The following is a 57,671-nucleotide window of genomic DNA, read 5'->3' on the forward strand; positions in this document are numbered from 1 at the left end:
CCCCCGCCGCGTGCCGAACCCGCAGCGCCTGCCGCGCGGCCGGCACCTGGACGCATGCAACGCAACGCGGTGCGCTCGGGCCAGCAGCTGTATGCGGAGAACTGCGACCTGACTGTCCTCAGTACGGTCGGTGCCGGAGCGGAGGTCATCGCCGACGGCAGCATCCATATCTACGGTACCCTGCGTGGCCGCGCGTTGGCCGGCGCCCAGGGCAACCCTGACGCGCGCATCTTCTGCCGCGACTTCCACGCCGAACTGGTTGCCATAGCTGGCCACTACAAGGTGCTGGACGATGTTCCCATGGACCTGCGTGGCAAGGCCGTCCAGGTCTGGCTGGAGCAGGATCAGATCAAGATCGCTGCGCTGGATTGACGCAGCCCAACCACAGAAATATTTCGGAGAAATCCTTTGGCTGAAATCATCGTAGTCACCTCCGGCAAGGGCGGCGTCGGCAAGACCACCACCAGCGCGAGCCTGGCCTGCGGGCTGGCACGGCGCGGCAAGAAGGTCGCCGTCATCGACTTCGACGTCGGTCTGCGCAACCTGGACCTGATCATGGGCTGCGAGCGGCGCGTGGTGTACGACTTCGTCAACGTCGTGCATGGCGAAGCCACGCTCAAGCAGTCGCTGATCAAGGACAAGCGCTTCGACAACCTGTACGTGCTGGCTGCCTCGCAGACCCGCGACAAGGACGCGCTGACCCAGGAAGGCGTGGAGAAGGTGCTCAAGGACCTGGCCGCCGACGGCTTCGACTACATCGTCTGCGATTCGCCGGCCGGTATCGAGAAAGGCGCATTCCTGGCGATGTACTTCGCCGACCGCGCGGTGGTGGTGGTCAATCCGGAAGTCTCTTCGGTCCGCGACTCGGACCGCATCATCGGCCTGCTCGATTCCAAGACCCGCAAGGCCGAGCAAGGCCAGACCGTGCCGGCCTTCCTGCTGCTGACCCGCTACAGCCCGGGACGCGTGGAAGGCGGCGAGATGCTCAGCATCACCGACGTGGAAGAAGTGCTCGGCCTGAAGGCCATCGGCGTGATCCCCGAATCCGGCGACGTGCTCAATGCCTCCAACAAGGGCGAGCCGGTGATCCTGGATGCCGAGTCCCCGGCCGGCCAGGCCTACGACGACGCGGTCGCCCGCATCATGGGCGAAGAGCGCCCGATGCGATTCACATCCGTGGAGAAGAAAGGCTTCTTCAGCAAGCTGTTCGGAGGGTAAGCATGGGCCTGCTCGATTTTCTCAAGAGCAAGAAGAACACCGCCGAGACGGCCAAGAACCGCCTGCAGATCATCATTGCGCAGGAGCGCAACCACCGCGGCGGTCCGGACTACCTGCCGCTGCTGCAGCGTGAATTGCTGGAAGTGATCAAGAAGTACGTCAACATCGACGCCGATGCGGTGCGGGTGGACCTGGTCAAGGATGGCGAGCATGACGTGCTCGATATTTCCGTCGCCTTGCCCGAAGACGGCGACAAGTAAGCGATCGCCGTGGCACCGTGCCTGCACGGTGCTGCGGTGACGGCCCGAACCGACCGCGAGCCCTTGCGTGTGACCATCGATTCTTCCTCCAGCGCCGAGCCAGCCCGCGTGTTGTGCGTGGGCGATATCGGCCTGGATGCACCCACTGCCCTGCTCTCAGGTTATGGTTTGCGCCTGCATCGCGTGGACGCCGGCGCGCCGATCCCCGGCAGTTTCTGGGGCGAACCGGAGGCCGGCATCATCGGCTGCGATGTCTATGTGCGTGACGACACGCCGGTGCATTCGCTGCTGCACGAGGCCGGGCACCTGATCGTCCTGCCGGCCGACAAACGCGCGGCCGTGCATACCGACGCGACCGATTCGGTGGATGAGGAAGACGCCACCTGTTACCTGCAGATCCTGCTGGCCGAGCAGTTGCCCGGCGTGGGCAGCGCGCGCCTGATGACCGACATGGACACCTGGGGCTACACCTACCGGCTCGGATCCACGCGCGCCTGGTTCGAGCAGGACGCGGACAATGCGCGCAGCTGGCTGCTCGCGCGCAACCTGTTGCCGCAGTAACGCCGGATCGCCGCTGCCTGATCGTCAGGCCGTGGCGTACCTGCAGGCCGGCATGCACAGGCTGCCAGCATACCTCCCCGAATCGAGCCAGTGGCCACGCACTGCAGTGCCGCTTCACTGCGTGGCATAAGCAGGCCGCAGACGACGGGGTCGTCAGCATCCGCATAGACCATGCCGAATGCTCGCGTGTAAAACATGCCGGCTGCCGTCTCCGTGCAGGTCGCGCGCATCGCCAGGCGCGGTGTTTCGTAGCACTGCAGGTCACGCCGCGCAGCATCACGACGGCGCAGACATCTCCTCAACGCCACGCCGCGTAGGCTGCAGCGCATGCATAGCCTGTTTCTCAACACGGTGCTGCTGGGCGGCACCGCAGCAGATAAATTGTCGGCTGCGCAGGCGGCCGGCTTCGATGCGGTCGAATTGTGGGAACAGGATCTGCAGCAGTTGGCGCGATCGCCGGCGCAGGTGCGCGGCGCCCTCCACCAGCTCGGGCTTGGACTGACCGACTACCAGGTGCTGCGCGATGTGGACGGTGCCGCTGACGCGCAACGCGACCGTTGCCGCGCGCACGCGCTGCAGATGCTGGAAACCGCCGCCGCGTTGGGCGCGGGTGTGGTGCAGGCACCGGCCAACACGCGTGCCGACGTCGTGCCTGCACGGATCGTCGAGGATCTGCGCTGGCTGGGCCGTGCCGCGGCGGAGCACGGCCTGCGCATCGCCTACGAACCGATGGCGTGGAGCACGGTCAATCACACCCTGCCTGCTGCGTGGGCAAGCGTGCGTGCCAGCGGCGCGGACAACATCGATCTGGTGGTGGATGCCTACCACCTGTTCGCGCCAGGCCGTGGGCTGGACGACCTGGACGCCATCCCGGCCACGCGCATCGCCAATGTGCAGTTATGCGATGTGGCGCAGCCAGTGGCGCCAGGTGCGCTGGCCGCGGTGGCGCGGCATGCGCGCCTGCTGCCGGGCGAAGGCTGCTTTCCGCTGTCGGCGCTATTGCGGCGCCTGGCCGGCATGGGCTACACAGGGCCGATCGGCATCGAGGTCTTCAACGATGCCCGCAAGGCGGCCGCTGCTCCGGCCACCGCGGCGGCGGCGATGGCCGCACTGCGCAGCTGCCTTGAGCGTGCCGGCGCTTAGCTGCGCTGCGCGCCGCTGAGATCCAGCGTCACCACCGTGCCCTGCCCCGCGCTGGAATCCAGGTGCAGATGCCAGCCCAGATGCTCGCAGAGCCTCCCGATCAGCTCCAGCCCGATGCCGTTGCCCTGGCGTGCGTTGTCGCGCGCCAGGCGCGCGTAGATCGCACTGATCTCCTCCGGCGTCATGCCGTGGCCCGGGTCGGCAATGCGCACCACCCCTGGTGCCGATAGCGAGACGCGGATGATGCCGCGGTCGCTGTTCTCGATCGCATTGCGCAACAGGTTGCCGATGGCGGTGTGCACGATCGCCACTGGAGCGGTGAGGCTGCATGGCGGAAGCGGGTCGGTGAGTACCTGCAGATCCTTGTCGGCGAGCAGATGTGCGTGGTCGGCGACGATCTCCGGCAGCAACAGATCCAGGCGCAGCGTATCGCTGCTGCGCGTCAGCCGGCCGGGATCCTTGGCCAGCACCAGCAACAAGGTGATCAGCTGCTCCACCGCGGCGCTGGTCTGCGCGATGCGCTCCAGCTGGTGGCGCACTGCCGGCGGTGTGCCGGGTTGTTCCAGCGCCAGTTCGGCGGCGTTGCCGATCACCGCCAGCGGGGTGCGTAACTCGTGGCTGGCGCTGTCGATGAAGGCGCGTTCGCGTTCGACGAACTGGCCGTTGCGATCGAGATAGTCGTTGAGTGCATCGGCAATCACGTACAGCTCGGCGCTGCCCTGCGGGCCAACAGCAATGCGTTGCGCGCGCCGCTCGGGACGCAGCGCGCCGATATCGCGCGCCAGCTCCACCAGCGGGCGCACCAGCCGCGCCATCGCATACGTGCCCATCAGCAAGGTGATGCCGATCAGCGCGACGCCTGCCGCCAGCATCCAGCGGGTGATGAACTGCTCCAGCGCTTCGAAGTCGGTGATATCCAGCACCAGCGCCAGGCGCCCGGCATGCGGGGTGTCGCGCACCATCACCGCGCTCTGGCGGCCGGCGATCTCCAGCTCGTCGTGCAGGCCGGGATGCAGCGTGCGCAGGACCGGCGGCACCGTCGCGCTGCCGTCGACGCGATACAACCGCAGGGTGTCCGAGTCCTGCCAGCGGTAATCCGGATTCTGCGCACTGCGGTCCAGGATGCTGTCCAGTTCCGAATTCAACAACGAGCGCCACACGCCGTGTTCCGCGCGCTCGTGCAGATACTGCGCGGTGCCGAACACCGCCAGCACCATCAGCAGCGTGTAGCCGAACAACCACACCAGCACGCGACGGCCCAACGGGCGCTGCCTAAGCATCGCTGCACTCGCCCGTGGACTGATCGCCGGCGCCTTCCAATGGCGCCAGGCGATAGCCCAGCCGCGGCAGCGTATGGATCAGTTTCTGCGCGAATGGGCCATCCACGCTGCGGCGCAACTCGTAAATATGCGAGCGCAGCATGTCGCCATCGGGCGGATCGTCGCCCCAGAGCGATTGCTCAAGACGCTGCCGGGTGACGGCGGCGGGGCTGGCCTGCATCAGCACTTCCAGCAACTTGCGGCAGGCCGGATACAGGTGCAGCACCTGGCCGGCGCGGGTGGCTTCCAGGGTGGACAGGTCCAGGCGCAGATCGGCCACCTGCAGCAACTTGCCGCGTCGGCGCCCATGCGCACGCGCCAGCAGGGCCTCGATGCGAACCTCCAGTTCCGGCAGCGCGAACGGCTTGGTCAGGTAGTCGTCGGCACCGGCGCGGAAGCCGGCGATCTTGTCGGGCAACTCGTCGCGGGCGGTGAGCATGATCACCGGCAATTCGGACTGGTGCTGCTCGCGCAGGCGGCGCAGTACTTCCGGGCCGTCCATGCGCGGCATCATCCAGTCCAGCACCAGCACATCGTAGTGCTGGGTGGTGGCCAGGTGCAGGCCGGTGACGCCATCGGGCGCGGCGTCCAGGGTGTGCCCGCGCGCTTCGAAATAGTCGAACAGGTTGGCAACCATGTTGCGGTTGTCTTCGATGACCAGCAGCCGCATGAGCGCGTTTCCAGGGCGGCCCGGCAGGGACGATGTGCGCATCCTAACCGAGCCTGGCCGAACACGGCCGCTCTGGAGGGTTCCGACAAAATTCCGACCTGCCAGCCGGATAGTGTGGCGCCCCACCGCTCGGGGCGTGCGCGTGTCGCCTGCCATCTCCGCCGCCACTTCCCGCCAGCGCGCACTGCTTGCCGCCGTGGTGCTGATCATCGTCAGCCTGCTGGCAGGCCTGGGCCTGCGCCAGCCCAACCCACCGGATGAGCCGCGCTTTGTGCTGGCCGCACGCAGCATGGTCGAGACCGGCCAGTGGTTGCTGCCGCATCGCGGCCGCGACCTGTATGCCGAAAAGCCGCCGGTGTTCATGTGGTTGCAGGCGGCCAGCTACGAGCTGGTGCCGCACTGGACCGTCGCCTTCCTGCTGCCTTCGCTGCTGGCTGCGCTCGCCACCTTGTGGCTGACCTGGGACATCGCACGGCGTCTATGGAACAGGCGCGTGGCGCGTCATGCGGTGCTGGGGTTGTTTGCGGTGCTGCAGTTCGGCCTGATGGCCAAGCGTGCGCAGATCGACATGGTGCTGGTGGCGCTGACCACGCTGTCGTTGTGGGGGATGCTGCGGCATCTGCTACGCGGGCCGGACTGGCGCGCATGGATGCTGGGGGTGTTCGCAGCCGGCGTGGGTACGGTGACCAAGGGCGTGGGCTTTCTGCCATTGCTGCTGTTGCTGCCGTGGATGGCGCTGCCGCGCAGGCACTGGAGCGTGCTGCCGGCACGCGCACAAGCTGGGCGCAGCTGGTTGCTGGTGCTGCCGGCGTTTCTGGCCGGCACTGCGGTTTGGCTTGGTCCGCTCGGCATCGCGTTGTGGCAGAGCAACGAGCCGGCGCTGCACGCCTACGCGCACGAGTTGTTGTTCAAGCAGACCGGCACCCGCTACGCGCACGCCTGGCATCACCTCAAACCGGCCTGGTACTACCTGCAGGTGATCGCCACGCTGTGGTTGCCGGGCTGCCTGGTGTTGCCATGGTTGCTGCCGGCGTGGTGGCGACGGCTGCGGCGCGGCGACCCGCGCTATCTGTTGCTGCTTGCCTGGAGCCTGCTGGTGCTGGTGTTTTTCAGTGCCAGCCCGGGCAAGCGCGAGGTCTACATCTTTCCGATGCTGCCGGCCCTGTGCATCGCCGCCGCACCGCTGCTGGCCGGGCTGCTGCGCAAGCGTGGCGTCCGCATGTTGCTGACCGGCTACCTGCTGCTGCTTGCGCTGGCCGCTCTTGCATTGGGCAGCGGCATCGCACTGCATCTGCACTGGGCGGAAAACACTGCATTGAAGCGTGGCATGGCGTTGGCCTCGCTGCAGTCGGTCGGCGTGTGGTTGATCGGCCTGGGCGTGGTCGGCCTGGCGGCACTTGCGTGGTCGCGCGGCAAGCGCACCGGCACCGCGGTGGTGGCGGTGACCGCCGCGCTATGGATCGTCTACGGCCTGGGCTTGATGCCTGCACTGGATCCCTACAGCTCTGCTGCGCGGGTGATGCAGCGCGTGGGGCAGCACATCGGCCCGGATGCCGAGCTGGGCATGCTGGCCTGGCGCGAACAGAACATGCTGCAGGCGGACCGGGCGGTGACCGACTTCGGCTTCAAGGCAAGCTGGCAGCAGCAATGGGCCAAGGCAGGCCCCTGGCTTGCACACGCCCCCGAGCGTCGTTGGTTGTTCGTCCTCAAGCAGGCAGTACCGGCCTGCATCGATCCGGCGCAACGTTTCGATGTTGGCGAATCCAATCGCAATCAATGGCAGTTGGTGCCGGGCACGGCATGGCATGCCGGCTGCGTTGCCGCCGATACCGATACCGCTACTGATCCTGGTGCCGGCGACAGCGAGACAGACTGAACGCCGGATAGCGTGTTAACGGCCGAGCAACCCCGGTCCGACCGCTTTCCGACATGCCGCTTTCGAAGATGCCGGGCATAGACCACCGGCCGATGCTTCGATGACCACGTTTCCCGTATACGCACCTGCCCTGACGCGCACAGCCACTGCTGCGCAAACCCGCTTCCTGGTTCGGCATCTGTGGCTACCGTTGGCCGGCGTGCTAGTGCTCAGCGCGTTGTTGATGAGTGCCGGTGGCGACCAGTGGATTGCCGATGCGCTGTATCGGCTGGAAGGCGGGCATTGGCTGCTCAAGGACCACTGGTTCACCAGCGGCGTGATTCACCGCGTCGGCAAATGGCTGAGCACCGCAGCCGCTGTCAGCGTGCTGGTGCTGGCGCTGGTGGCCTGGTGCCGGCCACGCCTGCGTGTGCTGCGCTGGCCGCTGACCTATCTGGCTACATCGATCGCACTGTCGACCTCGCTGGTGTCCTTGCTCAAGTCGTGGACGGCGATGGATTGCCCCTGGGATTTGAGCCGTTATGGCGGCACCCAGCCGATGATCGGGCTGTTCGAATCGCGCCATGGCATTGCCGCGTCCGGTTGTTTTCCGGCAGGTCACGCCAGTGCCGGTTATGCGTGGGTGGCGTTGTATTTCTGTGCGCTGGCACTGCGTCCTGCATGGCGTGTTCCTGCATTGTGGCTGGGCATCGCGGCAGGGCTGTTGTTCGGGATTGCGCAGCAACTGCGCGGCGCGCATTTCCTGTCGCACGACCTGTGGTCGCTGGCGGTGTGTTGGGGAACCGCACTTGCACTGTACTGGGGGATGCTGGCTCGACCGCATCGCGCCAATGAAGTGGTGTTGCAATCGGGGGATGCAGCATGAGTACCTATCTACCGCAATCGCGTGGGCGCAAGCGCCTGCGCGCACTGACCTGGACAACGCGCCCCACGGTATCGACCGAGACGCTGGTGCTGCTGTCGAGTGTGTTCTTTGCACTGGTGTGCAATCAGCTGTTCTGGCACACGGCCATGGCCACGCATCCGGGCAGCCTCGGGTTTGCCATCTCGTTGATGGCGCTGCTGGTGGCCGTGCATGCGTTGTTGCTGGGCCTGCTGGTCTGGCGCTGGAACGCCAAGCCACTGCTGACGCTGCTGCTGTTCACCACAGCGCTGGCTGCGCACTACATGGACAGCTACAACGTCTATCTGGATGCGGACATGCTGCGCAACGTGCTGCATACCGACCACAAGGAATCGCGCGAGCTGCTCACGCCCGGCTTGATCCTGCCGCTGCTGTGCTACTTCCTGATTCCGACCACGCTGTTGTGGCGCACCCGCCTGCACGCGCGCAGCATCGGCAGATCACTGGCAACCCGCGCTGGCTTTTTGCTGGTGGTGGCAGTGCTCGGCGCGGCCGGCGCGATGCTGTCCTCGCAAGACGTCTCCGCGTTGATGCGCAATCACCGCGAGGTGCGTTACCTGGCCACGCCGATCAATTACATCGTGGCGCTGCGGCAGAACCTCAAGTCCGATTCGCCGATCAAGCACGCGCCCAGGCAACCGGTCGAGCACGATGCCATGGCCACGCCACGCGCACCGGGAAGTCGTCCGCGCCTGCTGCTGGTGGTACTGGGCGAAACCGCGCGTGCGCAGAACTGGGGCCTCAACGGCTATGCGCGCCAGACCACACCCGAGCTGGCGCAGGCCGGGGTGATCAATTTCCCCGACATGCATTCGTGCGGCACCAGCACCGAGGTCTCGGTGCCGTGCATGTTTTCGCCATTCGGCCGCCGCGATTACAACGAGGACATGATCCGCAGCCACCAGTCGCTGCTGCATGTGCTCGAACATGCCGGCATTTCCACGCTGTGGCGCGACAACCAGTCCGGCTGCAAGGGCGTCTGCGATGGCCTGGACATCCAGAAGCTGGACGATGCCACCACGCCAGGGCTGTGCGCCGATGGCCGTTGCATGGACGAGATCCTGCTGAGCGACCTGGCTGCGCAAGTCCGCGCAAAGCCCGGCGACCGCGTGGTGGTGCTACATCAACTCGGCAGCCACGGGCCGAGTTACTTCGAGCGCTACCCGGCACAGTTCGAGCGCTTCAAGCCGGTGTGCAAGACCGCCGACCTGGGCAGTTGCAGCCGCCAGAACATCGTCAACGCCTACGACAATTCCATCACCTATACCGATCACTTCCTCAACCAGGCCATCCACACGCTGCGCGGGCTGCAGGACTACGACACCGCGATGATCTACCTCTCCGATCACGGGGAATCACTGGGCGAAAAAGGCCTCTACCTGCATGGCGTGCCCTACGCGATCGCGCCCAAGGAACAGACCCACGTGCCGATGGTGATGTGGTTCTCGCCGGAGTTCGCACGTGACCGCGGCCTGGACGAAACCTGCCTGCGCCACCGTGCCGGCCAATACACCGACCAGGACGCGCTGTTCCCATCGGTGCTCGGGCTGATGCAGGTCAAGACCAGCGCCTATGCACGCGAACGCGATCTATTTGCGCAATGCACGGGATAAACGCGGTTGGATACTCCGAACTTGGTTATCGAGTGCGCAGCGCCCCTCAGACATGGAGCCAATACGTCATGATCGAACAGGGCGCATCCAGCACTGCTCTTCCATGCGCACCGACCATCTCGACTGGTCCTTGCCCGCCCACCGTCGCGGGACCTTACGCGGCATGGATGCCGCGTAAGAGCCTACAAGGACGTACTTGCGGCGTGTCCTGCGATGGTGGGCGGGCAAGGGCCCTGCAGCCAAGTCGCAGATCAGCCGCCATACAACTAATCTATCCATGCTATCCAGGCTTAAAGCACGACATCCAAAGCAATCGGGACTTAGAACACTGGCATCGTTTAAGTGCGATCAAATGCTTGAGTCAAAAGCTTAGTCAGTAGAGGGCGCGGCGTCCTCACCGCTCGCGGGACACGCCGTGAACCCGTCCCTGGGGGCTCGGTGGCGGCATCCATGCCGCCACACGGTCCCGCAATCGGCGAGGACACCGCACCAGACAGTGTGCTGACTGTTTTACTGAAAGCCATGCACACCGACCATCTCGACGGGTCCTTGCCCGCTCACCGTCGCGGGACCTTACGCGGCATGGATGCCGCGTAAGAGCTTACATGGACGTACTTGCAGCGTGTCCCGCGATGGTGGGCGGGCAAGGGCCCCGCAGCAAACCCGCAGTCCGAGGGCGCGGTGCCCTCACCGCACCAGACAGTGTGCTGATTGTTTTACTGAAAGCCATGCACACCGACCATCTCGACGGGTCCTTGCCCGCCCACCGTCGCGGGACCTTGAGCGGCATGGATGCCGCGCCAGAGCCTACACGGACGTACTTGCGGCGCGTCCTGCGATGGTGGGCGGGCAAGGGCCCTGCAGTAAACTTGCAGCGTCGAGGGCGCGGTGCCCTCACCGCTTGCAGGACACGCCGTAAACCCGTCCCTGGGGGCTCGGTGGCGGCATCCATGCCGCCACACGGTCCCGCAATCGGCGAGGACACCGCACCAGACAGTGTGCTGATTGTTTTACTGAAAGCCATGCACACCGACCATCTCGACGGGTCCTTGCCACCCATCGTCGCGGGACCTTCGTCTCCCCTGATCAGCAGATATGCACCTGCAGACGTCCGCGTCGCGTGCGCAGTGACAGTGCTTGCGGTAGACCGCGCTGCGTTCTAGCCTGCGTCGGACTTCACCGCAAGGACCACCCGTGAATCCTCGTTTGTTGTGGCTGGCACTGGCCGTAGCCGCCGGCACGCTGTCGTTGTCGGCCTGCCGTCGGGATACGGCAGCACCCGCCAGGCCCGCTGCGGCCAAAACCGCGCTGCAGGAAAGCGCCGACCAGTTTGTTGCTCGCATCAGCGCCGAGTACAAGGCCGCGTACCCGGAAGTCACTGCCGCGCAGTGGTTGTCTTCGACCTACATCAATGGCGATTCCCAGTTGCTGGCCGCCAAGGCCAACGAGCGCTCGCTGGCGCAGCTGGACCGCTGGATCGAACAATCCAAGCAGTACGCAGGTACCCCGATGTCGGCCGACAGCGCGCGTGCATTGCAACTGCTGAAACTGATGAGCGCCCTGCCCGCGCCACGCGACCCAGCCAAGCTGGCGGAGCTCACCCGGATCGCCGCCAAGATGGAAGGCGACTACGGCGCCGGCAGCTATTGCGTGGGCGATGGCGAGCAACGCCGCTGCCGCCAGCTCGGCGAGCTGGAGCAGGTGCTGGCCAGCAGCCGCGATTACGCAGAGCAACTGGATGCCTGGCAGGGCTGGCATGGCACCGCAATCCCGATGCGCAAGGACTACCAGCGATTTGTCGAGCTCGCCAACGAGGGCGCGCGCGGACTGGGCTTTGCCGATGTCGGGGTGCTATGGCGCAGCGGCTACGACATGCCGCCGGCGCAACTGGCCAGCGAAACCGACCGTCTCTGGGAGCAGGTCAAACCGCTGTACGCACAACTGCAGTGCTATGCGCGCGGCAAGCTCGCTACGCAATACGGCAAGGACAAGGGCGAGCTTGCCGGCGGCATGTTGCCCGCACATCTGATGGGCAATATGTGGCAGCAGGACTGGAGCAATCTGTGGGACCTGCTGCAGCCATACCCGGGTGCCGGCGACCTGGACATCACCGCCGCGCTGGAAAAACAATACCAGGGCAACCTGAGTGCGGTGCTGGCACGCACCACGGGCACCGAAGGCGGCAGCGGCGCCCGCTTCCAGGCCGAACGTGAAGCGCAACTGCGCACCGCAAAACAGATGACCGAGCGTGCGCAGGGCTTCTACACCTCGCTCGGCATGCCCAAGCTTCCCGACAGCTATTGGCAGCGGTCGCAGTTCATCAAGCCCCTGGACCGCGACGTGGTCTGCCATGCCAGCGCGTGGGACATGAACATGGGCGGCGAGCCAAACCAGAATATCGACGCGGACGTGCGCACCAAGATGTGCATCAAGCCAACCGAAGAGGATTTCACCACCATCTACCACGAGCTCGGCCACATCTATTACGACCTGGCCTACAACCCGCTGCCGCCCCTGTTCCAGAACGGCGCCAACGATGGCTTCCACGAAGCGATCGGCGACACCATCGTGCTGGCGATGACGCCCAAGTATCTGCAGTCGATCGGCATGGTGGGCGAACAACAGGCCGGCCGCGAGGCGCTGATCAATTCGCAGATGCGCATGGCGCTGAGCAAGGTTGCCTTCCTGCCATTCGGTTTGATGATCGATCGCTGGCGCTGGGGCGTGTTCGATGGCTCGATCACCCCCGAGCACTACAACCAGGCCTGGTGGGAGCTGAAAGCCAAATACCAGGGCGTGGCGCCGGTGACCCCGCGCGGCGAGGAGTTCTTCGATGCCGGCGCCAAGTACCACGTGCCGGGCAATACGCCGTACACGCGCTATTTTCTGGCGCACATCCTGCAGTTCCAGTTCTACAAGGGCCTGTGCGAAGCCGCAGGCCACCAAGGCCCGTTGTACGAGTGCAGCTTCTACGGCAACAAGGACGCCGGGCAGAAGTTCTGGTCGATGCTGCAACGTGGCGCCAGCCAACCCTGGCAGACCACGCTGAAGGAACTCACCGGCAACGAGCGCCTGGACGCCGGCCCGATGCTGGAATATTTCGCACCGATGAACGAGTGGCTGAAGCAGCAGAACCAGGGGAAATTGTGCGGCTGGCAGGCGACCGCGCCCGCTGCCGCCGGCAACGCGCCGCCACCTGCCGCGATGCACTGACGCGCCGCTTTCCCTGCGGCATACGGCGGCCGTCGCCCTGGCCGCCGCATAACATTGATTTGATAAATGCCGAAAACGCCGGCGATATACTGCGCGCCCGCTGCACCGGCGCAGCATGCAGGACGCATCCAATGAATAACGCCTCCACCGGCCCGGACCCGCGCGACGCGGACCCCAACAAGCAGCTCATCGACGACGCGAACGACCGCGCGTTCGACCCGACCTACAGCAGCAAGAACAGCGACTATTCGGTGGAACTGGGCAGCAGCACCGTGGAGCTCAACCCCGAAGATCAGTCGGTCAAGTATTCCCATACCAGTGAGCAGGGCAACGGCAGCCAGGCCCGGCCACTGGGCGAGAACAGCCTGCAGACCAGCACCTCGCTGGGCCTGGGCAAGCTCAGCGATGCGGACGCGAAGACCACCACCTTCAATCTGGAGGCCGACGCGCGTACCGGCCAGCAGCAAAGCCTGCAGACCAAGCTCGGCGACGGCAAATTGAACATCGAAGCTGGTGTCAGTGGCGGGCAGCGCATGCGCTACGCACTGACGCTGCCCGGTGCCGACCAGCCTGCAGAGGCTGCCACGCGCGTCAATCCGCTACAGCCGGAGAGCCTTCCGATCGGCGCGCGCGCGGTGATGGACGCTCAGACCTATACCCAGCGCGATTCCTCGGCGAGCCTGCAACACCTCAGCATGCAGAGCGAGATCACCGAAGCCAGCGGCCGCAGCTACCTGATCGAGCGTGTGGACGAGCGCCACGTGCGGGTGGTGACCGGGCCCAACGCAGCCATCGAGGCAGTGAACGCCGTTGGCCTGAAGGTGGGACCGGCGCAGGCCCTGCTGGGGCGTGCCGACTCGCTGGGACAGTCGCGGGTGGAGAGTGCGCAGTTCGACCTGGCCGATCCGCGTGCGCTCGCGGCGATGGGCCAGTTCGTGCGCGAGGGCACGCTGGCACCGGGCGTGCCCGGCGTCGACGAACAACAGACGCTGGAGCGCATCAACTTCAGCTCGCAGCAGCGGCTGCAGCTGGAACTGGGCCCGCTCAGCGCCGATGTGGCCGGCAACCGCAACCAGGGCAGCCAGGTGCGCATCAGCACACCGGGCCAGGATGGCTACACGGTGGTGCAACAGCTGCAATACGCAGACAACGTGCCGCTGACGATCGTGCGCCAGTACGACGGCAACGACACCGAACGCGTGCAGGACCGCAGCTACCGCTTCGAGATCGATGGCGACGTTGCCACGCCGGGGCTGCTGCAACGCCTGGGCGGGCGCAACGAGGCCAGCGAGGAAAAGGCGATCGCGCAGAATCTCAACAGTGCGCTGAGCGGCGAGATGGCGGGCACCGGTGCGATCGCGCCAGGGCAGAAGACCACGCTGGCCTTCAGCGAGGCGCAGATGCAGGCGCTGATGGAGCAGACCCAGGCCAGCGTCGAGGCCAGCAGGATCGGCGGCAGCTCGCTGAGCTCGCTGGTCGGCGACCGCGGCGCCGCGCCGCAGTCACCCGAACGCTTCGCGATCGCGATGGCCCGCAATGTGGGCAGCACGCCGTATCCATTCGTCGAGCGGCTGCAGCGCATCGCCGACGGTGCCGATGGGACATACGACGGCCAGTTGCAGCGCATCGATGCCGAGGTCGTTCCGCGCCAGGCAGCGACGGCGACCGCCGCCTCGGATGCACGCCATCCGGCCAATCCGGACCATGCGCTGCTGAACCAATGCACCGCAGCGGTGGAGCAGCTGGAGACCGCGCGTGGCCGCGTGCCCGATGCGGACAGCGAGCGCCTGGCAGCCGGAGCGCTGGTGGCCGCGCGCGAGCATGGGCTGCAGCGCGTGGATCACGTGGTGCTGGGGCGCGACCCGGCACAGGGCTTCGTGGTCCAGGGGGCGCTGGATTCGCCGGCCCACTTGCGCGGACCCTTCGATGCGCAGGCCGCGCAGCAGACGCCGGTGGACCACAGTCTGCAGCGCGCGCAGGCGCTGGGCGCCGGGCAGGATCGCAACGCCGCCGCGCAGGAACAGACGCAGCAACAGGACCTGCAGCGACAGGCACCGGCGCGCTGATCCGGCGCACTGGCTGATCCGCAGCCAGGCGCTGGCGCAGTTCAGCCCGACCACTGCCCATCCACGCGGAATGGGCAGTGGTCGGAATCGGCTTCGCCGACACCGCTGCGTGTATGGCCTCAGTTGGGACGCGCGGGCACCAGCTTCTGCGCGAACTCGATCCGGAACGCCTCGAAATCCCTGCCGTCGGCAGCGGCCTCGGCATGCGCCGCATCCTTGAGCGTGTCCGAGTAGGTCAGCCGTACCGGCGTGCCCTGGCGTTCGTGCAACTCGGCCGCGCGCATGATCAGGGCCAGCACCTGGGCGGCACTGGTGCTCTCGCCGGCGATGCGGCCGTCCATGCCCAGCACCCATTCGCCGTCGCGGCGGACGATGCCGGCCAGTAGCGTGCGCTGCTGGTCGCGCAGTTCGGCATGTGGCTCGATCGGCGAAACCGGCACGGGATTGGCGGCGGCCTGGTTGCGCAGGCGCTCGGCGGCGCGCTTGCGGGCGTCGCGGCGCAGCTTGGAATCGGTGGACATGCAGGCTCCTGTGAGGTCAGAGATGGTCGGCCGGCTCCAGAGGCACGGCCTCTTCGGCCTGGCGGCGGCGTAGACGGCGGCCGCTGCGGCGCTCCCAGCGCCAGAATAGCCAGCCCAGCAGGAAAAAACCGGTCATGCCGATCGCCAGGTGGCGCGGGTGTTCACTCAGCAGCGGCGACAGCACCCCGGCCACCAGCGTATTGGTCATCAACTGGGTGAAGGCCTGCAGCGAGGACGCCAGGCCGCGCTGGTGCGGGTACATGTCCAGCACCGCCAGCGCCAGGATCGGAAAGATCAGCGCCATGCCCACGCCGGCCAGGAAGATCGGCAGCACCGCCCATGGCAGGGCGATCTGCGCTGCCGTCATGGTGTAGCCCAGGTTCGCCAGCGCCGCCACGCCGCAGCAGATGAAGCCGATGCGGATCTGCCGCACCGGGTCCATGCTGCCGGCCATGCGCCCGGACAGGAACGAGCCCAGCGTCATGCCGCCGATGGTGGGAATGAACAGCCAGGCGAAGTCGCCTTCGCCCAGGTGCAGGTGGCGCATGATCAGCACCGGCGCCGAGGCGATGTACAGGAAGATGCCGGCGAAGTTGAACGCACCGGCCGCGGCCAGGCGCTGGAAGCGCGGGTTGAAGCCGATCCGCACGTAGTCGTGCAGCAGGCGCTTGAGCTGCAGCGGCGTGCGCGCCTCCACCGGGTGGGTCTCCGGCAGCCAGGTCAGCGTGGCCACCAGCAGCACCAGCCCGAACGCCACCAGAAACCAGAAGATCAGCGGCCAGCCGGCACCGCTGAGCAGGATCCAGCCGCCGATGATCGGCGCGATCGCCGGGGCGATGCCGAAGATCATCGACACCTGGCTCATCAGCCGTTGCGCGTCCGGGCCCTGGAACAGGTCGCGGATCACCGCCCGCCCGACGATCATGCCGACCCCGGCCGACAGGCCCTGCAACGCGCGGAACGCCAGCAGGGTGGGCAGATCCTGCGACAGCGCGCAGCCCACCGAGCCGGCGATGAACAGCACCAGCCCGCCCAGGATCACCCGCTTGCGGCCCCAGGCATCGGACAGCGGGCCGTGCGCGATGCTCATCAGCCCGTAGGCGAGCAGATAGACGCTGATGGTCTGCTGGATCGCCACCTCGTCCACCGCCAGGCTGCGGCTGAGCCGCGAGAACGCCGGGAAGATGGTGTCGATGGAAAACGGACCAAACATCGCCAGCCCGGCGAGCAGCAGCGCCATGCGACGGGTGGAAGGCGTGGTGGGGGGCATGCAGGGATCCGAAACGTGGTGCACCGGGGGACGCACGCCGACGCTGGCCTGGGGGGGCGCGTCGGGATGGGCACAAGGGCGTCGATGATAGGCGCTCGCCGTTGCAAGGTTAAGCAGGCCCGAGTGCATGGGGCGTGCGCCCGCCCTGGCGGACGCGCCCGCCGCTGCGCACGCAGGCTATAATCGGCCGGCAACACGGTGGGAGAAGCGGCACTGCCGCTGCCGAAGGCGCAACAGCCCGTAATCGCTCAGGCCCGATACCATCCGCAGTACAACTCTGGAGAGACCGGCCGATGCCGGCGCCGAAGGGGCACGGAACGCAGGCAGGCCCAGCGCCATGCCGCGTTCTTAAACTCTCAGGCAAAAGGACAGAGGGGCGCGAGGAAGACTGTCGCTGCGACAGGAGGTGATGCGCTGCGCGCGTCACGCCGGTCCGGTGGTTGTCGACCATTCGTCTGCCCCCTGCCCCGGATGCCCGCCATGTCCCAGACCACGTCTTCCTTGCGCGACCTCGAACACCACAGCGCGTTCGTCGAACGCCATATCGGCCCCAACGACGCAGAAATCGCACAGATGCTGGACGTGGTCGGCCACGCCTCGCTGGATGCGATGACCGATGCGATCGTGCCGGGCAACATCAAGTCGCCGGCGGCGCTGGCGCTGCCCGAGGCGATCACCGAAGAAGAGGCGCTGGCCAAGATCCGCGCCATTGCCCGCAAGAACCAGGTGCAGCGCAGCTTCATCGGCCAGGGCTACTACGGCACCCATACGCCGAAGGTGATCCTGCGCAACATCCTGGAAAACCCGGCCTGGTACACCGCCTATACGCCGTACCAGGCGGAGATTTCGCAAGGCCGCATGGAAGCGCTGATCAACTTCCAGACCCTGTGCGCCGATCTCACCGGCATGCAGATCGCCAACGCCTCGCTGCTGGACGAAGCCACTGCCGCGGCCGAAGCGATGACGCTGGCCAAGCGCTCGGCCAAGTCGAAGTCGGAGACCTTCTTCGTGCACGACGCGGTGCATCCGCAGACCCAGGAACTGCTGCGCACCCGCGCCGAGCCGCTGGGCATCGTGCTGCGCGTCGGCACGCCGGAGGAAGCGCTGCAGGCCGAGTGCTTCGGCGTGCTGCTGCAGTACCCGGACAGCTTCGGGCATATCGGCGATCACGCCGCGCTGGCCGATGCAGTGCACGCGCAAGGCGGGCTGGTCGCGGTGGCGACCGATCTGCTGGCGCTGACCCTGATCGCCGCGCCCGGCGAATGGGGCGCGGACATCGTGGTCGGCAATTCGCAGCGCTTCGGCGTGCCGTTCGGTTTCGGCGGCCCGCATGCGGCCTTCATGGCCTGCCGCGATGCCTACAAGCGCTCGATGCCGGGCCGGCTGATCGGCGTGTCGATCGATGCCGCCGGCAACCCGGCCTACCGCCTCACCTTGCAGACGCGCGAACAACATATCCGCCGCGAGAAGGCCACCTCCAACATCTGCACCGCGCAGGTGCTGCTGGCGGTGATGGCCTCGATGTATGCGGTCTACCACGGCCCCGCGGGCCTGACCCGCATCGCGCGGCGTACCCATCGCCTGGCCGCGATCCTGGCCGCCGCCTTGCGCGGCGCCGGCGTCAGTGTGGGCGAGCATTTCTTCGACACCCTGCACGTCAAGGCGATCGATGCCGATGCCATCCACGCCAAGGCCCGTGCGGCCGGCATCAACCTGCGCGCGATCGACAGCGAAGCGGTCGGCATCAGCCTGGATGAAACCAGCACGCGCGCCGACGTGGTCGCACTGGCCGCGTTGTTCGGCGCGCAGGCAGATGTGGACGCCCTCGATGCCGCCACCGCCGACGCGTTGCCGCAGGGCCTGCTGCGCAGCACGCCCTTCCTGACCCACCCGGTGTTCAACACCCACCACAGCGAGCACGAACTGCTGCGCTACATGCGCTCGCTGGCCGACAAGGACCTGGCGATGGATCGCACCATGATCCCGCTGGGCAGCTGCACGATGAAGCTCAACGCCACCGCCGAGATGATCCCGGTGACCTGGCCCGAGTTTGGTGCGATCCATCCGCTGGCACCGGCCGAGCAATCGGCCGGCTACGCGCAGCTGATCGATGAGCTGGAAGCGATGCTGGTCGAATGCACCGGCTACGACGCGGTGAGCCTGCAGCCCAACTCCGGTGCCCAGGGCGAGTACGCCGGCCTGCTGGCGATCCGCGCCTATCACCGCGCGCGCGGTGAGGCGCACCGCGATATCTGCCTGATTCCCGAATCCGCGCACGGCACCAATCCGGCCTCGGCGCAGATGTGCGGCATGACCGTGGTCGTGACCAAGTGCGATGCCAACGGCAATGTCGATGTCGACGACATCCGCGCCAAGGCAGAGAAGTACTCCGGGCGCCTGGCCGCGTTGATGATCACCTACCCGTCCACCCACGGCGTGTTCGAAGAGGACGTGGTGGCGATCTGCGAAGCGGTGCATGCGCATGGCGGCCAGGTCTATACCGACGGCGCCAACATGAATGCCCTGGTCGGCGTGGCCAAGCCCGGCAAGTGGGGCTCGGACGTGTCGCATCTGAACCTGCACAAGACCTTCTGCATTCCGCATGGCGGCGGCGGTCCGGGCGTGGGTCCGTGCGCAGTGAAGTCGCACCTGGCGCCGTTTTTACCGCGCACGCTGGGCGGCGAAGGCGACGTCGGCATGGTCAGCGCCGCCAGCTACGGCTCGGCCTCGATCCTGCCGATCAGCTGGATGTACGTGACCATGATGGGCAGCGCCGGCCTGCGCAAGGCAACCCAGGTGGCCCTGCTCAACGCCAACTACATCGCCAAGCGCTTGGCGCCGCACTACAAGACGCTGTACACCGGCCGCAACGGCCTGGTGGCACACGAGTGCATCCTGGACATCCGCCCGCTGGAAAAGACCAGCGGCATCGGTGCTGAAGACATCGCCAAGCGCCTGATCGACTTCGGCTTCCACGCACCGACCTTGAGCTTCCCGGTCGCCGGCACCTTGATGGTGGAACCGACCGAAAGCGAATCGCAGCATGAGCTGGACCGCTTCATCGACGCGATGATCCAGATCCGCGAGGAAATCCGCGCCATCGAAGACGGCCGCCTGGACCGCGACGACAACCCGCTCAAGCATGCCCCGCACACCGCCACGCAGGTATCGGCCAGCGAGTGGACCCACGCCTACCCGCGCGAACTGGCCGCCTTCCCGCTGCCCAGCCTCAAGCAGCAGAAGTACTGGCCGCCGGTCGCGCGCGTGGACAACGTCTACGGCGACAAGAACGTGATGTGCGCCTGCATCCCGGTGGATGCCTACAAGGACGATGTGGAGGCGTAAGCGCTGCCCTGTCGCGCTGACGTGTGGCATTCAAACCCAGCCCGGGAATTGCCGGGCTGGGTTTTTCGTTTCTGGCGGCAGCAGTCAGTGTCTGGCCACATCGCGCGTTGCTGGCAAGCGCCTGCGCCGTAGCCTGGCACGGCTTGGGTAAGGCCATCAAGCGACGCCAAGGCTCACTGTCGCGGTCACTGCGAAAGGTGATTGAACGGCGAAGGCGTCAGTGGCAGGGCGGCTGATCTGCAGCCTGGCTGCAGGTTCTTGCCGCTCACCATCCACGGCGTTCGAAAGCGTGTGTCAGCCGCCCTTGGTCGGGCGGCCTGCACGTTTTCCTTCCCTACACGTGCACTCGCGATGATGTGTGTCCGGGATAGGACACGACAGACAGTGATCAAGCGCGACAGAGGTTCATTGAAACGCAATCTGGCCTGCCTGCTGCTTGCAGGCCTTGCGTTGACCGCATGCGCGCCACGCCGCCCTGGCGAGGTGCCGGCGCTGGTGCATGCGGCCGATGCGCAGGCCGAGGTGGTGCAGACCGATGCCGGTGCAGTCCGCGGTGTCGCCGGCGCGCAGGGGCGGGTGTTTTTGGGCGTGCCGTTCGCCGCGCCGCCGGTGGGCGCGTTGCGCTTTCGCGCCCCGCAAGCTGTGCCAGCATGGAAGGGCGTCCGCGATGCCACCCGGGCCGGGCCGGCCTGCCTGCCGCGGTATCGCTTCGGGCAGAAGCAGATATCGGAGGATTGCCTCACCCTCAACATCTATGCGCCGCCCGGCCCGGCGCCGGTGCATCCGCGCGCAGTGATGGTGTGGATCTACGGTGGCGCGCTGGAGCTGGGCAGCAATGTCGACTACGACCTGAGTGCCTTGGCGGCGCGGCAGGACGTCATCGTGGTGGCGCCCAATTACCGGCTGGGGGTGTTCGGTTTCTTCGCGCATCCGGCGCTGCGTGGCGAAGGCGAAGGGGCCTATGCATTGCTCGACCAACAGGCCGCGTTGCGCTGGGTGCAACGCAATATCGCCGCCTTCGGTGGCGATGCCCACAACGTCACCGTGTTCGGTGAATCGGCCGGCGCCTGGAGCATCTGCTATCAACTCGCCTCGCCGGGCGCGGCCGGTCTGTTCCAACGCGCAATCCTGCAGAGCGGCAGCTGCCTGGCCAGCGATTCCAGCGTGCCGCGCGCCGAGGCCGAGCGCGGCGGTGCGCGCATGGCGCAGACGCTTGGCTGCGCGCATGCAAGCGATGTGGGCGCGTGCCTGCGCGCATTGCCTGCCGATACCGTGGCCGATGCGAAATCCCAGCGACGTGGCCTGACCGGCAGCGATGCCTGGGCGCCGATGTCTGGCGGTGACGTCTTGCCGTTGCCGCCCACCGAGGCGATCGCCAACCTGCACCATGTGCAGGTGCCGGTGCTGATGGGCACCAACCGCAACGAGGGGCGGCTGTTTGCGCAGTTGCTGTCCTACGTCGGCAAGCTCAACCTGCGCAGCGGCTATGAGGCACGCCTGCAGCGCATGCATGCCAACCCGACAGCGATCATGGCGCGCTATGCAGACATTGCCGGGCAATCGCGCTGGGATGCATTCGCCGACGTCGTCACCGATGGCGGCTTCGCCTGCCCGACGCGTCGGCTGGGCCAGGCCTTGCGTACCCGCACGCCGGTGTATGCGTACGAATTCGACGACCCGCAGGCGCCGTACGGCCTGTGGCGTCTGCCGTTCTCGCATCCGCTGGGCGCGTATCACGCCTCCGAACTGGTGTACCTGTTCCAGCGGCCGTGGGTGCTCAGTGGCGAGCCGGCGTTCACTCCGGCGCAACAGGCCTTTGCCGATACGCTGCAGGATTACTGGGGCGCGTTCGCGCGCACCGGCGATCCCAATGGGGGCGGCCGTCCGCCGTGGCCACGCTTCGATGGCGACGCTCCGTTGACGCTGTCGCCCGGCAGGATCGGCGCAACGCCCGACTTCGCGCAACGGCACCGCTGCGCGTTCTGGGATGCACAGGCAACGCTGACACCACCGCACGCGACCGCAACGCCGGCACAGTCACCCTCGCATTGATCGCATCATCAGGAGCCACCCATGTCCGTTTCCACTTCATCCCCCTGCCCTACGGTGCGCCTGCGCAACGGACGCAGCGTGCCGGCACTCGGGCTCGGCTCATGGAACCTGGGCCAGGGCCGCCACGCGCCGCAGCAGGAGATCGATGCGCTGCAGACGGGTCAGCAGCTGGGCATGCGCCTGATCGACACCGCCGAGATGTACGGCAATGGCCGGTCGGAGCAACTGATCGGCCAGGCGATGGATAGCGTGCAGCGGCCTTATCTGGTGTCCAAGGTCCTGCCGAGCAATGCCAGCGCGCGCGGTATCGCGCGTGCCTGCGAGGCCAGCCTGCAGCGGCTCGGCGTGCGTACACTGGACCTGTATCTGCTGCATTGGCGCGGCGGCAGCGATCTGCACGAAGTGGTCGATGCCTTCGAGGCGTTGCGCGATGCCGGCAAGATCCGCAACTGGGGCGTATCGAACTTCGATGTCGATGATCTGCAGGACCTGTGGCGCATCGATGGCGGGCAACACTGCCTGGTCAATCAGGTGCTGTATCACGCCGGTAGCCGCGGCATCGAGTTCGATCTGCTGCCGTGGTGTGCACAGCACGAGGTAACGGTGATGGCGTATTCGCCATTGGGCAGCCGCGCATTGCTGGACCATCCGGTGCTGCACGCGATCGGCGAGCGACGCGGCGTGGCTGCAACCGCCGTGGCGCTGGCCTGGGCGATCCGCAGCGGGCAGGTCATTGCCATTCCCGAATCGGGAACGCCTGCCCATGTGCGCGAGAATGCAGCAGCGTGCACGCTGCAGTTGGACGCGCAGGATCTTGCCGACCTGGACCGTGCATTCCCGCCGCCGACACGCAAACAGCCATTGGATCTGCTGTAGCCGACACGTAACGCTTGGGTCCGCTACATGCGTTCGCAGACAGCGCGCCGGATCATTGCGTGACCTACGCATCAGCCCGCTGCGATCCAACGCAAGCTTTCGGCTGCATGTGAGTATTCGTTCGCATGCAGACACGTGCATTTAACAGCGCCACTCCCACGCTGAACGGATCAGCCCGCATCCCAGCCCGCCAGAGTGGAGTCCCCATGGCCAAGTCCCCCAGCAAGCCCGCGCAACTTCCATCCACCGCTGCTGTCAGCGCAACTCCCGAGACGCTGCGCGGTACGGGCGACGAATTGCACCAGAAGGCGGGCGGCACGCATCCGCAGCTGACCACCAACCAGGGCATTCCGGTTGGCGACAACCAGAACTCGCTGCGCGCCACGCCGCGCGGGCCGACGTTGCTGGAAGACTTCATCCTGCGCGAGAAGATCACCCACTTCGACCACGAGCGCATTCCCGAGCGCATCGTGCATGCGCGCGGTAGCGCGGCGCACGGCTATTTCGAGCTGACCAAGTCGTTGAGCCAGTACACCACCGCCAAGATCTTTACCGAGGTCGGCGAAAAGACCCCGTTGTTCACGCGTTTTTCCACCGTCGCCGGCGGCGCCGGCTCGGTGGACACGCCGCGCGACGTGCGCGGGTTCGCGGTGAAGTTCTACACCAAGGAAGGCAACTGGGATCTGGTGGGCAACAACATCCCGGTGTTCTTCATCCAGGATTCGATGAAGTTCCCCGACCTGATCCACGCGGTGAAGATGGAGCCGGACCGCGGTTTCCCGCAGGCCGCCAGTGCGCACGACACCTTCTGGGATTTCATCTCGCTGAGCCCGGAATCGATGCACATGATCATGTGGGCGATGAGCGACCGCACGATCCCGCGCTCGCTGCGCATGATCGAAGGCTTCGGCATCCACAGCTTCCGTTTCCTCAATGAAAATGGCGACAGCACCTTCGTCAAGTTTCATTGGCGCCCCAAGCTTGGCCTGCAGTCCACGATCTGGGACGAGGCGGTGAAGATCGCCGGCGCCGACCAGGACTTCCATCGTCGCGATCTGTTCGAGGCGATCCAGAGCGGCGACTTCCCCGAGTGGGAGCTGGGCGTGCAGCTGTTCACCGAGGCGGAAGCCGATGCATTCCCGTTCGATCACCTGGATTCGACCAAGGTCATCCCGGAAGAACTGGTGCCGCTGCAGATCGTCGGCCGCATGGTGCTGGACCGCTGGCCGGACAACTTCTTCGCAGAGACCGAGCAGGTGGCGTACTGCCCGGCCAACATCGTGCCCGGCATCGACTTCAGCAACGATCCGCTGCTGCAGGGCCGCCTGTTCTCGTATCTGGATACGCAGCTGAGCCGTCTGGGTGGACCGAACTTCCATCAGATCCCGGTCAATGCGCCCAAGTGCCCGTTCGCCAATAACCAGCGCGACGGCCACATGCAGATGGGCGTGCCCAAGGGCCGTGTCGCCTACGAGCCCAGCTCGCTGCAGGCCGATGCGCCGCGTGAGGCGCTGCGTGGATTCCCCAGCCACGCAACCCCGGCCGAAGACGGCGCCAAGGGCCGCGTACGCGCAGAGAGCTTTGCCGATCATTACAGCCAGGCGCGCATGTTCTTCCGCAGCCAGACCGCACCGGAACAGGCGCACATGGCATCGGCGCTGGTGTTCGAGCTGTCCAAAGTGGAAACCCCGCACGTACGCGAAGCCATCGTCGGTCACCTGCGTCACATCGACCCGACGTTGGCGCAGCGTGTGGCCGATGGCATGGGGATGACCGCATTGCCGCCGGCACCGCCGGCTGCGGTCGCTCCGACCGACATGCCGTTGTCGCCCGCCCTGCAGTTGATCGGCAAGATGAAGGACACCTTGCAGGGCCGCACCGTGGGCATCCTGATTCACGATGGCTCCGACGCGGCGACGATCAAGGCCGTGCGCAAGGCCGCCGAAGCCGCCGGTGCCACGGTCAAGATCGTCGCGCCGAAACTGGGCGGCGCCAAGCTCAGCGACGGCAAGCAGCTGGCCGCCGATGGTCAGCTGGCCGGCACGCCGTCGGTGATGTTCGATGCGGTGGCGGTGCTGCTGTCGTCGGAAGCAGCCAAGGCGCTGACACGCGAATCGGCAGCGCTGGATTTCGTCAGCAATGCCTGGGCCCATCTGAAGGCGATCGCCTTCGACGACGGCGCGCAGCTGCTGCTGAAGGCCGGCAATGTCGGCAAGGACGCCGGCGTGATCGCCGCGGCAGATACCAAGGCCTTCATCACTGCCGCCAAGACCCGCCAGTGGGCACGCGAACCGAAGGTGCGCATGCTGGCGTAACCGCATCCGCATAGGCTGCACAGGCTCGGGCGCGAACGACTTCCACGTCGTTCGCGCCCAAGGCGTTTATGCGGGCAGCAATTCATCAACGGAAAACCAGCGCATCCTCCGCAACGGCCAGCCTTCAACCCGTCTTTTGGCCGCGTCTCATAAACGACGCTGCGATTTGGAATCCGGCTGTCTTTACGTCGTTGCGCGGTCGTGTCTTTGGGGTGTCGGCGCGCGCGGCCAGGTCGGCATAGAGCCGCGGGCTGCGGTTTGGCTGCAAGGCCCTTGCCCGCCCACCATCGCAGGACACGCCGCAAGTACGTCCGTGTAGCAGTTGTCGTCCTGTCAGATGCGCTAGGACGGTTCGGCGGGAAACTGCGCAGCGTTCGCCAGCGCGCGGTACTCGCGTGGCGTCATGCCCACCGCCAGCTTGAATTGCCGCGCAAAGGCGCTTTGATCGCTGAAGCCGCAGGCATGCCCGATTTCGGTCAGGCTCTTGTTTCCGTGCAGCAGGTGCATCGCCATCTGCAAACGCAGCTTGGCCAGCACCTGTTGCGGGGTGAGTTGGAACACCTTGCGGAACGAGCGCTGCAACTTGGACATCGAAAACCCGGTGATCTCCACCAGTGCCTGCATGCGCACGTTCTGCGCGTAGTTGGCGTTGAGGTACGCCAGCGCGAGCCGCAGTTTTTCGTACTGCGATTCGTGCCCGTCCTGCGGCCCCAGATCACGCGAGATACCGATGATGCCCTGCACCTTGCCGTCGACCAGCAGCGGACGTTTGCAGGTCAGGCACCAGCCCGGTTCGCGATTGGCGAACAGATGCAGTTCCAGCAGGTTGTCGATCACTTCGCCGGCCAGCACCTGCTCGTCCTGGTTGGCGTAGTTGGTGCCCAGACCGCTGGGATAGACCTCGGCAACGCGCTTGCCGATCAGGTCCTTGCGCGACTTCAGCCCCAACCGCCGCAGCATGGTCTGGTTGACGTGGGTATAGCGGCCCTCGCGATCCTTGACGAAGAACAGCACGTCCGGCACGGCATCGAACAACGCTTCCAGATCGGCAGGATCGATGCTCTTCATGCAGGACGTCATGCAGGACTGGACTCAGGATCAGGAAAGACGCAGCTGGCGATGACACCTGCCGCCGATGCAGGCCGCAGCGCATGCCACGCCATGATACGCCGCGCGCATCAGACGCCGGCGCCCGCGCTCAGCGCGGGTTGTCGGCCACGTTGGCCGCGGCCGGCGCGGCCTTGCTGTCCACCGCCGCAGCCGTGGGATTGCCGATGCGATCCAACGGCACCTGCTGCGCGCGCCAGCCACTGACCACCGCCGCACCGGACTGCGAGCCGACCTGCACCTGCAGGCGTGCACTGCCGCCGGGCGCGATGAACTCGACGGCACAATCGCCGGCGGCCATGCAGCTGTCGGCGGCCAGCGGATCCACCAGCTGCCAGCCCTGCTCCATCACCGCCTGTGCGAATGCGCGGTAGCCCATGCCGGACTTCAGCGTGGCCGGCAGCGGCACGCTCGGGTCGCTGGCCGCGTCGGTACTGGCGACAGTCGCGGATGCCGAAACGGGCGCACGCGCGGACACCGTGGGCCGCGATGCGGCATTCAGGGCAGGACTACAGACTAGGGCGAGCGCCCACAATGAGGGGCGGAACAGCGTGCGCATGCGAACGGTCCTTGCGGCCTGCAGGGAACTGGGGAAGTTAAAGAATCGCTATTTTGACATGGCGCGCCTGCGCTGCGGCACTGCTGGCGCCGGCCATTCAGCCGGGCGCAGTGATCCAGGCCAAGTCTATTAGCCACAAGCGGACTCATCCTTCAGGCGTCATCGACCTTGACGCCTACCTGTGAATATCGTCCGGCAGGCAACGCGCGACTGCACTTGCGACGGGTGGGAGATCGAACCATCCCATCCAGGGCGGGCACCGCGCTCGGTCGCCATCCTTGCGAGCGCGTTGCATCATTGCGGTTTGCGCGTGGAGTACCCGATGCCCGACACCACCTCTCCCGCTTATGCGGTTGGCCAACTGTGGCGCTGCCGTGGGCGCACCGCGACGGAGACGCCGTTGCTGCTGATCAACCAGATCGACGTGCATCCCCACGGCGGCCAGATCCTGCACGTGAGCATCAGCGACATCCAGGTGCGTCACGCGGGATTGCCCGATGGAATCCTCGACACGCTGCCACACATCCCGGTGATTGCGCAGACCCTGGAGCGCAGCGCCGCCGAATACGTCGGCGATGCCGCGCCCACCCAGGATTACCTGCCGGGCTATGCAGAATGGAAAGCCGCCTTCGACGCCGGCAATGCCGGCTCGTTCGGGATCGCGGTGGCGGAGATCCTGCAGATCGTGGAAGGCCAGTTGGCCAGGCGCGATCAGCAGCGACACTGACCAAGCCCGGCGCCTGTCGAAACACTGAAGGCCGGGCCGTCACGCTGCATCAGCCCACCAACCGGCACGCCGCTCCAGGCGGCGTGCCGGTCGCACCCTCACTGGCCGATATGCTGCTTCAGCCAGCTGTTGACGGTGTCGTGCCACAGCACGCTGTTGTCCGGCTTGAGCACCCAGTGGTTCTCGTCCGGGAAGTACAGGAACTTGGAGTCGATGCCCTTGCGCTGCAGCGCGGTGAACGCGGCCAGGCCCTGCTCGACCGGGATGCGGAAATCCTGCTGGCCGTGGATGACCAGCATCGGCACCTTCCACTTGTCCACATGCAGCACCGGGTTGAACTTCTCGTAGCCGGCCGGGTTCTGCCACGGCGTGCCGCCGTTTTCCCATTCGCTGAACCACAGCTCCTCGGTGGCATAGCCCATGGTGCGGTTGTCGAACACGCCGTCGTGGTCGACCAGGCACTTCCACGGCTGGTTCCAGTTGCCTGCCATCCAGTAGACCATGTAGCCGCCGTAGCTGGCGCCCAGCGCGCAGGCCTTGTCGCCGTTGAGGAAGCCGTACTGCTTCTGCGCGGCGGCCCAGCCCTTCTGCAGGTCTTCCAGCGGGCGGTCGCCCCAATGCTGGCTGATCGCGTCGGTGAACTCCTGGCCGTAGCCGGTGGAGCCGTGGAAGTCGATCATCACCACCGCGTAGCCCTGCCCGGCATAGGTCTGCGGATTCCAGCGGTTGCTCCAGCCGTTGCCGAAGCTGCCCTGCGGCCCGCCGTGGATCAGGAATGCCACCGGGTAGGTCTTGCCTTCCTGGTAGTTGTACGGCTTGACCACGTAGCCGTGCACGGTGTCGTTGTTCCAGCCCTTGAACTGGAACTGCTCATAGTCGCCGAACTGCACGTCCGGCAGCAGCTCACCGGCGCTCTGGGTGATCGCACGCAGGCCCCGGCCCTGCACGTCGCTGACAAACACCTGGTCGCCGCTCTTGAGCGAGTTGCGGGTGAACGCCAGCGTGGTGCCGGCCAGCGTCGGTGCATGCACAACGCCCTCGCCGACCAGTTTGGTCGGGGTGCCGGTGGCGATGTCGATCTTGAACAACGGATGCTCGCCGAGGTCGTCGGCGCTGGTGTAGATGCTTGCGCCGTCATCGCTCAACACGATCTCGCCGGCCGAGCGGTCCCACTTGGGCGCGATCTCGCGCGTCTTGCCGCTGGCCACGTCCATCGCCATCAGGCCGAAGCGGTCGGCTTCGAAACCGGGGCGCTTCATCGCGCGGTAGTACAGCGTCCTGCCGTCGCTGCTGAACACCGGGCCGGCATCCCAGGCCGGGTTGGCCGCGGTCAGGTTGACCGGCGCTGCCTTGCCGGCCGCATCCAGGCGGTACAGGTCGAAGTTGGTCTGCCACGGCTCGTCGTTGCCGGTGGGCTTGCCGGCGGCCTTGGCGTTCTTGCCCGCTTCCGGGCCATGTGGCTGCGGGATGCGCACGCTGGCCACCACGCTGGCACCATCGGGCGACCAGGTGTAGTCGTCGTTGCCGCCGAACGGCTTGGACGGCGCATCGCCGGCCAGCGTGGCGCTGATCGCCGAGGCGCCGACCACGGCCTTGGCGCCGGCAGCCGGCAGCTCGGCGACGAACAGCGTATTGCGGCGGCCGTCGTTCCAGGTATCCCAGTGCCGCACGAACAACTGGTCGTAGACCACGCCGCTGGCCTTGGCGTTCTTGACGCTGGCGAGTTTGGTCTTGGTGCACGCCAGGTCCGAACCGCAGTCCTGGAACACGCCGGCACTGAAGGCGATGCGCTTGCCATCGGGCGAGAGCTTGTAGCTGTCCACATCCACTGCGAACGCGGTCACTTGCTGCGGCGTGCCGCCAGTCATCGGCTGTGCGTACAACTGCTGCGTGCCGGATTTACTGCTGAGGAAATACACCGTCTTGCCGTCCGGCGACAGCGCCGGACTGTTGACGTTCCAGCCGTCGGGCGTGAGCCGCCTGGGCGGCGCTGCATCGCGGGTACGCAGGTTGCGCGTCCACAGGCCGGTGGACGGCTTGCCGTTGCTGCTCTTGGCCTGCCGCTTGGCAAACACCAGCACGCTGCCGTCGGGGCTGAGCGTGGGCGACGACACCCGGTCCAGCGCGACCATGTCGCGCACATCGAATCCGCGCGCGGCGGCAAGACTTGGCAAGGTAGCCAGCAAACACAGGGGCAATACGGCGTGACGCAGCTTCATCGAGATTCCCGCAACGGCAAAACGTCGATGGTAGGCGTTGCTGCAGCGCACGCGCAAAGGTAGGAGGTCATGCGCGCGCAGGTGCCGCACGTTGCTGCGCGGTAGCGGCCGATGCGCGCCGTGCGCATTGGAGGTCTGGCAACGGCGCCCTACGCTGCAGCGCAGGTGGCGCTCAGAACGTGAGCTTGGCCTGCAGCCCGACCACCAGTGCGTTGTGCGTGCGGGTATAGGCGTAGGTTCCGGGGTTGACGATGTATTGCACGTCCGGGCGCAGCATCAGCCACGGCGTGAGCTGCGCGCTATAGGCGAGCTCGTAGAGCTCCTCGGCAGCGCTCAGGCCGATCAGTGGCGAGTCGGCCGGCACGCCGGCATCGATCGACTCGGCGCGGCGTGCATCGAGCAGCCGATGATTGATCCGGCCGGCCACATAACCCAGGGCGATGCGGTCCTGCGTGCGTGCGCCAATGCCCTGGTACACCCCACCGACCGAATACCAGCGGGTCATCAACGCACTGTCGTGGTCGCTGGCCATGAACTGGGCGAATCCGGTCAGGCCGATGCTGGCGTCCGCTCCGGGAGTGACCAGCTTCTGTTCGACCAGCAGATAGGCGCCGTCGCGTCCGGTGCTGCGGCTGGTATCCAGCCCACGCCTGGCGACCGTCGAGGAGTCGTAATAGCCACCGAACTTGTACACGCCCGGATAGCGCGAGGCGGCCGGCTTCCAGGTGAATTCGAGCGGGAAGATCGCACCGGTGGTGCCGCTGGCGAACGGTTTGAACGCGTAGGTGTCGCGGGCGCCGAAGCCCAGATTCGGATTGACCTGGAACCAGCCGGCATGCAGGTTGAGCTGCGGGGTCAGCTGCTGCGCGCCTTCGATGCCCCAGCGCGCGGCCGGGTAGTTGTACCAGCCACTGTTGGCCGAAAACGCCAGCGGATGCGCGCAGAACGCGGCATTGACGAAGTTCACCAGCAGCGTGTGCGAGGCGAACTGGTTGCCCATCGCATAGAAGCCCAGTTTCAGATACGTGCCGCCCTGGTGGAAGCTGCGGTCGTAGCTGAACTCACTCAGGCGGGTGTACTGGCCGCCGTACACTTCCTGGATGGGGAAGCGATTGCCCACCAGGTCGGCGGAAGTGCTGCGGCCGCGGCGGTCATTGATGGTGACATGCAGGCTGCCACCGTCCCAGCCGGCGAGTGTGGCCATGTCCAGATCCACGCCCACCCGCAGTTGCTGCGCATAGCGCGCACTGTTTTTTTCGTAGCCGCCGTCCACCACGCCGAAGGTCTCGGACACGTAGTCGCCGCGAACGCTCACTCCGTGCTCGGCCCAGGCGGACCGACGCCCGCCCCAGTCGCCGGTCAGCGTGGTGTCGCCCGCGGCGACTGCGGTGGCCGGCAGTGCCAGCAGCAAGGCGTAGCCCAGCGCACTGCGGCGCGGGAAAAAAGTCAGACGATGCATCGTGGTTCTCTGAGTCGGGGCAGCGTGCACCGCCGGCGGTGGCGATGCAGGGCGGTGATGCCCGGGCGCCGCTGCGGTAACGGGACCGTTGGCCGGATGCGCCAGGCACCCGGCCGTCGGGTTGCGCCAAGCGCGGCTGACACGCCGGTGCGCAGCCGTCAGGCGCGCGCGGTGTGTTGGCCGCTCCAGGACCACGCGAGGCAGATGCCTGCATGGTCCTGCGTGGGCGGTGGGTCAGTGCGCGTCGGGCAAGCTGTAGGCGATGACGTTATCGCCACGATCGGGCGACTGCCGCGCACCGCCGGCACTGATCACCACGTACTGTTTGCCGGTCTTGTGCGAGACGTAGGTCATCGGCCCGCCCTGACTGCCGACCGGCAGGCGGCCCTTCCAGAGCTCCTTGCCGGTGCCGCTGTCGAACGCGCGCAGGTAGTAGTCCTGGGTGCCGGCGATGAACACGAGCCCGCCCTGCGTGGACAGCGTGCCACCCAGCGTCGGCATGCCGATCGGGATCGGCAGATGCATCTTGATGCCGAACGGGCCGGTGTCCTGCACCGTCCCCACCGGCACCTGCCAGGCGATGCTGCGCGTCTTGAGATCGATGGCGCTGAGCGTGCCGTACGGCGGCGCCTGGCATGGAATGCCCAGCGCCGACAGGAAGCGGTTCTTGTTGACCGCATACGGCGTGCCCTTCAGCGGCACGGCGCCCATGCCGGTATTGACTGCCTCGCCACCACCGGACGCCTCGGCCTTGCGGGTGTCGGCAGGAATCATCTGCACCCACAAGCCCAGGCGCATGTCGTTGGCGAAGATGACGTCATGCACCGGGTCGGTCGACAGGCCACCCCAGTTCATGCCGCCCAACGAGCCGGGAAAGCTCAGCGACACATCGGTGCCCGGCGCGGTGTACAGGCCTTCATACCGCATCTGCTTGAACGCGATGCGGCACAGCATCTGGTCGATCGCAGTGGCGCCCCACATATCCGATTCGGTCAGGTGCTTAGTGCCGATCTGCGGCATGCCGACCGACAGCGGCTGGGTCGGCGCGTACTGCTCGTGCGCAATATCCGAGCCTTTCACCGGCACTTCCCTGACCTCGGTCAGCGGCTTGCCGGTGGCGCGATCGAGCACGTAGATCTGCCCGGCCTTGGTGCCGATGACCACGGCCGGGGTGTGGCTGCCGTCCTGGTTGGGGAAGTCGATCAGGCTGGGCTGCATCGGCAGGTCGAAGTCCCACAGATCGTTGTGCACGGTCTGGTAGACCCACTTCTCCGCACCGGTGGTGGCATCCAGTGCCAGCACCGAGGCGCCGTAACGGTGATCGAGCGCGGTGCGCTCGGCGCCGTACAGATCGGTCGATGGCCCGCCCAGCGGCAGGAACACGGTGTTCATCGCCGCGTCGTAGGACATCGGTGCCCACACGTTCGGCGTGCTGCGCACATAGCTGCTGCCGGCGGCCGGCGCCTGGCGATCACGCGGATTGCCCGGGTCGAAGGCCCAGCGCTGCGCGCCGGTGACCACATCGAAACCGCGCACCACGCCACCGGGCATGTCGGTCTGCACGTTGTCGGCCACGCGTCCGCCCACCACCACGGTGGTGCCGGCCACCAGTGGCGGCGAGGTCAGCTGGTAGAACGGATCCGGCGCAGCGCCCAGGCCAGCCTTGAGATCGACCTGGCCGTTGCTGCCGAAGCCCTGGCAGAACGCACCGGTGTCCGCATCCACCGCGATCAGGCGACCATCAATGGTGTTGGTGAACAGGCGGCGACGGCAGTTGGCATCCTGCGCCACCGCCACTGCGGTGATCGGCGAGGGATTGGCCACGCTCGGCGTCGGCAACGCCGCATCGGCATCGAAGTAGCCCAGGCCACGGCAGCGCTGCCACACCGACGAGGTCGCATTGATCTCGCGCCGCCACAGCTGCTTGCCGGTGCTGGCGTCGAGCGCAATCAGATTGTTGTGCGGTGTGCACAGGAACACGGTCTCGCCCACCTGCAGCGGGGTCAACTGGTCTTCGGCACCGTTGCCGTCGCTGTTGGCGATCTCGCCGGTGTGGTAGGTCCAGGCGACCTGCAGCTGGCCGACATTACTGCGGTTGATCTGGTCCAGCGCAGCGAAGCGGCTACCGCCATCGGTATTGCCGTAGGCGGACCAGTTCCGTTGCGCGCTTGCCGGCTGCACCGCCGTCATGCCGGGCCCGTGCTCGCCTGCCACCGGCGGATGCGGCACGAACATGCCGCCGATACCGGCCACGACCGCCAGCGCCAGAACCGTTGCCACGCCATAGGCAGTACGCCCGGCCGGCAAGGCCCGGCTACGCCGCAGCGCCGGCCAGGCCAGCGCCACCAGCACGGCGAACGCCGCAGGCAGCATCAGCCGCGAGATCAGCGGCCAGAACTCCAGCCCCGCATCCCACAGCGCCCAGACCAGCGTCAGCACGAAGGCGGCGCCGTACACCAGCGCACCGGCCGGCCGACGCAGCACGATCAGCACGCCGGCCACGGCGGTCGCCAGGCCCATCAGCAGGAAGTACCAGCTGCCGCCCAGGCTGGCCAACCTTGCGCCACCCAGCAGAAAAATCAGCCCCACCAGCGCAATCAGCATGCCCAGCACCAGCAGCAATGCCCGGCCCGGGACCGGCAACTTCGATTTCGTTTCCACGTTGCAACACCTCGATCAGGAGATTCCGCCCTGCACCGCGCCCGGCATTCCGATCTGGATGCTGCAAGGTGCCCGCACGGCGGCCAGTAGAGGCAGCATCACTGCCCACTTTCCGTCACTCCCCTCCCCGGCCCACGTACCGCTGGTGGGACCGGCACCGGCATGCCCGGCAGACTGACGACATAGTGTCGCACCGCACCGGGCATTTATTACATATCTGAAGCGATTGCCTACAGAACACTGCAGTCCGCACAGGCGCGGACCGCAGCGGCTTTTGTGTGCGCAGCGCGCGCTGCGCGCCTCAGAAGCGGTGCGACATGCCCACATACACCTGCGCGTCCGGGGTGCGGTCGTTGAGGCCGAAGTTGGCGCCCACATCCAGCTGCAACAGCGGATTGAGCAGATACGCAGCGGCGATGTCGGCCGAATACTGCTCGATGGTCTGCACCGGGTCGCGGTTGATCGACGACCACACTTCCACCGCCATCGACAACTTTGCGGTGAACGGATGCGCCAGGTTGATCGCGTTGACGATGGCGACATGCTTGCCGCTGCCATCGCTGTCGGCCAACCAATCCACCTCGGGCCCGAAGGTCAGCGAGAAGCTGTTAGGCAGCACGAAATTGATCGGCAAGGCGACGCCGCCTTCCCACTCGTCGTTGCCCAGGCCGGTGCGCGCGGTCGGTGCCTTGACGAACGGCAGCAACGCCACGCTGGCGGTATCGCTTTCGTAGAAACGCGCCTTCATGCGCAGGAAGATATCTCCGCCGCCGCTCAGGCTGCTGCGCGCACCGGTGGCGCGGTCAGTGGTCTTGACCTGCAGCTGCGGTGCCCAGTTCAGCTGCAGATCGATGCGGTCGCTGACGCCGTATTTGAGCGTGGGATTGGTGAAGTACGCCGTTTCGACGCGGGTGGCGGGCTGGCTGTCGCGGGTGTAGCTGCCGATATCGGTCTCCAGCTGCCAGGCGCCGGTTGGCACGGTACAGGTGGAATTGGCCTTGGTCGGGCGATCGGTACACAGCGCCGCTTCGGTGGCCTCTTGTGCCTGTGCCTGCAGCGCGAGGCTGCTCAGCACGCCGGCCAGGGCGAGGCTCAACAAGGGGACGCGTCGTGCGCGGGTGGAGCGGTGGGAGATGGCAGTCAGCATTGCAGTGGTTTCCATGGCAAGACGCTGGACAGCTCGCGTGAACGGTCAGCGTTGGGGAGGGGGAATGCGCGTGGATGTCGAACGACTGCATGGCCGCCTGATGGCGGCGTGTTGCCAATCGATCTTATAGGCGTCGGCGGGCCTGAAGACGCCGTCGGTGACAAAAGCGGCCTCAACAGTGTGCGGATGTCGCACAGCGTGATGCGAGTCGCTTTTCCACGCCCATCGTGGATGGGGTTACGTGGTGCGAGGACGTGCGCGGTGGCGCGTCATCGGGATCGATCGAGGCATGCGGTCGCCGTGGTGCACCCATCGGTGCGGGAGACGGCACGATACGGAGCAGCGGCATAAAGTCGCTATGCACGCGGCCTGCGCAGGGCGTAAAGCCGGCGCAAAGGCGCGGCAGTGGTGCAGACGCGATGGCCTGGGCGTTGGGCGTGCGTTGCCTGAGCGCAGGTGCGTGAGGCGTCGCCGGATTGCAGCTGCGCGCGTGTCGGCCGATCAGCAGGTCAGCCGGGCGCGCCGATGTCGTTGCGCTGCATCGACAAGGCAGATCTGCTCACCGGGGCAACATACGATCTTGCGGAAACGTGCGGAATGGGACGTGCCCGCCACGGCGTGGCATCGCCGATTCGATGGGCCGTGCGTGCCGGAATGCGGCTCCGCTTGCCGCGTTCGTCATGGGGCCGCATCCGAACCGCGCGTCCTGCGATGCACCCGGCACAGCGGCAATTCGACCGCAATGCCCCAAAAAAAAACGGACACGCATCCAGCGATGCGTGTCCGTCCAGAGGCAGCGCGCAGGCGCATGCCTTAGTGAAGCGTCACCCTCAGGCGGTCTGTTCGCCGCGCTTGCCAACGCGGTACAGCAGCCAGCCGACCAGGGCGAGGATCGCCAGGCCGAACCATTGGTTGAGCTGCAGGCTGGCCGGCAACGCCAGCACATCGGCACGGCTGGACAGCACGATCGGCACCGCGATGGCGATCCCCATCAACGCCTCGCCGGTGATCAGGCCGGCGGCGAACAGCACGCCCGGGCGGTGCACGCGGTCGCGGCCTTCCTCGTCGTCGGCGCGGATCTTGTGGAAGCGTTCCACCAGATGCGCGATCAGGCCGCCAATGAAGATCGGCACCATCAGCTCCAGCGGCAGGTAGATACCGATCGCCGCCGCCAGCACCGGCACGCGGAAGCGCTTGCCGGTCTTCTTCAGCCATTCGTCCAGCGCGATGATCGCCGCGCCCACGCCGGCACCGATGGCAATCATCGACCACGGCAACTGCCCACCGAACAGGCCCTTGGCGACCGAGGCCATCAGCGTGGCCTGCGGCGCAGCGAGCGAATTTGGATGCTGCGGGGTAGCCGGGCCGATGCCGTAGGCCTGCGCAAGCAGGTTCAGCACCGGCGCCATGATCAGCGCGCAGGAAAACGCGCCGATGCCCAGCATCAGTTGCTGCTTCCACGGCGTGGCGCCGACCAGATAACCGGCCTTGAGATCCTGCAGGTTGTCGCCGCCCACCGCTGCCGCACAGCACACCACCGCGCCGATCATGATCGCCGCCACCGCACCCAGAGGCGCGGCGCCGATGCCGACCGGCACCAGGCCATCCTTGCCCAGCAGCAGCACCAGCACTGCCGAGGCGAACAGGATGGTGGAGATGGTGATACCCGAGACCGGATTGTTGGACGAACCGATCAAGCCGGCCAGATAGCCGGACACCGACACGAACAGGAAGCCGGCCACGATCATGATGATGGTCATCGGGATCGACACGTGCCACTGCTGCACGATTGCCTGGTACAGGCCCAGCAGCGGCAGGGTGCACAGCACCAGCGCCACCAGCATCCACTTCATCGGCAGGTCGCGTTCGGTCTCGGCAACCACACCGCCACCGCTCTTGCGCGCGGCGGCGAAGCCGCTCTTGACCCCGGACAGCAGCGATTTACGCAGCGAGAACAGCGTCCACACGCCGCCGATCAGCATCGCGCCGACACCGAGGTAACGGATCTTCGCGCCCCAGATGCCGAATGCCGTATCAGCCGCCGGCGCACCGACCAGGCTCTGCGCCAGTGCCGGGTCGCTGCCCATGAAGAACTGCTGGTACAGCGGAATGGCGATATGCCAGGACAGGATCGACCCGGACAGCACCACGATGCCGACATTCAGCCCGACGATGTAGCCCACGCCCAGCAGCGCCGGCGACAGGTTGGTGCCTAGATAGCCGACCAGGCGGCTGCTGCCCAGGTAGGTGGCCTGCGCCCAGGTGTCCGGGATCACCCGCAGGCCGCTGGCCGCACCCAGCTTGACCAGCGCGCCGATGGCGCCGGACATGGCCAGGATTTTCAGGCCCGGGCCGGGATTCTCGCCGGCCTTGAGCACCTCGGCCGCGGCCTTGCCTTCGGGGAACGGCAGCGGGTCTTCGACGATCATCGAGCGCCGCAGCGGAACCGAGAACAGCACCCCGAGCAACCCGCCCATTCCGGCGATACCGAGCACCCACCAGTACTTGAAGTCCGGCCAATAGCCCATGATCACCAGCGCGGGAATGGTGAAGATCACCCCGGCCGCGATCGACGAACCGGCCGAGGCACCGGTCTGGACGATGTTGTTTTCCAGAATGGTGCCGCCGCCGAGCAGGCGCAGCACGCCCATCGAGACGACCGCGGCCGGAATGGCGGTGGCGATGGTCAGGCCGGCAAACAGGCCCAGATAGGCGTTGGCGGCCGAAAGCACCACCGCCAGCACGATGGCCAGCACGACGGCGCGGAAGGTGAGCTGGCGCGGTTGCGCGTCATGGCTCATTGGGCAGTTCCCCTGTGGCAAAAAATCCGCACCACGCTAGCGCCTACGCAGGGTTCCGTCCAGCTGCGCCGCGGCGTGACAGTGTGCGTGATGTGGCGGCAGCTCGAACCCGGCGCGGGCGTGCGTGAGCAAGGCCTGCGTGCTGCGGCTGCTTCTACTTCTTGACGCCCTGGGAAAAGGAGACCGTCCCATCGCGTTCGATGAACTGCAACTCGGGTTGGCCTCGATAGGTGCTCAACATGGCCGCTGCACCATTTTGATGCGTGACGACCAGGGTCGCACCCGCCTTTTCGTTGGCCACCACCTTGAAGACTTCCCTGCCATTTCCGGCGCCGTCCAGGGTGAGCAGGGCTTCATCCCCATAATCCACGGTGAGATAGCCACCGCGCTCATTACCATCCGGTCCATTAAGCAAAATGCCGGACGCCGGGGCGATGCGTTTCTCGCGTTTCCCGAGGATCATCGGGCCATCGACTGGCGCGCCGATCTCGACGCGCGGCACGCCAGACGCATCCCGGATCACCAACCCTCGGGCCTGCACAACACGCGATGGGTCATCCGCCTGGTCGGCCTTGTGAAGCGCCAGGCCTGCTACCGCCAGCGCGGCGAGCGAGATGATCGTGTTTAGCGACAGTCCCTTCATTTGATTGCTCCTGATCGATCAGCAAATCGTGGAATACGGGCTACGCGCTATCACTGCCACGATAGCGGTGGCAGTGGCCGGCCGGCGAACAGGCCGAGATAGGCATTGGCAGCCAACAACACCGTCGCCGGCACGGTGGCCGCTGCGCGGGCTACCTGGCCTTGGCACCACCCAACGAGGCAGACAGGAAATCCAGCAACTGGGTGTAGAAGGCGCGCCGGTGTGGCTCGGTGTAGAAGCCGTGCCCCTCGGTGTCGTAGTAGAGCGTCTGTACCGGCACGCCCGCCCCGACGAGGGCGGCCTGCATGCGCTTGCTGTGCTGGATCGGCGCGCGTTGATCCTCTCCTCCGGCCGCCAGGAAGACCGGCACCTTGATCTGCCCCGCCAGGTTGACCGGTGAGCGCGCCGCCAGCGAGGCCGGGTCGCCCAGCCACTCTTTCAGGAAGTACTCACCGGAACGCACCTGCTGGATGTCTCCGCGGTTGTACATCATCGGTAGATCGTAGACACCGACGTAGCCGGCTGCACAGGCGTACAGGCCAGGCTCCTTGGCCACCCCCATCAAGGCTGCGTACGCCCCATAACTGGCGCCGAAGATGCAGATGCGACGGGCATCCGCATAGCCTTGTGCGATCGCCCAGCGCGTGGCGTCGGTCACATCGTCCTGCATGGTGCCGCCCCACTGACGCGCACCCGCCTGTTGAAAGGCGCGCCCGTAGTTGCCGGAGCCCCGGAAGTTGACTTGCAGGACCGCGTAACCGGCCTGCGCCAGCAACTGCGCATCGTCGTCGAATTGCCAACTGTCGAAGATGCCGAAGGGTCCGCCATGCGGCAGGACAACCATCGGCAGGTTCTTCGCGGTGCTGCCATGCGGAAGCGTCAGGTAGCCGTGCAGCGGCAGTCCGTCACGGGCCTGCAGTGCGATCGGCTGCACCGTAGCCGTGCGCTCTGGGTCGAACCACTCACGGCGGCTGATGACGTGCTGGGCTTTTTTCTCCTGCGTGTCGAAAACGTAAAAATCGCCGGGATTGTTGCCAGCATCGGTCTGCACCATGACGTAGCGACCATCCTTGGTGCCGGAGCTTACACGCACAGTATTCCCGGCAAACGCGGCTTCCAGGCTATGGTAGATGCGTGCTTCGGCGCCCTGCTCGTCGAAGAATCGGCTACGTGGACGATCGGCCATGAAGATCGCACCGACCGGCACAGAGGTGCCGTTGCGATAGATGATCTCCAATGGATCGGCGACTGCGTCACGCAGCACCTGCTCGCGCCGGTTTGCCGCCACATCCCAGGCCACGATCGCATCCGGGCCGGTGGCGCTTTGCACGCGCAGATAAGCGATCCTGTCGTCCTGCGAAAAGCCGATGGGAGTCTCGATACGCCCGCTGATGCGCTGATCGTTGATCAGGCTCCAATCGGCTCCGTCAGCGGCACGGTGATACAGCTTGCTGACATTGTCCGCTCCTGCTCCCAGCGCAAATCGCACCTGGCCGTGATGATCGGTGGTGAAGGCCGCCCGCTGGACCGGTGCGCGCGCCAGCGGGATCCGGTGGCCGTTGGTCACGTCCAGCTTTTCGGCGCGGGTGTAGGGCTCGTTGCCGGACAGCGGCCAGATGCCGACAACAACATTGCGGTCGTCCTCTGGCAGCGTATCGGTGAGGTAGGCGGCCACCGCCTCGGTCTTCTTGACCTTGATGTTGGTTCCCAGGCCGCTTCCCTTGGCGCGGTACCCCACCAGCAGCTCGACGCCGGAACCATCAGCATTGATCGCGTAAAGCTCGCCGGTGGGTTGGGGCTTGTCGAGCAGGCCGAACTTTTCGGCGATGGCGATCACCACGCGGGTATCGCTGACCCAGGCGAATTCGCTGACGTAGGTATTCTTGCCGAGCAGGAAGGTGGCACCTACGCTGTTGTCGGCGCGGCGCATGATGGCAAGCGCGGTCTTGTCTTCCATCGGCACGGTTGCGGCAAAATACTCGCCGCCGGGCGAGAGCTTGATATCAGTGAACTTATCCTTCCGGATGAAGGCACCAACATCGACTGTGCGGCCGCATTGCCCAACGACAACAGCAGCCCCAGGGCGACCGGAATGCTCCATTTCCGCATTGCATCTTCCATGTTTACGCGATGTCAGGCTGCAAGTTAGCAGCAAGTCGGGTTCTCGAGAAAGCCCTTGCGCAAGCGTACTTCACAGGATAAGCCGCTGCGACCAGCAGCTCAGGGCGCACCAGTCAACGACCGGCAGTCCGGGCACGGCATCTGCCGGGTAGACATCTGCGTGGCAGCGCATGCCGCGCGGTCGGCAAGGGCCCTGGCACTGCACGGACGCCAGTGGGCGGGCATGCCGGCGTGGCAAGCCGACCGCCACCTGCCCCGCCCGCTCAATGAAAATCGCGCGAGGGCAGCTGCATGTCGCCGAGCAGGTCGCTGAGGTCGTGCAGGTCGCCGGCGATCAGGTGCTCCACGCCGTCCACGCGTTCCCAGCGGCCACGCACGGCCAGCAGGCGCGATTCCAGCAGTGCGCGGCGGCGGCGCAGCGCCAGGTGCGACCAGACGATGACGTTGATCATGCCGTGCTCGTCTTCCAGGGTGACGAAGATGGTGCCCTTGGCAGTGGCCGGACGCTGGCGCTGGGTGACCAGGCCGGCGACATGCACGCCGCTGCCGTGGCGGCGGCCCTGCAATTCGCGCAGGCCGAGGATGCGCCGTTGCCGCATCTGCGGGCGCAGCAGCGCCATCGGATGCTGGCGCAGACTCAGGCCGACCGAACGGTAATCGGCCAGGATCTCCTCGCCTGCGCGCGGTGCTTCAAACTCCACCTCGCGTTCCTGCGGGCTGCCCGGCAGCAGCGGCCGGCGTGCTTCCACGCCGGCCATCGCCCAGCGCGCGGCATTGCGATTGCCGACCATGCCCTGCAGGGCGCCAGCTTCGGCCAATGCCAGGCGCGCCTTTTCGTCGAGTGCGGCGCGCAGGCACAGATCGCCGATATCGGCGAAGGCCCGCTGCGCGCGCGCGGCGACAATGCGATTGGCTACCACCTCCGATAACCCGGCGACCTGGCGCATGCCCAGCCGGATCGCCGGTTGTTCGCCAGGGTCTTGGTCGCTGCGCCAGGGCCGGCCACCGACCAGCGTGTTGTCCCACTCGCTGTGCAGCACGTCCACCGGCAACACCTCCACGCGCGCGCGCTCGGCACTGCCGCGGCGCGCGTCCTGCACGATCTGGCTGGCCGAGTAGAAACCCATCGGCTGCGCATTGAGCAGCCCGCAGGCGAAGGCCGCCGGCTCGTGGCGCTTGAGCCAGCAGCTGGCGTAGACAAGCTTGGCGAACGAGGCGGCGTGGCTTTGCGGGAAGCCGTAGGAACCGAAGCCCTTGATCTGCTCGAAGATCTGGTCGATGAAAGTGGAGGCGTAGCCTTTGCCCTGCATGCGCTCACGCACCCGCGCACGGTGCTGCTCCATGTCGCCGCCGCGCCGCCAAGCCGCCATCGAGCGACGTAGATTGTCCGCTTCGCTCTCGCTGTAATCGGCAGCATGCATCAGCAGTTCCATCACCTGTTCCTGGAACAGCGGCACACCGAGCGTCGGTTTGAGGATGTCCTCCACCTCCGGCGAGGGATAGTTCACCTCCTCGCGGCCCTGCCGCCTGCGCAGATACGGGTGCACCATATCGCCCTGGATCGGGCCGGGGCGCACGATCGCCACTTCGATCACCAGGTCGTAGAACACCGCAGGCTTGAGCCGCGGCAGCATCGCCATCTGCGCGCGCGATTCGATCTGGAATACGCCCACGGTATCGGCGCGCTGGATCATCCTGTAGGTCGGCTTGTCGTCGCCTGGCAGCGTGGCGATGCTGTAATCGCGCCCGCGGTGGCCCCGCACCAGCTCCAGCGTCTTGCGGATGCAGGTCAGCATGCCCAGCGCCAGGCAATCGACCTTGAGCAGCTTCATCGTCTCCAGGTCGTCCTTGTCCCACTGGATGATGGTGCGGTCGGCCATGGCCGCGTTTTCCACCGGCACCAGCAGCGACAAGGGCTCATCGGAGATGACGAATCCGCCCACATGCTGCGACAGATGGCGCGGGTGATCGCGCAGGTGTTCGGTTACGACGAGGACCTTGTTGATCAGCGGGTTGGCCAGATCGAACCCGGCCTCTTCGATGCGCTGTTCCATGGGCGTTTCGCCATTGCCCCAGCCGTAGCAATTGGCCAGCAGCGCGATCTGGTCCGGCGGCAGGCCGAAGGCCTTGGCCACATCGCGCACCGCGCTCTTGCCGCGATAGCAGATCACCGTCGCCGCCAATGCCGCGCGTTCGCGCCCGTATTTGCTGTAGACGTACTGCAGTACCTCCTCGCGGCGTTCGTGCTCGAAATCGACGTCGATGTCCGGTGGTTCGTTGCGTTGTTCGGACAGGAAGCGCGCCATCAACAGACGCGTTTCATCCGGGTTGACCGCCGTGATGCCCAACGCATAGCACACCGCCGAATTGGCTGATGAGCCACGGCCCTGGCAGAGAATCTTCTTCGACCGTGCGAACTGCACCACGTCCTGCACGGTGAGAAAGAACGCCTCATACTTCTTGTGCGCGATCAGCGCCAGTTCCTTCTCGATGACGGCGCGTACCTTTGCCGGCGTTCCATCCGGCCACCGCTCACGCATCCCCTCTTCGGTGAGCTGTCGCAGATAACTGGCCGGCGTATGTCCTTCCGGCACCAGCTCGCGCGGATAGGTGTATTCAAGCCTGGAGATATCGAAGCTGCAGCGCTGCGCCAGGTCCACCGTGGCCTGCAACAACGCATCCGGGTAGATGTTGCCCAAGGCCCGCCGCGTGCGCAGATGGCGCTCGCCGTTGCGGAACAGATGCGCGCCACACTCGGCCAACGGCAAGCCGTGGCGGATGGCGGTCAAGGTGTCCTGCACGATGCGCTCGCGCCGCTGCGCCATGTGCACATCGCCGCTGGCCAGTGCGCTCATGCCCAGTTGCTGCGCCAGCACCTGCAGGGCAAGCAAGCGCGCTGCATCGTCCTGTTCGCGATGCAGCTCCACCGCCAGGAATGCACGCGCGCCGAACACCTGCTGCAACCAGGTGCCCTGCCCGGCCTGCGGCTGCGCACCGGGCAACCACACTGCGAAAACGCCGGGCTCCACGCCGCGAAACTGTGCCTCCACCTCGGCACGCCCCAGCCGATAGGCGCCCTTGCTTGCCGCACGCCGCGCGGTGGTGATCAGCGCGCACAGCTGCGGATAACCGTGCGCGTTTTCCACCAGCAGGACGAAGCGGGTGCCATCGACCAGGGTGAACTCACTGCCGACGATCAGGCGCACGCCGGTGGCGCGCGAGGCTTCCAGCCCGCGCACGATGCCGGCCAGCGAGCACTCGTCGGTGATCGCCAGGGCGCTGTAGCCGCAGTGTTGCGCGCGCGCGAACAACTGCTCCGCGCTGGAGGCGCCACGCAGGAACGAGAAGTCCGACAGGCAGTGCAGCTCGGCATACGCGGGCAGCCCATCGGCAACCATGGCATGGGCGATATCGTCGTTTGCCGCGCGCAACCGCGCGGCGACCGTCCAGCCGCGCGGCATGCGCCCACCGGGCGTATCGCGGTCCACGCCATCGACGGCGTCATCCCAGCTCATGCGCGCACGCCGTCAGCCTCGCGCTGCCAGTGCACAGGTGTTTCAGTGCGCTGCAGGTCGATGCGTTGCCGTTGCCGCTTCGCTGCGCGGCATCGAACGCCTGCGCTACCGCTGCGGCGACCGGCCCGGCAGGCAGTGCGCCGGTGCTGCAAGGGGATGGGGCGGATCATGCAAACCACCCGTGCAGCATCCAGCCATCGACACGGCCTGGTGCGGCAAACACCCAGGCCTGCCGCCCGCGTGCGGTTTCCACCACGTAATAATCGCGACGCGCCTCGTCGTCGTCCCACCAGCCGCTTTCCAGCCGCTCCGGCCCGGAGACGATGCGCAGCTGGGTCTCGTGCAGGGGCACCGGTTGCGGCAGCAGCCAGGTCGGGCGCGGCGGACGTGGCGGCGCACCGGTTTCGCGCACCGCATCGCCAATGGCGCGCCGCCAGGCGCGTTCCGGGCGCGGGTCGTCGGCCGGCAGTACGCGATACACCGCCTCGTCGCCGAGCCGCGCACGCAGGCGCTCGCGCAGCTGCGGCCACTCCACCGATTGCTGCGCACGCTGATCGAACAGATCGCGCATGGCCGGCACGAACGGTGGCAGCTGCCGCGCCAGCAGGCGCATCGCCACCACCGGCCGCGGGATCTCCACCCGCTCCAGCCGGTTGCGCGCAAGCTCGAACAACAGCGTCGGCGCACGTTCCGGGGTGAGCAGGCCGATCTCGACATCGGTGGCGCCTTCTTCGTGTTCCAGCCGCAGCAGGAACCGTTGCACGCCGCCGTCGCGGATGGACAGGTAGGTGCACAGGTCGCCGATCAGGCGCCGCAGCGGGAACAACAGCGCCGGATGCATTTCCACCTCGTAGCCGAGTTCCACCCGCTGGTCGAAGTGATCCGGTGGTGCGTAACACTCCAGGGGGTCGTCGACTTGGCCGTAGAGGCGGTCCAGATGTTCGAGCAGGCCCGCACCGAACCGCCGGCGCAGCCCATCGCGCGGCAACGCGCGCACCGCCGCCAGCGTGCGCACGCCCATGTGTTGCAGGCGCTCGCCGGCATCGCCCGGCAACGCAGCGCGGCGTACCGGCACCTGGTCCAGCGTGGCGTGCAAGGCCGGCAACTGCGTCACCACCATGCCATCGCGCAAACCGGCCAGTACGCGCGCGGCGCGCGGTGTCGGTGCCAGGGCAAGCCGGTGCTGGAAGCCCAAGGCCTGCAGTTCATCGCGCAGCCGACGCTCGAAACGCGGCCACGGCCCGAACAGTTGAAAACTGGCGCCGGCCTCCAGCACGATGGCGCGCGACCATTGCTGGCTCACCAGCGAACTGTGCCGGTACGCCCATGCCGCAAGAAACCGCTGGGTGCGCGCCTCGGCCTGCGCCTCGTAGTCGATGGTGCGCACAGTGGCCATCAGCGCATGCGCCGCCGACAGCCGCATGCCGGCTTTCAGGCCGGCGGCGGACGCCGCTGGATTGACCGAATGCAGGCTGCGCAACTGCGCCGGCCCTTCCACCAGCACCAGCGGTGCGTCAGGCTCTTCCAGACGCCGAAGGACGGCGTCCAGCGCCAGCTGCGGCAGCAAGATGCAGGCCCACAACATGCGCGCGCCTCAATGCGCCAGCCGCAACGGCTGCGACGGGACCTGCCCGCCGCGGCACTTGCGCACCTGCCAGGCATCGCGCTCGGGCAGAAATTCCAGCCGCAACGCGGCCGGCGATGCATTGACCGCATGCTTGCGATCGCGCAGCGCGAACGCGCAACAGTTGCCGCTGTCGGCGGCGACTTGCAGCCGCCGCAATGCGCGTGCATCGCCGGTCTGCGGCCAGCCCAGTACCGCCGCGCAGGCGCCGCTGCGCAGGCATTGTTCGAACGCCCACAAGGCATCGCGCGGCTCGGCCTGCACCACTTCCAGATGGTCCAGCACCACCCCGCCCGCCTGCCAGGCCGGCGCATAGGGAATGAACGGCGGCGCCACCAGCACCACCCGGCTGCTGGCGCCGGTCATGCGCGCCAGCGTGGGCAACAGCAGCGCGATCTCGCCCACGCCGTGCGCGGGCAGCAGCAACTCGGTCAGTGCCCGCCGCGGCCAGCCGCCATCGGGCAGCAATGCGTCCAGTGCCGCATGCCCGGTGGATTCGCCGCCATGGGCGATGGCGGTGCCGTGACCTGCGCGCCACACCGTGCGTGCGGCCAGCAAGGCGTCCAGCGGCAGGGCGACTGCCGCGTTGCCGTCCTGCCTGATGCGCGCGGGCTCCTGGCTCATCTCAACCCTGCCGGATCAGACCGCAGTACAGCCCTTCGATCGCGAAGTCGGCATCGGCGGCCACCACGATCGGCGCATGCGCGCGGTTGCGCGGCAGCAGGCGGATGCGTTCGGCACCACGCTCCAGCCGCTTGATGGTGATTTCGCCATCCACCCGCGCCACCACGATCTGCCCATCGCGCGCCTCGCTGCTGCGATGCACGCCGACCAGATCGCCGTCCAGGATGCCGTCGTCGATCATCGAATCGCCTTGCACCTGCAGCAGATAGTCCGGGCGCAACGAAAACAGCGCACGGTCCAGCCACAGCTGCCGGTCCAGGCCGATATCCGCCCCGATCGGCACGCCGGCCGCCACCCGCCCCAGCACCGGCAAGGCCAGCAACGCATCGCGCGCGGCGCCGCCCGGCATGCGGATGCCCCGCTTCTGATTGGGCAGCAGCTCGATCAAGCCGGCCTCGGCCAGCGCCTGCACGTGCTTTTGCGCGGCATTGCGCGAGGCGAACCCGAATGCCTGCGCAATCTCGGCCAGGCTGGGCGACACCCCTGCGTGGGCCTGCTCCTGCAGGAAAGCCAGCACGGCCAGACGTTTGGGAGAGAGAGGTTCCATGGGAGTGCAGCGGCCGGACGGGGCAAGGTGTACATTTGTACACCTATCGGTCGCAGCAGGCGAGATTGGCCCGTGCAGGTTGCTGAGCCGCTTCAGCCAGGACCGGCCTGCGACCGGCCGGATACGACCCAGCGCCGGGCCTGGCCGCGCGGGCCGCTGCGCTTGCGCCTGGTTTATCGCGCACGCATCCGTTGGTGGATGGCAACAAGCGCACGGCTGCGGTCGCCGGCAAAACCGTCATCGTGCTCAATGGTGCTGTGCTGTTAGCCGGCGATCCGGAACTCTACGGCAGCTACATCGGGCTGGCCGACGGCACGATTGAAGCACCCGCCTTTGCCGATTGCTTGCGGCCGCCCGTGCAACCCCGGCACCAAGAGCGGATCCACCCACCTGCGGCGCACTACCGCCGAGGTCACGGCGCAGGCTCACTCTCAAGAACCTTGCTCTGAAGAACCTTGCTCTGAATAACCTCGGGGCGCTGGGACATCGCGCGTGGCCAGGCGCCCGCCCTCTCGTCGGGCGCCCAAGACGGCAGCAGCATCGATCAGCTCTCGCGCGTGCTCGCCGGCCGCTTCCGCGTCGCCGCCGCTTTCCTGGCGGCAGCCTTGCGCACGCCAGGCCCCTTGGTCTTGGCAGCTTTCTTGGCCGCTGCCGAGCGGCTGCTGGAACTGCGTTTGGCCGCTGCACTCCTGGCCTGGCGCGACAGCGCCTGGGTGCCGGCAACCTGCTTGGCGGTGGTCTTCTTGCTGACCGTCTTCAAGGCCTTCTTGGCGCCTGCCGACCGCGTGGGCGAGGTCCTCTTGGTGGCTTTTTTGGCCGCCTGTTTCGTCGTCTTCTTGGTGGTGGTCTTCTTGGTGGTGGTCTTCTTGGTGGTGGCCTTCTTGGTGGCCTTTTTCGCCGTCTGCTTGGTCGCTTTGCGGGTGGTCTTGTTTGCGGTCTTGGCGGTGGTCTTCTTGGCCGCCTCGCTGTCCTGCGCCGCATGTTTCCTGGTGCTCCTGGAGGCACTCTTGGACGGCTTGGCATCCACGCCATCGCGGCGCGCCTTGGACAGGCCAATCGCAATTGCCTGCCTGGTGCTCTTGGCACCATGCTTGCCTTCGCGCACGTGGTCGATTTCTTCTTTGACGTATTCGCCGGCCTGGGTACTGGCCGACTTGCCCTCGCGCTTGTCCTGGGCGGCCGCGCGCCGCGTCTTGGCTTCTGGCATGGGGGTGCTCCCGGTGCGTTGTGACGTGCCGATGTAAGCAACCGCCACGTCAACGCATGGTCGACAACGCGCTTGCGATTGAACAACACGCCGTTGAACAGCATGCCGTTGAACAGCACGCTGCCAGCCTGCATCCAGCGCGTTGCGTATCAGCCTTCGCCTGCCGGCAATGGCTCGCCCTGCGCATCGTAGGCTGGCGGATGATAGAAGTTGACCGTCTTCAGCGGCGTGTCACCGGTATTGCGAATCTCGTGCGCCTGGCCACGTTCGATCGCGATCAGGCTGCCGGCCTGCAATGCCTGCGTGTGGCCATCCACGATGGCCTCGCCCTCGCCGTCCACCACGAACAGCCATTGGTCGGCGCCGCGATGGCGATTGTCCGGGCCACCCTCGCGATCGCCCGGTGCCATCACCATTTCGGCCGCCTGCACCTGGCGCAGCGAAAACAGCACCTTGAAGGGGTTGCTCAATTCCAGCGTTGCGTACTGCATGCGCGTGTCTCCTCATCGGTTGCGCCGATGCTGTCGCCGCACACGTCAAGGCGGCGGCAATGCACTTGGCTATTGGCTGCGGCAGTACCAGTCCCAGATCACATCGGGCAGATGCGCCTGCAGTGGCAGCTCCAGTGCGCGGTAGCCATCCAGCACATCGCGCAGCATCTGTTGCGCTGCGGTGGGCCCGATGACGCCGTCGAGTTCATCCTGGCTCAACTGCAGCAGCGACCAGTCGTACAGGCGATCGATCCGCTGGGCCATTGCCGCCTGCAGCCAGGCCTGGAGTGCGAACACGCGATATCCCTGCTGCTCCAGCTGCGCCACTGCCACCTCGAGCGCCTGCCCCACACCACGAAACCATTCGGTGTGCCCGCCCGCCGCACTGCGAATCGCCAATGGGGCCGGTGCGTTGTGCTCACCCAGGGGCCGGCGCAGTTGCAGTTCCAGATCCCGCGCATCGCGTTCGCGCTCGGCTTCCACCAGCACGCCGCGCTCCAGGTCGAAGAACGCAAACCAGCGCGGATGCAAGCTGCCGATGCGGCCCAGCGGGTCGCGCGAAAAGCCGATCTTGCAATGGTCTTCCCACTGGCACGGGAACACATAGGTGAAGCAGCGGCCGTCGATGGCCACCTTGCCACGGCGCAGTTGCGCGCTCATTGGCCTGCCTTGCGCTGCGCCTGCGACTCACGCAGTTGATGAGCCTCGACCGGCGGCTCCCAACCGAACACGCTGCGCCCGCCATAGCGGTGCGCATCCACGCGTTCCTGCGCGATATACGCCTCCACCGACGGACCGCGTGCGCCGGCCTCCAGCCGACGTGCCTGCGCGTCCAGCCGCGCGATGGCCTGCAGCCGCTCCTCGTTGCCGAGCCGGGCCTGCTGCATCGCCTGCTTGAGCACGCCGATGGTGTGATCGAACACGCGCGTGGGCACCGGGAACGGATGCCGGTCCTTGCCGCCGTGGGCAAGCGAAAAGCGCGCCGGATCGCTGAAACGACACGGGGTGCCATGCAACACCTCGGCCACCATCGCCAGCGAACGCACGGTGCGCGCGCCCACGCCCGGCACCTGCAACAGCGCGGTGAAATCGGCGGGGCCGCACTCGGCCGCAGCCGCCAGGCTGGCGTGCAGCCGGCGGGTGATCACGTTTTCGCTGCGCACGTCGTGATGGCCGGGCATGTTCAGATGCGGTTGCTGCGCGGGGTCCCAGCCCTGGCCTGCAAACAGGTCACCGGTGACCGGCGCCTGCGCCACAGCAGGCGCAACCGGTGCCTGCGCGGCGTCGATGCGTTGCCACTCACGGGCAAGGCGATCCGGCGGCAGCGTCTGCAACAACGCCACCTGCGCCGCACGCGCGGCAGCGGCACGATGGTCGGCCAGGTTGACGATATTGCCCTGCTGCGGCCCGTCGATGGCCGCATGCGGCGCATCCACAAAACTGCTCAGCCCTTCCGACAACCAGTGATAGCGGCGCGCCTGCTTGCGTTGCCCATTCATGCCCTGCTGCACCACCACCCAGCGCCCGTCGTCGCTGACGATGAAACTGTGCAGATACAGGTCGAAGCCATCCTGCACTGCGGCGCTGTCCACCTTGGCCACCAGGCGACTGGCCCGCGCCAGCGCAGTGCCATCCAGCCCGACCCCATCGCCCACCGCAAGCAATTCGGCCGGCGTTGCGCGCGAGTGCCGCCCGCGCCCACCGCAGACATGGATGCCGAGTTCGCCGGACAACGGCGTGAGCCCGCGCTTGAGTGCGCCCATCACGCTGGTGGTGATGCCGGAGGAATGCCAGTCCATCCCCATTACCGCGCCAAAGGACTGGAACCAGAACGGATGCGCAAGCCGCCGCAACAATTCATCGCGCCCATAGGTGTGCACGATCGCCTCGCACATCACCGTGCCCAGGCGCGTCATCCGCTCACCCAACCAGCGCGGCACGCGCCCGCCATGCAGCGGAAGATCGGCACTGCCGCCGCGCCGGCTCATTGCAACCTCGTCGTCATCTGCACAGGATACCGAGACCGCCGTCGCACGCCGTGCGATTGGCGTGGACCGCAATAACGCGCAACTGACGAGTTCAGTTCCAGCTGGCCGCTGGCGCCGGCGCGGCGAGCTCGGCCCATTGCCATCGCGCAGTGCCGCGCATGTCCGGGCATCACCCACGTACCGATGTGAACACCATCACCGCATTGCCTACACCCTGCGTTGACCGTCGCGTGGTCAAGGTGAAGGCCCTCTCAGCCATCGCCACGGGGCTCGCATGAATCCCACTCCCGCCGCAGCCCGTGACACGGCGCCGGCCACCGCCACCACTGCCGCGCCGACCTACCCGGTCAACCTGCGCATCAATGGTCAGCCTTACCAATTGCAGCTCGAAGCCTGGGTCAGCCTGCTCGACCTGCTGCGCGACCGGCTCGACCTCACCGGCACCAAGAAAGGCTGCGACCACGGCCAGTGCGGTGCCTGCACGGTGCTGGTCGATGGGCGCCGCATCAATAGCTGTCTGACGCTTGCCGTCATGCAGGACGGCGCCGAGATCACCACCGTCGAAGGCCTGGCCGAGGGTGACCAGTTGCATCCGCTGCAGCGCGCCTTCATCGACAACGACGCCTTCCAGTGCGGCTATTGCACGCCCGGGCAGTTGTGTTCGGCGGTGGGCCTGATCAAGGAAGGCAAGGCACACGACCGCGACCAGGTACGCGAACTGATGAGCGGCAACCTGTGCCGCTGCGGCGCCTATCCGCAGATCACCGATGCGGTGATGCAGGTCATGGGCAAGCCCAGCGACAGCAGCGACAGCGCCGCCACGCCATGGACCCCAGGGACGGTGCCGGCATGATTCCGCTCACCTACACGCGCGCGGACTCCGTCGATGCGGCCCTCACTGCGTTGTCGGTGCGTGGCAGCGACCAGCACCCGGTGCCTGCCGAAGCCCCGGTGCGCCTGATCGCCGGTGGCACCAATCTCACCGACCTGATGAAGCTGCAGCTGATGCGGCCGGGCAGCCTGGTCGACATCAATCGTCTGCCGCTGGTCAGCATCACCAGCCAACCCGATGGCGGCCTGCGCCTGGGCGCGCTCGCGCGCAACGCCGACACCGCTTACCACCCGGACGTGGAAACGCGTTACCCCTTGCTGAGCGCGGCGATCCTGGCCGGCGCCTCGCCGCAGATCCGCAACATGGCCAGCAATGGCGGCAACCTGCTGCAGCGCACGCGCTGCCTGTATTTCTACGATCACGCCACTCCGTGCAACAAGCGCGAGCCCGGTACCGGCTGCTCGGCCATCGGCGGGCTCACCACCTACAACGCCATCCTCGGCGCCAGCGCGCAGTGCATTGCCACGCACCCGTCGGACATGTGCGTGGCCCTGGCTGCGCTGGACGCGGTGGTGCACGTGCAAGGCCCCAATGGCGAGCGCGACATCCCGTTTGCACAGTTCCACCGCCTGCCCGGCGAGCACCCGGAGCTGGACAGCACGCTGGCCCCGGACGAGCTGATCGTGCATATCGACCTGCCCGATGCGCAGCGCTTCGTCGCGCATAGCGCCTACCTGAAGATCCGTGAGCGGCTGTCGTACGCCTTCGCGCTGGTGTCTGTGGCCGCCGCGCTGGACCTGGCCGAGGACGGCAGCATCCGCGAGGTGCGCGTTGCCCTGGGCGGCGTGGCGCACAAGCCCTGGCGCAATCCCGACGCCGAGGCGCAGCTGGTGGGCAAACCGGCCACGGCCGACAGCTTCGGCATCCTGGCCGATGCCCTGCTGCAGGGTGCGCAACCGCAAGGCAAGAACGCCTTCAAGCTGCCGCTGGCACGCCGCGCGATCGTGCGTGCGCTGGACGTCGCCCGCGAGGGCACCATCGACAACCGCGGGCGAACCAGCGCGCTGGAGGAAGCGCCATGAATGCACGCAGCACCGATGCACTCGACAACGACCTGAGCCCACCGGTTGCCGACAGCGGCACCGGCTATCGCCCCACCGGCACCGGCGTCACCCGCATCGACGGGCGCGCCAAGGTCACCGGCCAGGCGCGTTATGCCGCCGAATGGCCGGTGCCCGACCTGGCCTATGGCGTGGTGGTCAACAGCAGCATCGCCAAGGGCGAGATCGTCGCCTTCCATCTCGACGCCGCGCGTGCGGTGCCCGGCGTGCTGGAGATCGTCACCCATGAAAACCGGCCGCATATGCGCGGCATGGACGTGTTCTACAAGGACATGACCGCACCGGCCGGTTCGCCGTTCCGTCCCTTGTACGACAACAAGATCCTGTACAGCGGCCAGCCGATCGCGCTGGTGGTGGCCGACACCTTCGAAGCGGCGCGCCATGCAGCGCATCTGGTGGAAGTGGAACTGCTGCAGGACCCGCACGACACCAACCTGATGACCAACCTGGACCGTGCGCACAAGCCCAAGGCCATGAAGGCCGGTTTCTCGCCGCCCCCCAAGGACAAGGGCGAGCCGGACAGCGCCTTCGCCAATGCCGCCGTCCAGGTGCAGGCCGACTATTACAGTGGCGTGGAGCACCACAATCCGATGGAGCTGTTCGCCTCCACGGTGATCCGCGACGCCGATGGCCACTTCACCATCTACGACAAGACCCAGGGCTCGCAGAACAGCCGCTGGTACGTCTCGCATGTGTTCGGCCTGAGCAAGCGCAAGGTCACCGTGCGCAATCCCTACGTGGGCGGTGCCTTCGGCTCCGGGCTGCGCCCGCAGTATCAGTTGCCGCTGGCGGTGATGGCCTCGATCCTGCTGGACCGCTCGGTGCGCGTGGTGCTGACGCGGCAACAGATGTTCACCTTCGGCCATCGCCCGGAGACGCTGCAGCGGCTCAAGCTCGGTGCCGACCGCGATGGCCGCCTGCGCGCGATCTGGCACGAGGCCATCGCCGAGACCTCGCGGATCGAGGACTACGTCGAGGTGGTGGTCAACTGGAGCGGGCAGTTGTACGCCTGCGACAACGTGCATCTGGGCTACAACTTGGTGAGCCTGGACCAGTTCAGCCCGATGGACATGCGCGCTCCCGGCGCCGCACACGGCGTGCATGCGCTGGAAGTGGCAATGGACGAGCTGTCCTATGAATTGGGCATGGATCCGCTGGCGCTGCGCCTGAAGAACTACGCCGAGGTCAACCCGGCTGACGACAAGCCCTACTCCACCAAGGCGCTGCGCGCGTGCTACCAGCAAGGCGCCGAGCGCTTCGGCTGGGCGCAGCGCCCGTTGCAGCCGCGCGCACGCAAGGAAGGCAACGAATGGGTGGGCTGGGGCATGGCCACCGGGCAATGGGATGCGATGCAGATGTTTGCGCGCGCACACGCGGTGCTGCACGCCGATGGCCGGCTGGTGGTGAGCAGCGCAGCCAGCGATATCGGCACCGGCACCTATACGGTGATGGCGATGATCGCGGCCGAAGCACTGGGCCTGCCGCTGGAACAGGTCACCTTCCAGCTGGGCGATTCGACGCTGCCGGTGGCACCGATCGAAGGCGGCTCCTCGCACGTGACCACGGTGGGCTCGGCGGTGGACGGCGTGTGCGGCAAATTGCGCGCGCGGCTGCTGCGGCTGGCGCAGGCGTTACCGAATTCGCGCTTCACCAAGGCCAAGCTGGACGAGGTGGTCTTTGCCGATGGCACGCTGGCGTTGCGCGCCGACGCCGGCACCACCATCGCCCTGACCGAGGTATTGCGTGCTTCCCAGCTCGAACAGATCGAAGACAAGTTCCTGCTGCTGCCCAATGTGCTCAAGCAACGCAACTACACCCGTGCCACCCATGGCGCGGTGTTCGTGGAAGTACGGGTGGACGAGGAGCTCGGCACGGTGCGGGTCACCCGCGTGGTCAGCGCCGTGGCGGCCGGGCGCATCCTCAACCCGATCACCGCGCGCAGCCAGATCGTCGGCGGCGTGGTCTGGGGCATCGGCCAGGCGCTGCACGAACACACCCAGTCCGATCACCGCTTCGGCCGTTTCATGAATCACGATTTTGCGATGTATCACGTCTCGGCCAATGCCGACATCCACGACATCGATGTGATCTTCGCCGACGAGGACGACCGCATCGTCAGCAGCCTCGGTGCCAAGGGCGTGGGCGAGATCGGCCTGGTCGGCGTCTCGGCGGCGATCTGCAATGCGATCTTCCATGCCACCGGCAAGCGCATCCGCAGTACCCCGATGACGCCGGACAAGGTGATGGCGGACTGAGGCCTGCACTGCAGGTGCCCGCGCGCGCGCCTCAGGTAGGGCCATCTGCCTGAGGGCGGACGCGCCGGCAGCGTGTTATCCCTGCAGCGTCTGCGGCAACCGCAGGCGCAACAATCCGGTCAGCCGCGCGTCGGTGGTGCCGAACAGGACAGACGGCGCGTCCAGCTGATTGGAGGATGGGTCTTTCGCAGAATCCAGTGTCAGCGGCACAAAAGTGCCGCTGGCGGTGGACGCATTGCGCCCAACCGACCATGCCATGCACTCAGGTGCGCGTGGCCGCCAGAAAATGCGCGCGGTCCTGCTGGGTGCGGCGGCGGATCTCCGCCAGGGCATCGCTCTCGGTCGCCTCCAGCATGGATTCGAACAGGCGCTGGAAGTGGTTGCGCATAGCCGTGCGTGCCGCCATCGGGTCGCGTTGCTGCAGGGCCTGCAGGATGGCGGTGTGTTCGTCCACACGGGTGGCGCCGTCGTCGTGGCAGACCCGCGCGTACACCTCGCGCACGCGCGGCAACTCGTTGCGCATTCGCCAGATCAGCTGCACGCAGTGCGCCACCACCGGGTTGCCGCTGATCCGCGCGATCGCCAGATGGAAGGCGCGGTCGTAGTCGGCGGCGGCCGCATCGCTGAGCCCAGGCGCCGACAGCGCCTGGATCATGCCATTCAATTCATCCAGCTCCGCATCGGTGATGTGGCTGGCCGCCAACGCGGCCGCTTCCGCCTCGATCACCGCGCGCGCGGCGGTCAGCTCGAACGCGCTGACATCCGGCAAGGCGCCTTCGTCCGAGGCCAGGCGTGGCTTGACGTACACGCCCGAGCCGATCTTGATCACGATGCGGCCCTGCGCCTCCAGGGCGATCTCGGCCTCGCGCACGGTCACGCGGCTGACGCCGAAGCGCTCGGCCAACTCGCGCTCGCCCGGCAGGCGCGAGCCGACCGGGAATTCGCCCGTGTCGATCAGCGCGCGGATCTTGGCGGCAACGGAGTGGTACAGGCGGTTTTCGGACATCGGCGACTCAAACCCTCAAGGTGATCGGCCCGGCACGCGGGTGCCGGACAGGTGGCGCGGCGGAAACCGCGCCGGTGGCGACGCTAGAACCGGTAGCGCACCCCCAAATAATAGCGTCGCCCGTAGGTGTTGTACTCACGGAAGCTGCCGGGCACCGGCATGTCGGAGATCCGTGGCTCGTTGGTCAGGTTGGACGCCTCCAGCGACACCGACAGCTGCGCATTGAAACGGTAGCTGGCACGCAGGTCCAGGGTGCCGCTGTCGCGCACGTAGCGGTTCTGCGCCGGGGCACCGACGAACTTCTGGAAATACTCCGAGCGGTACTTGTAGATGGCCTGCAGGTCGACCGCGCCGATGGCGTAATACAGCTGGCCGGAGAACACGTGCCGCGACAGGCCGAAGATATTGGCCGGCGCGACGATGCCGCCGCTCACCAGCCCGGTCGCCGGATCGATCTGGTCGCCCAGGCGCAGATCCTGGGTCTTGTAGTTGGAATCGGCGTAGTTGTAGCTCAGCTTGACGCCCAGGCCGTCGAATGGTGCCGGCAGGTAGGAGAAGCGGTGGGTGCCGGTCAGCTCCAGCCCGGTGAGATCGCTCTTCTGCCGGGTGGTGACGTCCTGCACCACCGGCACCACCACCGACGTGCCGTCGATGACGAAGCGTTCGTCCACCACCGTGGGCACCGCGCCCCCGGTGAACTGCTTGTAGTAGACCGCGGCGCTGAGCAGGGAGTCGGCATTGGGGTACCACTCCAGCGACACGTCCGCATTGGACGACAGGAGCGGCCGCGTGCGCGGGTTGCCGGTGGCGGTGATGCTGCCGATCGCCTCGCCGACGCTCGTGAACTCGGTTCCCGGTTCCAGGATGAAGGTGCGCCCGGCAGACAGCGCCACCAGATCCGGGCGGGCCATGGCCCGGTACAGCCCGAAGCGCAGCTGGGTCTGGTCGGTCAGACCGATGTTGGCGTTGAAGCTGGGCAGGAACACGCGATTGGACGCGCGCACCGTCTGCGCGGCGAAGCGTCCGGTTTCCACCAGCTGGATGGTGCCGTCGGGGTTGTCGATGATGTCCAGCTCGCCGCGCAATCCCACCGAGCTCACATCGGTGCGCACCCAGCGCACGCCCAGGTTGCCATCCAGCGGCAACCCGAACAGCGTGCTGGCGAATTCGCCCATCACGTACAGCGCGCGGGTCTTTTCTTCCACGTCGGAGTCGGCGGTGCCGCGCGGGTCGGCATTGCGGCCGGTGTCGTCCACGCCGGTAATGGCGCCGAACAGACAGCGGCTGTCGAAGGTGGCCCACTGCTGGATGGTGTTGCCGCTGGCGCCGGAGAGGAAATCCTCCTGCGGGAACGGTTGCCGGCAGGCCAGGTTGGCGGCGCGGATCGTGGCCGCATCGGTGACGTTGCGCTCGACGCGGTCGTCCAGGTCGCGGTAGGTCGCCTCGGACAGGCGCACGCCACCCTTGATGGAGGTGAGCAGCCCGCTTTCCGGGGTGAAGGCGCCATCGAAGCGCCAGGCCCGGATGGTGTGCTCGCGGCGCAACTCGTCGCGGCGCGCACGCGCGGCCGCGCTGAAATTGTCCGGGTTGTTCAGGTCGAACGCGGGATCGACCACGATCCCCGGCACATCGCCGGCATAGGTATAGGTGTAGTCCACGCGCTGCCCGTTGATCCCGGGCACGCGGTTGCCGTTGATGTCGGTGGCATTGGAGCGCAGCCGCATCATGCGGTCGA

Annotated in this window: 42 protein-coding genes, 1 pseudogene and 1 riboswitch (1 of these 44 running past the window's edge); of the genes and pseudogenes, 19 read left to right on the forward strand and 24 right to left on the reverse strand. The window is 66.7% G+C overall.

Annotated features, from left to right (window positions below; all coding sequences use genetic code 11):
- The 5 genes from minC to EO170_RS14280 all read left to right on the forward strand — a co-directional run.
- Positions 1-372 (forward strand): septum site-determining protein MinC (gene minC, locus EO170_RS14260; RefSeq protein ID WP_126945851.1); only part of this gene is annotated, 372 nt, incomplete at its 5' end.
- Positions 373-408: 36 nt separating this feature from the next.
- Positions 409-1,218, forward strand: coding sequence for a septum site-determining protein MinD (minD, locus tag EO170_RS14265; RefSeq protein ID WP_046342008.1), 810 nt, complete (start codon positions 409-411; stop codon positions 1,216-1,218).
- A 2-nt stretch (positions 1,219-1,220) separates the two neighbouring features.
- A complete protein-coding gene (gene minE, locus EO170_RS14270) occupies positions 1,221-1,478 on the forward strand; it encodes a cell division topological specificity factor MinE (protein WP_005994583.1) in 258 nt (85 codons plus the stop codon).
- 63 nt (positions 1,479-1,541) lie between these two features.
- Positions 1,542-2,039, forward strand: coding sequence for a hypothetical protein (locus tag EO170_RS14275; RefSeq protein WP_126946047.1), 498 nt, complete (start codon positions 1,542-1,544; stop codon positions 2,037-2,039).
- A 327-nt stretch (positions 2,040-2,366) separates the two neighbouring features.
- Positions 2,367-3,182: a sugar phosphate isomerase/epimerase family protein gene (locus EO170_RS14280; RefSeq protein WP_126945854.1), complete on the forward strand. Its 816-nt coding sequence runs from the start codon at positions 2,367-2,369 to the stop codon at positions 3,180-3,182.
- On the opposite strand, the gene EO170_RS14285 is transcribed toward EO170_RS14280, so the two are convergent.
- Complete coding sequence (locus tag EO170_RS14285; protein WP_126945857.1) at positions 3,179-4,462, reverse strand: HAMP domain-containing sensor histidine kinase; 1,284 nt, start codon at positions 4,460-4,462, stop codon at positions 3,179-3,181. The two genes, EO170_RS14280 and EO170_RS14285, sit on opposite strands and share 4 nt — an antisense overlap.
- Entirely contained in the window at positions 4,455-5,171 is a 717-nt protein-coding gene (locus tag EO170_RS14290) for a response regulator transcription factor (RefSeq protein ID WP_104650291.1), read from the reverse strand. The genes EO170_RS14285 and EO170_RS14290 overlap by 8 nt, the downstream gene beginning before the upstream one ends.
- Positions 5,172-5,307: 136 nt before the next feature.
- Between EO170_RS14290 and EO170_RS14295 the strand changes: the two genes are divergently transcribed.
- The 5 genes from EO170_RS14295 to EO170_RS14315 all read left to right on the forward strand — a co-directional run bounded on the left by EO170_RS14295 (position 5,308) and on the right by EO170_RS14315 (position 14,843).
- The gene (locus EO170_RS14295; protein WP_164741049.1) at positions 5,308-7,047 is read left to right on the forward strand and encodes a glycosyltransferase family 39 protein; all 1,740 of its coding nucleotides are present in this window, start codon (positions 5,308-5,310) and stop codon (positions 7,045-7,047) included.
- A 100-nt stretch (positions 7,048-7,147) separates the two neighbouring features.
- Positions 7,148-7,912: a phosphatase PAP2 family protein gene (locus tag EO170_RS14300; RefSeq protein ID WP_104650293.1), complete on the forward strand. Its 765-nt coding sequence runs from the start codon at positions 7,148-7,150 to the stop codon at positions 7,910-7,912.
- Positions 7,909-9,564: a phosphoethanolamine--lipid A transferase gene (locus EO170_RS14305; protein ID WP_126945863.1), complete on the forward strand. Its 1,656-nt coding sequence runs from the start codon at positions 7,909-7,911 to the stop codon at positions 9,562-9,564. Before EO170_RS14300 ends, EO170_RS14305 begins: the two co-directional genes overlap by 4 nt.
- A 1,194-nt stretch (positions 9,565-10,758) precedes the next feature.
- Positions 10,759-12,777 carry a M2 family metallopeptidase gene (locus EO170_RS14310; RefSeq protein WP_126945866.1) on the forward strand — a complete coding sequence of 673 codons (2,019 nt, stop codon included), beginning with the start codon at positions 10,759-10,761 and terminating at the stop codon, positions 12,775-12,777.
- Positions 12,778-12,908: 131 nt separating this feature from the next.
- The gene (locus EO170_RS14315; protein ID WP_126945869.1) at positions 12,909-14,843 is read left to right on the forward strand and encodes an XVIPCD domain-containing protein; all 1,935 of its coding nucleotides are present in this window, start codon (positions 12,909-12,911) and stop codon (positions 14,841-14,843) included.
- Between the two features lie 119 nt (positions 14,844-14,962).
- Here EO170_RS14315 and EO170_RS14320 read toward each other — a convergent pair whose 3' ends face one another.
- Together EO170_RS14320 and EO170_RS14325 are read right to left on the reverse strand one after the other, a co-directional pair.
- The gene (locus EO170_RS14320) at positions 14,963-15,364 is read right to left on the reverse strand and encodes a hypothetical protein (protein WP_126945872.1); all 402 of its coding nucleotides are present in this window, start codon (positions 15,362-15,364) and stop codon (positions 14,963-14,965) included.
- A 16-nt stretch (positions 15,365-15,380) separates the two neighbouring features.
- Complete coding sequence (locus tag EO170_RS14325; RefSeq protein ID WP_115676351.1) at positions 15,381-16,634, reverse strand: multidrug effflux MFS transporter; 1,254 nt, start codon at positions 16,632-16,634, stop codon at positions 15,381-15,383.
- Positions 16,635-16,901: 267 nt separating this feature from the next.
- Positions 16,902-17,016: riboswitch (glycine riboswitch) on the forward strand.
- 89 nt (positions 17,017-17,105) lie between these two features.
- Here EO170_RS14325 and gcvP point away from each other — a divergent pair.
- The 4 genes from gcvP (at position 17,106) to EO170_RS14345 (ending at position 25,222) form a co-directional block, all read left to right on the forward strand.
- On the forward strand, positions 17,106-19,979 hold the full coding sequence (gene gcvP, locus EO170_RS14330; RefSeq protein WP_206514020.1) for an aminomethyl-transferring glycine dehydrogenase: 2,874 nt from the start codon (positions 17,106-17,108) through the stop codon (positions 19,977-19,979).
- 354 nt (positions 19,980-20,333) lie between these two features.
- Complete coding sequence (locus tag EO170_RS14335; RefSeq protein ID WP_241239447.1) at positions 20,334-22,031, forward strand: carboxylesterase/lipase family protein; 1,698 nt, start codon at positions 20,334-20,336, stop codon at positions 22,029-22,031.
- Between the two features lie 21 nt (positions 22,032-22,052).
- Positions 22,053-22,907, forward strand: coding sequence for an aldo/keto reductase (locus EO170_RS14340; protein ID WP_126945881.1), 855 nt, complete (start codon positions 22,053-22,055; stop codon positions 22,905-22,907).
- 206 nt (positions 22,908-23,113) lie between these two features.
- Entirely contained in the window at positions 23,114-25,222 is a 2,109-nt protein-coding gene (locus EO170_RS14345; protein ID WP_126945884.1) for a catalase, read from the forward strand.
- A gap of 342 nt (positions 25,223-25,564) precedes the next feature.
- On the opposite strand, the gene EO170_RS14350 is transcribed toward EO170_RS14345, so the two are convergent.
- Positions 25,565-26,290, reverse strand: coding sequence for an AraC family transcriptional regulator (locus tag EO170_RS14350; RefSeq protein WP_104649748.1), 726 nt, complete (start codon positions 26,288-26,290; stop codon positions 25,565-25,567).
- Between the two features lie 130 nt (positions 26,291-26,420).
- A complete protein-coding gene (locus EO170_RS14355) occupies positions 26,421-26,888 on the reverse strand; it encodes a hypothetical protein (protein WP_126945887.1) in 468 nt (155 codons plus the stop codon).
- A 322-nt stretch (positions 26,889-27,210) separates the two neighbouring features.
- On the opposite strand from EO170_RS14355, the gene EO170_RS14360 reads away from it, so the two are divergent.
- A complete protein-coding gene (locus tag EO170_RS14360) occupies positions 27,211-27,615 on the forward strand; it encodes a hypothetical protein (protein WP_208413834.1) in 405 nt (134 codons plus the stop codon).
- A 98-nt stretch (positions 27,616-27,713) separates the two neighbouring features.
- Here EO170_RS14360 and EO170_RS14365 read toward each other — a convergent pair whose 3' ends face one another.
- The 11 genes from EO170_RS14365 to lexA all read right to left on the reverse strand — a co-directional run bounded on the left by EO170_RS14365 (position 27,714) and on the right by lexA (position 47,036).
- A complete protein-coding gene (locus tag EO170_RS14365; RefSeq protein WP_126945890.1) occupies positions 27,714-29,834 on the reverse strand; it encodes a S9 family peptidase in 2,121 nt (706 codons plus the stop codon).
- 172 nt (positions 29,835-30,006) lie between these two features.
- Complete coding sequence (locus EO170_RS14370; protein WP_126945893.1) at positions 30,007-31,293, reverse strand: carbohydrate porin; 1,287 nt, start codon at positions 31,291-31,293, stop codon at positions 30,007-30,009.
- A gap of 234 nt (positions 31,294-31,527) precedes the next feature.
- Positions 31,528-33,954: a glucose/quinate/shikimate family membrane-bound PQQ-dependent dehydrogenase gene (locus tag EO170_RS14375; protein WP_241239448.1), complete on the reverse strand. Its 2,427-nt coding sequence runs from the start codon at positions 33,952-33,954 to the stop codon at positions 31,528-31,530.
- A 301-nt stretch (positions 33,955-34,255) separates the two neighbouring features.
- Entirely contained in the window at positions 34,256-35,098 is an 843-nt protein-coding gene (locus tag EO170_RS14380; RefSeq protein WP_126946053.1) for a transporter, read from the reverse strand.
- Positions 35,099-35,931: 833 nt separating this feature from the next.
- Positions 35,932-37,902 carry an oligopeptide transporter, OPT family gene (locus EO170_RS14385; RefSeq protein WP_104582397.1) on the reverse strand — a complete coding sequence of 657 codons (1,971 nt, stop codon included), beginning with the start codon at positions 37,900-37,902 and terminating at the stop codon, positions 35,932-35,934.
- A gap of 154 nt (positions 37,903-38,056) precedes the next feature.
- Positions 38,057-38,545 (reverse strand): hypothetical protein, encoded by a 489-nt coding sequence (locus EO170_RS14390; protein WP_126945896.1) that lies wholly within the window; start codon positions 38,543-38,545, stop codon positions 38,057-38,059.
- A 151-nt stretch (positions 38,546-38,696) separates the two neighbouring features.
- Entirely contained in the window at positions 38,697-40,289 is a 1,593-nt protein-coding gene (locus EO170_RS14395) for a S9 family peptidase (protein ID WP_126946056.1), read from the reverse strand.
- Between the two features lie 640 nt (positions 40,290-40,929).
- The gene (locus tag EO170_RS14405; protein ID WP_164741050.1) at positions 40,930-44,181 is read right to left on the reverse strand and encodes an error-prone DNA polymerase; all 3,252 of its coding nucleotides are present in this window, start codon (positions 44,179-44,181) and stop codon (positions 40,930-40,932) included.
- 166 nt (positions 44,182-44,347) lie between these two features.
- Positions 44,348-45,766 carry a DNA polymerase Y family protein gene (locus EO170_RS14410; RefSeq protein ID WP_104582396.1) on the reverse strand — a complete coding sequence of 473 codons (1,419 nt, stop codon included), beginning with the start codon at positions 45,764-45,766 and terminating at the stop codon, positions 44,348-44,350.
- Positions 45,767-45,775: 9 nt separating this feature from the next.
- Positions 45,776-46,429, reverse strand: a complete 654-nt coding sequence (gene imuA, locus EO170_RS14415; RefSeq protein WP_164739239.1) for a translesion DNA synthesis-associated protein ImuA — start codon at positions 46,427-46,429, stop codon at positions 45,776-45,778.
- A 1-nt stretch (position 46,430) separates the two neighbouring features.
- On the reverse strand, positions 46,431-47,036 hold the full coding sequence (lexA, locus tag EO170_RS14420) for a transcriptional repressor LexA (protein WP_115676342.1): 606 nt from the start codon (positions 47,034-47,036) through the stop codon (positions 46,431-46,433).
- A gap of 125 nt (positions 47,037-47,161) precedes the next feature.
- Here lexA and EO170_RS14425 point away from each other — a divergent pair.
- Positions 47,162-47,485 (forward strand): annotated as a pseudogene (locus EO170_RS14425) (Fic family protein); the annotation flags it as partial.
- A gap of 95 nt (positions 47,486-47,580) precedes the next feature.
- On the opposite strand, the gene EO170_RS14430 reads toward EO170_RS14425, so the two are convergent.
- The 4 genes from EO170_RS14430 to EO170_RS14445 all read right to left on the reverse strand — a co-directional run bounded on the left by EO170_RS14430 (position 47,581) and on the right by EO170_RS14445 (position 50,722).
- Entirely contained in the window at positions 47,581-48,243 is a 663-nt protein-coding gene (locus EO170_RS14430) for a DNA-binding protein (protein ID WP_126945902.1), read from the reverse strand.
- A 149-nt stretch (positions 48,244-48,392) separates the two neighbouring features.
- Complete coding sequence (locus tag EO170_RS14435) at positions 48,393-48,734, reverse strand: cupin domain-containing protein (RefSeq protein WP_126945905.1); 342 nt, start codon at positions 48,732-48,734, stop codon at positions 48,393-48,395.
- Positions 48,735-48,803: 69 nt separating this feature from the next.
- Positions 48,804-49,394, reverse strand: coding sequence for a GIY-YIG nuclease family protein (locus EO170_RS14440; protein WP_126945908.1), 591 nt, complete (start codon positions 49,392-49,394; stop codon positions 48,804-48,806).
- On the reverse strand, positions 49,391-50,722 hold the full coding sequence (locus EO170_RS14445; RefSeq protein ID WP_126945911.1) for a DUF763 domain-containing protein: 1,332 nt from the start codon (positions 50,720-50,722) through the stop codon (positions 49,391-49,393). The genes EO170_RS14440 and EO170_RS14445 overlap by 4 nt, the downstream gene beginning before the upstream one ends.
- A gap of 274 nt (positions 50,723-50,996) precedes the next feature.
- On the opposite strand from EO170_RS14445, the gene EO170_RS14450 reads away from it, so the two are divergent.
- From EO170_RS14450 to EO170_RS14460, 3 genes are read left to right on the forward strand one after another with little or no spacing between them, the layout of a single operon-like run.
- On the forward strand, positions 50,997-51,575 hold the full coding sequence (locus EO170_RS14450) for a (2Fe-2S)-binding protein (RefSeq protein WP_126945914.1): 579 nt from the start codon (positions 50,997-50,999) through the stop codon (positions 51,573-51,575).
- On the forward strand, positions 51,548-52,636 hold the full coding sequence (locus tag EO170_RS14455; protein ID WP_164741051.1) for a xanthine dehydrogenase family protein subunit M: 1,089 nt from the start codon (positions 51,548-51,550) through the stop codon (positions 52,634-52,636). Before EO170_RS14450 ends, EO170_RS14455 begins: the two co-directional genes overlap by 28 nt.
- Positions 52,633-54,930 carry a xanthine dehydrogenase family protein molybdopterin-binding subunit gene (locus EO170_RS14460; protein ID WP_126945920.1) on the forward strand — a complete coding sequence of 766 codons (2,298 nt, stop codon included), beginning with the start codon at positions 52,633-52,635 and terminating at the stop codon, positions 54,928-54,930. Before EO170_RS14455 ends, EO170_RS14460 begins: the two co-directional genes overlap by 4 nt.
- 75 nt (positions 54,931-55,005) lie before the next feature.
- On the opposite strand, the gene EO170_RS14465 is transcribed toward EO170_RS14460, so the two are convergent.
- The 3 genes from EO170_RS14465 to EO170_RS14475 all read right to left on the reverse strand — a co-directional run.
- Positions 55,006-55,188 carry a hypothetical protein gene (locus EO170_RS14465; RefSeq protein ID WP_126945923.1) on the reverse strand — a complete coding sequence of 61 codons (183 nt, stop codon included), beginning with the start codon at positions 55,186-55,188 and terminating at the stop codon, positions 55,006-55,008.
- Between the two features lie 4 nt (positions 55,189-55,192).
- A complete protein-coding gene (locus EO170_RS14470; RefSeq protein ID WP_104582388.1) occupies positions 55,193-55,936 on the reverse strand; it encodes an FCD domain-containing protein in 744 nt (247 codons plus the stop codon).
- A gap of 83 nt (positions 55,937-56,019) precedes the next feature.
- On the reverse strand, positions 56,020-57,671 hold the 3' portion of the coding sequence (locus EO170_RS14475; RefSeq protein ID WP_241239449.1) for a TonB-dependent receptor. Its footprint extends 1,183 nt past the window's final position; 1,652 of the gene's 2,835 nt are visible here — the last part of the coding sequence; its start codon lies off the right edge, out of view; the stop codon is at positions 56,020-56,022.

Origin of the sequence: Xanthomonas sp. BRIP62409 (genome assembly GCF_003992965.1) — a bacterium.
GTDB classification, from domain to species: Bacteria; Pseudomonadota; Gammaproteobacteria; order Xanthomonadales; family Xanthomonadaceae; genus Xanthomonas; species Xanthomonas euroxanthea.

Excerpts from the sequence above, each read along its gene's own strand:
- EO170_RS14290 (WP_104650291.1), bottom strand. The coding sequence starts at position 5,171 with ATGCGGCTGCTGGTCATCGAAGACAACCGCAACATGGTTGCCAACCTG.
- EO170_RS14325 (WP_115676351.1), bottom strand. The coding sequence starts at position 16,634 with ATGCCCCCCACCACGCCTTCCACCCGTCGCATGGCGCTGCTGCTCGCC.
- EO170_RS14455 (WP_164741051.1), top strand. The coding sequence starts at position 51,548 with ATGGACCCCAGGGACGGTGCCGGCATGATTCCGCTCACCTACACGCGC.
- EO170_RS14445 (WP_126945911.1), bottom strand. The coding sequence starts at position 50,722 with ATGAGCCGGCGCGGCGGCAGTGCCGATCTTCCGCTGCATGGCGGGCGC.
- EO170_RS14300 (WP_104650293.1), top strand. The coding sequence starts at position 7,148 with ATGACCACGTTTCCCGTATACGCACCTGCCCTGACGCGCACAGCCACT.
- EO170_RS14460 (WP_126945920.1), top strand. The coding sequence starts at position 52,633 with ATGAATGCACGCAGCACCGATGCACTCGACAACGACCTGAGCCCACCG.
- EO170_RS14430 (WP_126945902.1), bottom strand. The coding sequence starts at position 48,243 with ATGCCAGAAGCCAAGACGCGGCGCGCGGCCGCCCAGGACAAGCGCGAG.
- EO170_RS14465 (WP_126945923.1), bottom strand. The coding sequence starts at position 55,188 with ATGGCATGGTCGGTTGGGCGCAATGCGTCCACCGCCAGCGGCACTTTT.
- EO170_RS14405 (WP_164741050.1), bottom strand. The coding sequence starts at position 44,181 with ATGAGCTGGGATGACGCCGTCGATGGCGTGGACCGCGATACGCCCGGT.
- gcvP (WP_206514020.1), top strand. The coding sequence starts at position 17,106 with ATGCCCGCCATGTCCCAGACCACGTCTTCCTTGCGCGACCTCGAACAC.
- EO170_RS14320 (WP_126945872.1), bottom strand. The coding sequence starts at position 15,364 with ATGTCCACCGATTCCAAGCTGCGCCGCGACGCCCGCAAGCGCGCCGCC.
- EO170_RS14340 (WP_126945881.1), top strand. The coding sequence starts at position 22,053 with ATGTCCGTTTCCACTTCATCCCCCTGCCCTACGGTGCGCCTGCGCAAC.
- minE (WP_005994583.1), top strand. The coding sequence starts at position 1,221 with ATGGGCCTGCTCGATTTTCTCAAGAGCAAGAAGAACACCGCCGAGACG.
- EO170_RS14355 (WP_126945887.1), bottom strand. The coding sequence starts at position 26,888 with ATGCGCACGCTGTTCCGCCCCTCATTGTGGGCGCTCGCCCTAGTCTGT.
- EO170_RS14345 (WP_126945884.1), top strand. The coding sequence starts at position 23,114 with ATGGCCAAGTCCCCCAGCAAGCCCGCGCAACTTCCATCCACCGCTGCT.
- EO170_RS14440 (WP_126945908.1), bottom strand. The coding sequence starts at position 49,394 with ATGAGCGCGCAACTGCGCCGTGGCAAGGTGGCCATCGACGGCCGCTGC.
- EO170_RS14285 (WP_126945857.1), bottom strand. The coding sequence starts at position 4,462 with ATGCTTAGGCAGCGCCCGTTGGGCCGTCGCGTGCTGGTGTGGTTGTTC.
- EO170_RS14350 (WP_104649748.1), bottom strand. The coding sequence starts at position 26,290 with ATGAAGAGCATCGATCCTGCCGATCTGGAAGCGTTGTTCGATGCCGTG.
- EO170_RS14280 (WP_126945854.1), top strand. The coding sequence starts at position 2,367 with ATGCATAGCCTGTTTCTCAACACGGTGCTGCTGGGCGGCACCGCAGCA.
- EO170_RS14370 (WP_126945893.1), bottom strand. The coding sequence starts at position 31,293 with ATGCATCGTCTGACTTTTTTCCCGCGCCGCAGTGCGCTGGGCTACGCC.
- EO170_RS14470 (WP_104582388.1), bottom strand. The coding sequence starts at position 55,936 with ATGTCCGAAAACCGCCTGTACCACTCCGTTGCCGCCAAGATCCGCGCG.
- EO170_RS14315 (WP_126945869.1), top strand. The coding sequence starts at position 12,909 with ATGAATAACGCCTCCACCGGCCCGGACCCGCGCGACGCGGACCCCAAC.
- EO170_RS14360 (WP_208413834.1), top strand. The coding sequence starts at position 27,211 with ATGCCCGACACCACCTCTCCCGCTTATGCGGTTGGCCAACTGTGGCGC.
- EO170_RS14365 (WP_126945890.1), bottom strand. The coding sequence starts at position 29,834 with ATGAAGCTGCGTCACGCCGTATTGCCCCTGTGTTTGCTGGCTACCTTG.
- EO170_RS14305 (WP_126945863.1), top strand. The coding sequence starts at position 7,909 with ATGAGTACCTATCTACCGCAATCGCGTGGGCGCAAGCGCCTGCGCGCA.
- lexA (WP_115676342.1), bottom strand. The coding sequence starts at position 47,036 with ATGGAACCTCTCTCTCCCAAACGTCTGGCCGTGCTGGCTTTCCTGCAG.
- EO170_RS14435 (WP_126945905.1), bottom strand. The coding sequence starts at position 48,734 with ATGCAGTACGCAACGCTGGAATTGAGCAACCCCTTCAAGGTGCTGTTT.
- EO170_RS14385 (WP_104582397.1), bottom strand. The coding sequence starts at position 37,902 with ATGAGCCATGACGCGCAACCGCGCCAGCTCACCTTCCGCGCCGTCGTG.
- imuA (WP_164739239.1), bottom strand. The coding sequence starts at position 46,429 with ATGAGCCAGGAGCCCGCGCGCATCAGGCAGGACGGCAACGCGGCAGTC.
- EO170_RS14450 (WP_126945914.1), top strand. The coding sequence starts at position 50,997 with ATGAATCCCACTCCCGCCGCAGCCCGTGACACGGCGCCGGCCACCGCC.
- EO170_RS14390 (WP_126945896.1), bottom strand. The coding sequence starts at position 38,545 with ATGAAGGGACTGTCGCTAAACACGATCATCTCGCTCGCCGCGCTGGCG.
- EO170_RS14335 (WP_241239447.1), top strand. The coding sequence starts at position 20,334 with ATGTGTGTCCGGGATAGGACACGACAGACAGTGATCAAGCGCGACAGA.
- EO170_RS14410 (WP_104582396.1), bottom strand. The coding sequence starts at position 45,766 with ATGTTGTGGGCCTGCATCTTGCTGCCGCAGCTGGCGCTGGACGCCGTC.